Source organism: Chromobacterium aquaticum (assembly GCF_021129195.1).
GTDB lineage: Bacteria > Pseudomonadota > Gammaproteobacteria > Burkholderiales > Chromobacteriaceae > Chromobacterium > Chromobacterium aquaticum.
Genome location: NZ_JAJOHW010000045.1, coordinates 56,968 through 113,322, shown reverse-complemented (window position 1 = coordinate 113,322; position 56,355 = coordinate 56,968). Strand labels below are relative to the sequence as shown.

Annotated in this window: 51 protein-coding genes (2 of these 51 cut by a window edge); 33 read left to right on the top strand and 18 right to left on the bottom strand. The window is 62.8% G+C overall.

Going from position 1 to position 56,355, the window contains the following annotated elements:
* Positions 1–3: the 3' end of a 3-hydroxyacyl-ACP dehydratase FabZ gene (gene fabZ, locus LQT98_RS08120; protein ID WP_231461849.1), read on the top strand. The gene continues 486 nt to the left of window position 1, outside the view; the window shows 3 of its 489 coding nt (coding positions 487–489); its start codon lies off the left edge, out of view; its stop codon occupies positions 1–3.
* Positions 1–1,790, top strand: partial view of a thiamine pyrophosphate-binding protein gene (locus tag LQT98_RS08115; RefSeq protein ID WP_231461848.1) — the 3' portion only. 1 nt of this gene lie to the left of the window's left edge; 1,790 of the gene's 1,791 nt are visible here — the last part of the coding sequence; only part of the start codon is in view: it crosses the left edge, with 2 bases visible at positions 1–2; it ends in the stop codon at positions 1,788–1,790. The genes fabZ and LQT98_RS08115 overlap by 4 nt, the downstream gene beginning before the upstream one ends.
* A gap of 14 nt (positions 1,791–1,804) precedes the next feature.
* On the top strand, positions 1,805–2,857 hold the full coding sequence (locus tag LQT98_RS08110) for an N-acetylneuraminate synthase family protein (protein WP_231461846.1): 1,053 nt from the start codon (positions 1,805–1,807) through the stop codon (positions 2,855–2,857).
* Positions 2,858–2,881: 24 nt separating this feature from the next.
* Positions 2,882–3,523, top strand: coding sequence for a GNAT family N-acetyltransferase (locus LQT98_RS08105; protein WP_231461875.1), 642 nt, complete (start codon positions 2,882–2,884; stop codon positions 3,521–3,523).
* A gap of 65 nt (positions 3,524–3,588) precedes the next feature.
* Positions 3,589–4,368: a cephalosporin hydroxylase family protein gene (locus LQT98_RS08100; RefSeq protein ID WP_231461844.1), complete on the top strand. Its 780-nt coding sequence runs from the start codon at positions 3,589–3,591 to the stop codon at positions 4,366–4,368.
* Between the two features lie 4 nt (positions 4,369–4,372).
* Here LQT98_RS08100 and rfbF read toward each other — a convergent pair whose 3' ends face one another.
* Complete coding sequence (rfbF, locus tag LQT98_RS08095) at positions 4,373–5,158, bottom strand: glucose-1-phosphate cytidylyltransferase (RefSeq protein WP_231461842.1); 786 nt, start codon at positions 5,156–5,158, stop codon at positions 4,373–4,375.
* A gap of 22 nt (positions 5,159–5,180) precedes the next feature.
* Positions 5,181–6,146 (bottom strand): glycosyltransferase family 2 protein, encoded by a 966-nt coding sequence (locus tag LQT98_RS08090; protein WP_231461840.1) that lies wholly within the window; start codon positions 6,144–6,146, stop codon positions 5,181–5,183.
* Positions 6,147–6,946: 800 nt separating this feature from the next.
* Here LQT98_RS08090 and LQT98_RS08085 point away from each other — a divergent pair.
* The 11 genes from LQT98_RS08085 to LQT98_RS08035 all read left to right on the top strand — a co-directional run bounded on the left by LQT98_RS08085 (position 6,947) and on the right by LQT98_RS08035 (position 21,371).
* On the top strand, positions 6,947–13,690 hold the full coding sequence (locus tag LQT98_RS08085) for a glycosyltransferase (RefSeq protein WP_231461838.1): 6,744 nt from the start codon (positions 6,947–6,949) through the stop codon (positions 13,688–13,690).
* A gap of 196 nt (positions 13,691–13,886) precedes the next feature.
* The gene (locus LQT98_RS08080; RefSeq protein WP_231461836.1) at positions 13,887–14,735 is read left to right on the top strand and encodes a flagellin N-terminal helical domain-containing protein; all 849 of its coding nucleotides are present in this window, start codon (positions 13,887–13,889) and stop codon (positions 14,733–14,735) included.
* 193 nt (positions 14,736–14,928) lie between these two features.
* Positions 14,929–15,777, top strand: coding sequence for a flagellin N-terminal helical domain-containing protein (locus LQT98_RS08075; RefSeq protein ID WP_231461835.1), 849 nt, complete (start codon positions 14,929–14,931; stop codon positions 15,775–15,777).
* 147 nt (positions 15,778–15,924) lie between these two features.
* On the top strand, positions 15,925–16,284 hold the full coding sequence (locus LQT98_RS08070; protein ID WP_231461834.1) for a flagellar protein FlaG: 360 nt from the start codon (positions 15,925–15,927) through the stop codon (positions 16,282–16,284).
* A 40-nt stretch (positions 16,285–16,324) separates the two neighbouring features.
* Positions 16,325–17,695: a flagellar filament capping protein FliD gene (gene fliD, locus LQT98_RS08065; protein ID WP_231461833.1), complete on the top strand. Its 1,371-nt coding sequence runs from the start codon at positions 16,325–16,327 to the stop codon at positions 17,693–17,695.
* 103 nt (positions 17,696–17,798) lie between these two features.
* Positions 17,799–18,209, top strand: coding sequence for a flagellar export chaperone FliS (gene fliS, locus LQT98_RS08060; RefSeq protein ID WP_231461832.1), 411 nt, complete (start codon positions 17,799–17,801; stop codon positions 18,207–18,209).
* 35 nt (positions 18,210–18,244) lie between these two features.
* Positions 18,245–18,535 (top strand): hypothetical protein, encoded by a 291-nt coding sequence (locus LQT98_RS08055; RefSeq protein ID WP_231461831.1) that lies wholly within the window; start codon positions 18,245–18,247, stop codon positions 18,533–18,535.
* A 122-nt stretch (positions 18,536–18,657) separates the two neighbouring features.
* Positions 18,658–19,011: a DUF2802 domain-containing protein gene (locus tag LQT98_RS08050; protein ID WP_048408852.1), complete on the top strand. Its 354-nt coding sequence runs from the start codon at positions 18,658–18,660 to the stop codon at positions 19,009–19,011.
* Positions 19,008–20,024: a flagellar hook-length control protein FliK gene (gene fliK, locus LQT98_RS08045; protein ID WP_231461830.1), complete on the top strand. Its 1,017-nt coding sequence runs from the start codon at positions 19,008–19,010 to the stop codon at positions 20,022–20,024. Before LQT98_RS08050 ends, fliK begins: the two co-directional genes overlap by 4 nt.
* Entirely contained in the window at positions 20,005–20,364 is a 360-nt protein-coding gene (locus LQT98_RS08040; RefSeq protein ID WP_048408850.1) for an EscU/YscU/HrcU family type III secretion system export apparatus switch protein, read from the top strand. The genes fliK and LQT98_RS08040 overlap by 20 nt, the downstream gene beginning before the upstream one ends.
* Before the next feature lie 140 nt (positions 20,365–20,504).
* Positions 20,505–21,371, top strand: a complete 867-nt coding sequence (locus LQT98_RS08035; RefSeq protein WP_048408896.1) for an NAD(P)-dependent oxidoreductase — start codon at positions 20,505–20,507, stop codon at positions 21,369–21,371.
* 69 nt (positions 21,372–21,440) lie between these two features.
* Here LQT98_RS08035 and LQT98_RS08030 read toward each other — a convergent pair whose 3' ends face one another.
* Positions 21,441–21,710 carry an HU family DNA-binding protein gene (locus LQT98_RS08030; RefSeq protein WP_048408849.1) on the bottom strand — a complete coding sequence of 90 codons (270 nt, stop codon included), beginning with the start codon at positions 21,708–21,710 and terminating at the stop codon, positions 21,441–21,443.
* A gap of 63 nt (positions 21,711–21,773) precedes the next feature.
* Positions 21,774–22,640 (bottom strand): YicC/YloC family endoribonuclease, encoded by an 867-nt coding sequence (locus tag LQT98_RS08025; protein WP_231461828.1) that lies wholly within the window; start codon positions 22,638–22,640, stop codon positions 21,774–21,776.
* A gap of 107 nt (positions 22,641–22,747) precedes the next feature.
* Here LQT98_RS08025 and LQT98_RS08020 point away from each other — a divergent pair, with 107 nt between their 5' ends.
* From LQT98_RS08020 to rph, 3 genes are all read left to right on the top strand, one after another.
* The gene (locus LQT98_RS08020; protein WP_231461827.1) at positions 22,748–23,704 is read left to right on the top strand and encodes a serine/threonine protein kinase; all 957 of its coding nucleotides are present in this window, start codon (positions 22,748–22,750) and stop codon (positions 23,702–23,704) included.
* A gap of 13 nt (positions 23,705–23,717) precedes the next feature.
* Positions 23,718–24,599 (top strand): PP2C family protein-serine/threonine phosphatase, encoded by an 882-nt coding sequence (locus LQT98_RS08015; RefSeq protein ID WP_048408846.1) that lies wholly within the window; start codon positions 23,718–23,720, stop codon positions 24,597–24,599.
* Positions 24,600–24,715: 116 nt separating this feature from the next.
* The gene (gene rph, locus LQT98_RS08010; protein ID WP_231461826.1) at positions 24,716–25,435 is read left to right on the top strand and encodes a ribonuclease PH; all 720 of its coding nucleotides are present in this window, start codon (positions 24,716–24,718) and stop codon (positions 25,433–25,435) included.
* Between the two features lie 46 nt (positions 25,436–25,481).
* Here rph and LQT98_RS08005 read toward each other — a convergent pair whose 3' ends face one another.
* From LQT98_RS08005 to rstA, 4 genes are all read right to left on the bottom strand, one after another.
* Positions 25,482–26,288 carry a trypsin-like serine peptidase gene (locus tag LQT98_RS08005; RefSeq protein WP_231461825.1) on the bottom strand — a complete coding sequence of 269 codons (807 nt, stop codon included), beginning with the start codon at positions 26,286–26,288 and terminating at the stop codon, positions 25,482–25,484.
* Between the two features lie 89 nt (positions 26,289–26,377).
* A complete protein-coding gene (locus tag LQT98_RS08000) occupies positions 26,378–27,268 on the bottom strand; it encodes a hypothetical protein (RefSeq protein ID WP_231461824.1) in 891 nt (296 codons plus the stop codon).
* A 147-nt stretch (positions 27,269–27,415) separates the two neighbouring features.
* Positions 27,416–28,687 carry a two-component system sensor histidine kinase RstB gene (rstB, locus tag LQT98_RS07995; protein WP_231461823.1) on the bottom strand — a complete coding sequence of 424 codons (1,272 nt, stop codon included), beginning with the start codon at positions 28,685–28,687 and terminating at the stop codon, positions 27,416–27,418.
* 6 nt (positions 28,688–28,693) lie between these two features.
* The gene (gene rstA, locus LQT98_RS07990) at positions 28,694–29,410 is read right to left on the bottom strand and encodes a two-component system response regulator RstA (RefSeq protein ID WP_231461822.1); all 717 of its coding nucleotides are present in this window, start codon (positions 29,408–29,410) and stop codon (positions 28,694–28,696) included.
* Between the two features lie 210 nt (positions 29,411–29,620).
* Here rstA and LQT98_RS07985 point away from each other — a divergent pair, with 210 nt between their 5' ends.
* The 14 genes from LQT98_RS07985 to cyoE all read left to right on the top strand — a co-directional run bounded on the left by LQT98_RS07985 (position 29,621) and on the right by cyoE (position 42,713).
* Entirely contained in the window at positions 29,621–29,953 is a 333-nt protein-coding gene (locus LQT98_RS07985) for a hypothetical protein (protein ID WP_231461821.1), read from the top strand.
* Between the two features lie 37 nt (positions 29,954–29,990).
* Entirely contained in the window at positions 29,991–30,353 is a 363-nt protein-coding gene (locus tag LQT98_RS07980) for an SFCGS family glycine-rich protein (RefSeq protein ID WP_107800435.1), read from the top strand.
* A gap of 3 nt (positions 30,354–30,356) precedes the next feature.
* Complete coding sequence (locus tag LQT98_RS07975; RefSeq protein WP_231461820.1) at positions 30,357–30,659, top strand: DUF4312 family protein; 303 nt, start codon at positions 30,357–30,359, stop codon at positions 30,657–30,659.
* Positions 30,660–30,694: 35 nt separating this feature from the next.
* Positions 30,695–31,471: a DUF4311 domain-containing protein gene (locus LQT98_RS07970; protein ID WP_231461818.1), complete on the top strand. Its 777-nt coding sequence runs from the start codon at positions 30,695–30,697 to the stop codon at positions 31,469–31,471.
* 17 nt (positions 31,472–31,488) lie between these two features.
* On the top strand, positions 31,489–32,142 hold the full coding sequence (locus tag LQT98_RS07965) for a DUF4310 family protein (protein ID WP_231461816.1): 654 nt from the start codon (positions 31,489–31,491) through the stop codon (positions 32,140–32,142).
* A gap of 10 nt (positions 32,143–32,152) precedes the next feature.
* The gene (locus LQT98_RS07960) at positions 32,153–33,286 is read left to right on the top strand and encodes an amidohydrolase/deacetylase family metallohydrolase (protein WP_231461814.1); all 1,134 of its coding nucleotides are present in this window, start codon (positions 32,153–32,155) and stop codon (positions 33,284–33,286) included.
* On the top strand, positions 33,270–34,388 hold the full coding sequence (locus LQT98_RS07955; protein ID WP_231461812.1) for a DgaE family pyridoxal phosphate-dependent ammonia lyase: 1,119 nt from the start codon (positions 33,270–33,272) through the stop codon (positions 34,386–34,388). Before LQT98_RS07960 ends, LQT98_RS07955 begins: the two co-directional genes overlap by 17 nt.
* Positions 34,385–35,119: a 2-dehydro-3-deoxy-phosphogluconate aldolase gene (gene dagF / locus LQT98_RS07950; RefSeq protein WP_231461810.1), complete on the top strand. Its 735-nt coding sequence runs from the start codon at positions 34,385–34,387 to the stop codon at positions 35,117–35,119. The genes LQT98_RS07955 and dagF overlap by 4 nt, the downstream gene beginning before the upstream one ends.
* 46 nt (positions 35,120–35,165) lie before the next feature.
* On the top strand, positions 35,166–37,082 hold the full coding sequence (locus tag LQT98_RS07945) for a BglG family transcription antiterminator (RefSeq protein WP_231461808.1): 1,917 nt from the start codon (positions 35,166–35,168) through the stop codon (positions 37,080–37,082).
* Between the two features lie 773 nt (positions 37,083–37,855).
* On the top strand, positions 37,856–38,791 hold the full coding sequence (gene cyoA / locus LQT98_RS07940) for a ubiquinol oxidase subunit II (RefSeq protein WP_331282532.1): 936 nt from the start codon (positions 37,856–37,858) through the stop codon (positions 38,789–38,791).
* A gap of 7 nt (positions 38,792–38,798) precedes the next feature.
* Positions 38,799–40,841 carry a cytochrome o ubiquinol oxidase subunit I gene (cyoB, locus tag LQT98_RS07935; RefSeq protein ID WP_048408835.1) on the top strand — a complete coding sequence of 681 codons (2,043 nt, stop codon included), beginning with the start codon at positions 38,799–38,801 and terminating at the stop codon, positions 40,839–40,841.
* A 14-nt stretch (positions 40,842–40,855) separates the two neighbouring features.
* Entirely contained in the window at positions 40,856–41,470 is a 615-nt protein-coding gene (gene cyoC / locus LQT98_RS07930) for a cytochrome o ubiquinol oxidase subunit III (RefSeq protein WP_231461805.1), read from the top strand.
* Positions 41,467–41,787 carry a cytochrome o ubiquinol oxidase subunit IV gene (gene cyoD / locus LQT98_RS07925; RefSeq protein ID WP_048415419.1) on the top strand — a complete coding sequence of 107 codons (321 nt, stop codon included), beginning with the start codon at positions 41,467–41,469 and terminating at the stop codon, positions 41,785–41,787. Before cyoC ends, cyoD begins: the two co-directional genes overlap by 4 nt.
* 20 nt (positions 41,788–41,807) lie before the next feature.
* A complete protein-coding gene (gene cyoE / locus LQT98_RS07920; protein WP_231461803.1) occupies positions 41,808–42,713 on the top strand; it encodes a heme o synthase in 906 nt (301 codons plus the stop codon).
* A gap of 71 nt (positions 42,714–42,784) precedes the next feature.
* On the opposite strand, the gene LQT98_RS07915 is transcribed toward cyoE, so the two are convergent.
* From LQT98_RS07915 to LQT98_RS07870, 10 genes are all read right to left on the bottom strand, one after another.
* On the bottom strand, positions 42,785–44,749 hold the full coding sequence (locus tag LQT98_RS07915; protein WP_231461801.1) for an acetyl/propionyl/methylcrotonyl-CoA carboxylase subunit alpha: 1,965 nt from the start codon (positions 44,747–44,749) through the stop codon (positions 42,785–42,787).
* 5 nt (positions 44,750–44,754) lie between these two features.
* Entirely contained in the window at positions 44,755–46,359 is a 1,605-nt protein-coding gene (locus LQT98_RS07910) for a carboxyl transferase domain-containing protein (protein ID WP_231461800.1), read from the bottom strand.
* Positions 46,360–46,376: 17 nt separating this feature from the next.
* Positions 46,377–47,582: an MFS transporter gene (locus LQT98_RS07905; RefSeq protein ID WP_231461798.1), complete on the bottom strand. Its 1,206-nt coding sequence runs from the start codon at positions 47,580–47,582 to the stop codon at positions 46,377–46,379.
* Positions 47,575–48,786, bottom strand: coding sequence for an 8-amino-7-oxononanoate synthase family protein (locus tag LQT98_RS07900; protein WP_231461796.1), 1,212 nt, complete (start codon positions 48,784–48,786; stop codon positions 47,575–47,577). The genes LQT98_RS07905 and LQT98_RS07900 overlap by 8 nt, the downstream gene beginning before the upstream one ends.
* Positions 48,787–48,838: 52 nt before the next feature.
* A complete protein-coding gene (gene pcaF, locus LQT98_RS07895; RefSeq protein ID WP_231461795.1) occupies positions 48,839–50,041 on the bottom strand; it encodes a 3-oxoadipyl-CoA thiolase in 1,203 nt (400 codons plus the stop codon).
* A gap of 12 nt (positions 50,042–50,053) precedes the next feature.
* Positions 50,054–50,722: an alpha/beta hydrolase gene (locus LQT98_RS07890; RefSeq protein WP_231461794.1), complete on the bottom strand. Its 669-nt coding sequence runs from the start codon at positions 50,720–50,722 to the stop codon at positions 50,054–50,056.
* 159 nt (positions 50,723–50,881) lie between these two features.
* Positions 50,882–51,703 carry a BKACE family enzyme gene (locus tag LQT98_RS07885; RefSeq protein WP_231461793.1) on the bottom strand — a complete coding sequence of 274 codons (822 nt, stop codon included), beginning with the start codon at positions 51,701–51,703 and terminating at the stop codon, positions 50,882–50,884.
* Between the two features lie 50 nt (positions 51,704–51,753).
* The gene (locus LQT98_RS07880; RefSeq protein WP_231461792.1) at positions 51,754–52,710 is read right to left on the bottom strand and encodes a DMT family transporter; all 957 of its coding nucleotides are present in this window, start codon (positions 52,708–52,710) and stop codon (positions 51,754–51,756) included.
* A gap of 181 nt (positions 52,711–52,891) precedes the next feature.
* Positions 52,892–53,653, bottom strand: coding sequence for an AraC family transcriptional regulator (locus tag LQT98_RS07875; RefSeq protein ID WP_048408825.1), 762 nt, complete (start codon positions 53,651–53,653; stop codon positions 52,892–52,894).
* A 247-nt stretch (positions 53,654–53,900) separates the two neighbouring features.
* Positions 53,901–55,928, bottom strand: coding sequence for a glycoside hydrolase family 3 protein (locus tag LQT98_RS07870; protein ID WP_231461791.1), 2,028 nt, complete (start codon positions 55,926–55,928; stop codon positions 53,901–53,903).
* Positions 55,929–56,355 lie beyond the last annotated feature (427 nt).

The window sequence follows — 56,355 nt, the reverse complement described above, 5'->3', positions numbered from 1 at the left end:
TGATGATGCGGGTTGCGGACTACATCATGCAGCGGCTGGCGCAAGCCGGCGTGGAACATGTGTTCCAGGTGACTGGGCGCGGCTCCTTGTTTCTGAACGACGCTTTGGCCAAGCATGCGGCTTTGCAGCCGGTGTCCTTGCATCATGAGCAGTCCTGCGCGTTCGCCGCCCTGGCCTATGCGGAGCAAAGAGGGGGCTTGGGCGCTTGCCTGGTGTCTACCGGCTGCGCATCCACCAATACCTTGACCGGCGTGCTCTGCGCCTGGCAGGACGCGGTGCCGTGCATTTTCATCTCGGGCCAGAATACCCTGCGCGAGACCAGCCGCCATACCGGCATTCCCTTGCGCACCTACGGGCAGCAAGAGGCCGACATCGTGGCTCTGGTGAGCCCGATAAGCAAGTTCGCGCGCATGATCTCCACGCCGGAGGAAATCGTCCCGGCGATGGAAGAGGCGTTGCGGCAAGCCATGTCCGGCCGCAAAGGCCCGGTCTGGCTGGATATCCCGCTGGATCTGCAAAGCGCGTTGATCGATCCGGAACAGATCGAGCGTCCCGCTGCGTACCCGGTAGAAGCGCTGCGGCCGGCGCCGCAAGACGTGGCTGCGGTGCGCGCTCGCCTGCGCGACGCGAAACGACCGGTATTGCTGATTGGCAGCGGCGTGCGCTCCTCGGGCGCGGAGGGTTTGCTCAAGACCCTGGTCGAGCGCTGCAATATTCCGCTGACCTATACCAGCGCCGCGCCGGACAGCTATGGCGCGGCCCATGATTTGTCCATAGGCTCGGTTGGGTCCATGGGCTGCTCGCGCGCCGGCAATTTCGCGGTGCAGAACGCTGACTTCGTGCTGGTGCTGGGCTCGCGGCTGTCTTCGCTCACCACCGGTCCTGACTTCTGCAAATTCGCGCGCGGCGCGCATACCGTCGTCGTGGACATCGATCCAGTTGAACACAGCAAGGACGGTGTCCGCATCGACCAATTGGTGCAAGCCGACGTCCATGCCTTCCTCAGCGCGCTGTTGAGCGAGAATACGCCGACGGCTCCGGCGCCATGGGCCGACAAGTGTCGGTATTGGAAAGCGCTGTTCGGCGCGGTAGAACCTGCGTTCGCCTCCGACGCCGCCGTCGATCTTTATCAGTTGGCCGAGTCCCTGGGACGGCTGCTGCCCGCGCCGGCCACATTGGTGACGGACTCGGGTCTGGCCGAAGTGATTCTGCCGACCAATATGCGCTTTTCCTCCGGAATCAACTGTGTCCATCCGGTTTCCCAAGGCTCGATGGGTTTTGCCTTGCCCGCGGCCATAGGAGCATGGCATGGCCGCGCGCAGCCAGTGGTCGCTGTTATCGGCGACGGTTCCATCATGATGAATCTGCAGGAGCTGGAGAGCATCCGCTATCAGCGCTTGCCGATCAAGGTGGTGGTCATCAACAACAATGTCTACTCCATCATCCGGCGGCGGCAGCGGGATCTGTTCCGCAAGCGGACCATAGGCACGGATCCGGACAACGGCGTCAGTTGTCCCGACTTCGCCCAATTGGCCCAGTGTTTCGGTTTCCACTACCAGAGGATTGAGCGTACATCCGAACTGGATGCCGGTTTGACCGCCATGCTGGCTCACGAAGGGCCGGTGCTGTGCGAAATCATGGGGCGGGTCGACCAGGGCTATATCGAGTTGGGCCATGCCCGCAGCGAGGCGGACCGCCGCTTTGTGCGTCGTCCATTGGAAGACCAACAGCCTTTTCTTGATCGCGAGTTGTTCTTGCGAGAAATGATAGTCGAGCCCATCGACCAGTAAGCCGGAGACCTTGCATGTCAGTTATCACCCTAGGCAATGGACGCCAAGTCGGGGATTACCTAAAGCCCTATGTGGTGGCCGAACTCAATACCAGTCATTTCGGCGATCTGGGCATTGCGCGCGCGATGATAGACGAGGCCAAGGCCGCCGGCTGCGATTGCGTGAAGTTTCAGTCCTGGAGCGCGGAGACGCTTTATTGCGACAGCTATTACCAGGCCAACGCGATCGCCAAGCGCATCGTCAAGAAATTCGCTCTGGACGGCGCCCAGCTCAAGGAACTGGCCGAGTACGCCGCCGCGCAGGGTATCGATTTCGCTTCTACGCCTTACTCCATCCAGGAGGCTGAATTTCTGCTGTCGGAGTGCAAGGCGCCCTTCATCAAGATCGCCTCAATGGAGCTCAACAATCTGCCCTATCTAGAGCAGCTGGGACGCCTGGGCGCGCCGCTGGTGCTATCCACCGGCATGGGGTCGTTCGAGGAAATCCGCGAGGCTGTGCGCGCGATCGAGGCGAGCGGGAACCGTCAGCTGATCATATTGCACTGCACTTCGATCTACCCGTCTCCTCCCCAACTGATCCGTCTGCAGAACATCGCCGGCTTGCGCAGCGAGTTTCCCGCCTTTCCCATCGGCTATTCCGATCACAGCCAGGGCATTGAGATACCCGCCGCCGCGGTGGCGCTGGGGGCCTGCCTGATCGAGAAGCACTTCACTTTGGATAGCTCGCGCATCGGCATGGACAATCAGATGGCGACGGAGCCCGAAGAGATGCGGGCGATGATACGCGCCTGTCACCGGGTGCAGGAGGCCATGGGCGGCGCGGGGCGCGTGCTGAGCGAAGAAGAGCGGGCGCAAGCATTGAAAATGCGCCGCAGCATCGTTACCCGGCGCGCTTTGCCCGCCGGCCATGTATTGACCGAGGCCGATTTAGACGCCAAGCGCCCCGGCGACGGCATCGCGCCATCGCAGTTGGCCGTGGTGCTTGGGCGGATGCTCAAACAGGATCTGGGCGCTGAGACGGTGCTGACGTGGGCGTTGCTGGCGGACCATGAGCCGGCCTCGACTTAAGGCGAAAATTGGACACTGAACGTGATGACGCTTAATGCCATCCAGCCCCGGCTGGACGATGTGATCGCGGGCCGGCAGACGCTGAAGCTCGACATCCTGGACGATGAGAGCCAGGTTTGCGGCGTGTTGCGGCCGCTGACGCGGGCCGACCTCGACGACGCCGACATCATCCGCAAGCTCACTGAATGGCGGAATCAGAATATGGCGAACTTTCTCAGCCATTTTGTCGCGACGCCTGAGCGAACCCGGCGCTGGATGAGCGAAGTGCTGTTCAAAACGCCGGGGCAGCTGCTGTTCCTGGTGTGTGCGGATGGCCAGGTGATTGGGCATTTCGGCTTCAAGGACCTGAGCCGGGACGAGGTTCTGCTCGACAATGCGATGCGAGGCGAGCGCCTGGGGCATCCTAAACTATTCGTCTACGCCGGAAGGCGGTTGGTCGCCTGGCTATTGCAAGAGGCCGCGGTGCGGCGCGTTCATGCCTATGTAATGACGGAGAACGTGGCCTCGGTGATGATGAACAAGCAGATAGGTTTTAGCGGCTGGCTGCGCCATCCACTGATCAAGCGCGTCAAGAATGGCGAGACGCATTGGGAGATGGGCGCGTCAGGCGAGTCCAGCCCGGATGAGCGCTATTGTTTCCGGCTTGTGATCGAACAGCCCGAGTGATGATTTCCTCCGGCGCCGGGGCTGCTGCAGGCCCGCCGCCGGATTCCATGATAAGAAAGCACCCAATGGACGAGATTCAAAAGTTTGCCCAGGAAGTCGAGCAGAATATTCAAGGCCTGGCGGGAGACCAAGCGCTCCAGCAACTGTCGCGCGCCTGGACCCGCGACGTGGCCCGGCATAAGTGGTCCTATAATTTCGCCTGGATGGGACGGCCGGCGATCCAGTTTCCCAACGACGCCTGGGCGATGCAGGAATTGATTTGGCAGGTGAAGCCGGATCTCATCATCGAGGCTGGCATCGCTCATGGTGGTTCCCTGGTGTATTACGCGTCCTTGCTGGCCATGCTGGACATGAGCGAGGCGGTGGAAAGCGGGGCGGTGTGCGATCCCAAAAGCACCCGGCGCAAGGTCCTGGGTCTGGACATCGACATCCGCTCGCACAACCGTGCGGCGATTGAGAGCCATCCGATGGCCAACTGGATTCAAATGATAGAGGGTTCCAGCGTGGCGCCCGAGACGATAGCCAAGGTCACGGACATCGCCAAAGGGTATCGACGCGTCTTGGTGAGCTTGGACTCCAACCATACTCATGAGCATGTGCTGGCCGAACTGAAGGCGTATGCGCCCCTGGTGACGGCGGGCAGCTACTGCGTGGTTTTCGATACCATTGTTGATGATATGCCGGCGGAACTATCGACTGATCGGCCTTGGGGACCAGGCAACAATCCCAAAACCGCGGTGCGCGCATACCTGGCCGATCATCCCGAATTCGAGATCGACGCCGATATTCACCATAAATTGCTGATCACCGTTGCGCCAGACGGTTATCTGAAGCGTATCGCCTGAACCCTCAGGACAGCTCGGGCTGCCAGACCCTCCACGGCGCCCGGCCGCTTTCCCACAGTTCGTCCAGCTGGATTTTTTCGCGCAGCGTATCCATCGGCTGCCAGAAACCGGCGTGTTCGAATGCCGTCAGCTGACCCATGGCGGCAAGCTTGGCCATCGGTTCGCCTTCCCAGCTGGAGTGATCGCCTTCGATCAAGGAGATCACTTCAGGCTGCAGCACGAAAAAGCCGCCATTGATCCAGCCGCCGTCGCCCGGCGGTTTTTCCTTGAAGCCTGTGACGCGGCTGCCTTTGCATACCAAGGCGCCAAACCGTCCAGGGGCTTGCACTGCCGCCACCGTGGCCAGTTTGCCGTGATCATGGTGAAAGGCTATCTCCGCGGTCAGATCGATGTCGGCCAGCCCGTCGCCATAAGTGAAACAGAACGCTTCGCCGGCAGGCAGATACGGAGCCACGCGTTTGAGCCGGCCACCAGTCATCGTGTGTTCCCCGGTATTGACCAGGGTCACATGCCAGGGCTCCGCATGCTGGCGATGCACCTTCATTTGATTCTGGGTGAAATCAAATGTCACATCGGACATGTGCAGGAAATAATTGGCGAAATATTCCTTGATCACATAGCCCTTGTAGCCAAGGCAAATGATGAAGTCATTGATGCCGTGCGCGGAAAAAATCTTCATGATGTGCCACAGGATGGGCCGGCCTCCCACATTAATCATGGGTTTGGGCTTGAGGTGGCTTTCTTCCGAGATCCGGGTGCCGAGCCCGCCGGCCAGTATCACTGCTTTCATCTGCAAGCTTCCAAGACGTCAATCAACGAATGCTGCCGTAGCGCTCATGCAGCAGCACATCCATGAAATTGGCGGCCGAGGCTTGGGCTTTGATGTATTCGGTCAAGATGGGCGAGGTTTCCTCGCTGATTTGGGGGAAGGACAATCCATAGCAGGCCAGCGTGTTGCGATACTTGAGCAGGCAGCAGCTGCTTATGCTGTTGATCATCATGTCCCGTTCTTGTCCGGCGGGCAGATTGCGCCGGATGACATCTATATAGGCATTGATCTGGTTTTCATAGCTGGCAAAGCCGTCCAGGCCATCCAGCATCAGCTTGCGCTTATAGGCTTCCTGATCGCCGTAGTCGTGAGCCTGGCGCATGAAGAACAGGATTTCGGGGTCGTAGGAGAACGCGCCTTGGGCGGCCATCTCGAACAACAGCACATGGTCGATGCCGACGATGGGCATCGCCACATTGCGGTATTGCACTTTGCGGAAGGCCGACATGCGGTTCATGCCGTAGGCCTGGTAAGCGTAGACCAGGCCCCAGGCCACCACATGCATGCGTGAGAAGGTGTCCATGCCGCGGGTGTCGAAAATACCGCCGATCTGGCTGCCCACGCCGTTTTCATTGAAAAAGGCGGAGGCGGTCACCGCCAAGACCACATCGGGCTGATTGTCGAGCTGGGCGACGCAGCGTTCGATGTATTGCTTGTGATACAAATCGTGGCCAGCGGCGAACATCATGTATTCGCCGCGGCAGCGATCGAAAATCCGATAGAAATTCTGCGGAGCGGCAACCGTTTCTTCAGTGCGCAGCAAAGTGATGCGCGCATCCATCGCGGCATAGTTTTGCAGCAATTCATAAGTACCGTCATCGGAATGGTTGTCGGAGATGATCAGCTCAAAATCGCCATAAGTCTGTCCCAGCAACGATTGCAAAGTCATGTCCAGATATCTTGCCTCCCGGTAGACGGGCATGCCGATGCTTACTTTTGGAATAGTCATTATTTTGCCTTGTGAAAGTTGAAAGTCGTTGCTGTTGCCTGAATTTTAGCCAAGGACCGCGGAAATAGGCGGCGGTAAATCTTTGTCGGGTCATGTCGGCTTGGGGCTGAAATCGACAGTGATGCGATTGCGGCCAGCTCCATCGGATACGCGCCCATCCTATCAAGACGAAGGAAGGGGCAGGAAGTCCCGGGGCTTGAAACACGGAAGGGCTCCAGCGGGGAAGGTGCGTGGCACACGATTTTCCATTCCTCCTCGGATCGACCTAAATCGGCGTTTGGCCAGCGATGGGATCAGGCAGCGCGCATGCTGCGAAGACTCGGGATGGTAGACTTGGCCCGGCCTAGACCCTCGGGATTATAGGCCCATCCATACCAGATTGGGATATTCGCCTGATTTTCCGGCGCGTGGTAATCGTACCGAGTCCGTTTCGGTTTGGGCGTGAACGCACGCGCGGGCCAGAGCGATTGCCGCGCCGAAGGGGGTGAAAAAGCCTGGACTGTGGAGCATTCATCCTGCTTCCTGGCATGAAGGCAGTATGGGGTTGGGGCCGCCTGTCCTGTATATTGTTGGCTTTTGAAGGCTATTCTTTGAGAGGTGGTTTTTTTGTGTCCACAATAGACGTTATCTATGTCGATGCAGAATGCAGGTTTGTTATTGCGTCTTTTGAAGCCTTGCCGTGCCGGCATGATTTGGGCTGTTGTCCACGGCGTTTCTCAGTAATATAGGGCGATCCAAATTCCACATTGCCGTTCTTTGGCCTGGCGGGCCGTGCTGTCGCCATTCAGGAAACCAATAAGATGAATTCACTTTTTCTCGCTGTTGAAACTCAAACGGAGTTGGAGCAGGCACAGGCCTATCTGGCGACGCATGATCCCAGCCAATTTGAACTGGTACTGGTGATCAATTCGCAGCTGATGTCGCCTTCGTTGTCAACGCTGCAGGCTCGCTCCAAAGTGTGCTTGGTGCCATTTGTGAACGGCTTGCCCCTGCTGAACGCGCATGATCTTGCCGCTGCGGGTGGGAAATGGCTTGGTTTTGCCTGCGGCGCCAGTCTGCCTCTCAGCATGGCGGCTGCGGCCGATGATGATGGGCATTGGCTGGTAAGCGATAGCTGGGCTTGTTTGCCTGGCGGCGTGCCTCTGCGGCGTGAGCGTTCGAGACTAAAAGAAGAAGATTACGGCTGTTTCCTGATCAGTGGTAGCGAAGCGTTTGCCGCGTACCTGCAGCAATGCGGGGACCCCGGCTGCTTGCTTGCGCAGCAGGCCGATGGCTGGCTGCGCAAGGATTGGCTGCTGCAACTGGCTGCCGGTGAGCGTCGCATATCGCCTCACCAATGGCTGCATCGCCGCTTGCGACAGGCTTTCGCCGCCGGAGAAACGGTGGCGTTGAAGCATGTGCCCGAGGCCGCCGCCGCGCATGCGGATATATTGGTGAAGGGGGAAGAAGAGCGGGTCTTGCACTTGCAGCGGGAACTGGTGGCCTGGCTTGAATTACTGTGCGATGTTTATGCCGATGAGTTATTGGTGCGACTGGCTTTGCAAGCGCTGTTGCCTGCCAACCGCCCATGGCTGCTGACGGATCGCGGGGAAGCCAATAGCCTGATCGGGCAGTTGTCCGGCGTGTTTCGCAAGCAGTATCCGCAGGCGCCGGTGCTGCGCAGCCCGTTACTGGAGAGCGCGCGCTGGCGGGTGATGGCGGAAGCGCAGATCGATCAGATTCAGGTTGCCAGCATCGCCTATGCGGAGTCATTTGCCGCGCAAGCCGGCGCGATGACGCTGGCGACCATCCGCCATGAGTGGGTTCGTTTGGACCGCTTGCTGGGCGTGGAGTGCTTTGACGCTACCTTGCAGGACTCCAACGGGCAGTTCATGCAATTGATGGCTTTGTATCGCGACGGTGACGGACGCTGGGTGTTGCCATCCCTACTTGCCGCTTGGTCGGAGGAAGCTTTGGACCGGCTGGTCGACCTGTTGCAAGATGGGGCAAAAGGCATTCAGCCCAACCAGGCCCAGATCCGGGATGCCGCCTTGGCGCAAGAGATAGAGCAGAGCGGCGCCGGCCGCTTCCTGCCCGGACTGGAGGGTTACGCAACCCTGGTGCAGCATGCCCTGCGCTATCGTCGGGCCACAGAATTTGGACGACTGGGACGCGTGTTGGACTGTGCGTCCGGGGCAGGCTACGGCTGGCATATCCTTGCCGACGCTGGCAGCATGCTCGATTACACCGGCATCGACCTCAATGCCGATGCGATCCGTTTTTCCCAGCGCTTCATTCCCCGCGACGCCGAAAATTGCCGATTCGAAGCGCGTCTGCTGAATACCTTGCCGGAGGCCGCTTACGATACGGTCATCTCGTTTGAGACGATAGAGCATACCGATGATCCGGAGCTGTTCCTGTGGGAGTTGTCCGAGCGCATTGCTCCAGGCGGCCGCTTGTTGCTGAGCCTGCCCACCGAGCGTTGGGCTGGCAGCCATTTGAACCCGACTCATTGGACCAACTGGACCGAGTCCAGAGTGCGCCACCTGTGTTCACGGGTCTTCGAAAAGGTGGCCCTGCACCGTTTGCGCTTGTCACTGGTGTCGCCGGAAAGTTTCCAGTCGGGGCTGCTGCATCAAAACTGCGCAGAGCCCGGCGAGGACGAAGGCTTCCTGCTGGTCTTGGAACAAGCCAGGCCGCGAGCGCTGGCCAAGCGTGTGCTGGTGCAAAGACGTTTTGCCATGGGCGATGCGCTATTGGCCAGTTCGGTCTTGCCCGCCTTGCGCCGGAAATACCCGGACCGGCAACTGTTGGTCAGAACCCAGGTGGTTGAGGCCTTTCAAGCGATAGAGGAAGCCGACATCGTCGGTTGCATGTCGTTGCAGCAGCGGCCGGACGATATTTTTATTGATCTGGATGGCGCTTATGAGCAGGCTCGGGACCTGCATATCATTGAGGCTTATGCGCGACGTAGCGGCGTTGCGCCGAGTGCGCCCTCATTGCCGCGGCTGATGCAGGATTACCGGCCCTTGGCCAACAAGATCGTGGCTTCAGGCTGGTTGGCTGCGAAAAAGCCTGAACACCTGGTCGCCATTCATATGGCGGCAAGCTCGCCAGATCGCATCTGGCCGGCGGCATACTGGGCGGAGCTGTTGCCGGCGCTGTCCGCCCACAACATCGGTCTGGTGCTCTTGGGCAGTGGCAAGGATTTCTCGTTGGAAAACCTGCCCGAGGTGGCCAGGTCGGGTGTAGTGTCCTTGGTCAATGAGCTGCGCTTGGCTGAAACCGCTGCGGCGATTTCGGTTGCCGATGTGCTGATTGCACCGGATTCCGGCCTGATTCACATCGCCCATGCGGTTGGAACGCCGGTGCTGGGCCTATTCGGCATGGCCGAACCGGCGCAGCGCTTGCCGCTGCGCGGCGCGTCGCTCGGTTTGATTGCCGATATCGAATGCAAGGGATGCCTGGCTCAGTTGCCGGCGGAGGCGGCTCCGCTGTGTCGGAGAGGACACGCTTACTGCATGGATATGCTGACGGTGGAGTCTGTATTGACCGCGGCGCTTGGCATGCTGCAGTCGGTGCCGCGCCAGCAGTGGCGCAGCCGCTTGTTGCAAAACATCCCGCTGCCGTTTTCCTGGGGCAAGGCGAACCGGCTGCAGAACGAGAGCCGGCCGCAGCTCGAAGAGGGGACGGTCTCGCTCGCGCCGCCGTCGGAAGCGCCGCGTCGCAAGCCCAGGGTTGGCGTGTTGACCCGGGATGCCTTGGACGAGGCGTGTTATCGCTTGCGCCTGGGCGATGCCTTGCAGTTGGTGGGCAAGGAGTTTGAGCACTATTACTACAAACACTCCGCCGCCTATATGTATGAGGGGGTGTTCCCATTCGACAGTGACGATGATTTCGTCAAGGAAATGGACTTGTTCCTAGTGCAGCGCTTGTTCCCCAGGCCGGAGAGCAAGGCTCTACTTGAGAAGCTGGTAGAGTCCGGCAAGCCCATTGTTTACGAGGTGGACGACTGGCTGCCGGAGATGCCCGAGTCGCATTTGATGTACAAGGAATGCGAGTCGTCCTTCGAACTGATCAAGTGGTTGCTGCCTAGCTGCTCACTGGTGACGGTAACCACCGAGCCGTTGGCGGAGAAGGTGCGGCCTTTCAACGACAAGGTATTTGTTTTCCCCAATACGCTGGCACGGGACCGCTTCGTCACGCCCAAGCCGCGCAATGACAAGGTTACCATCGGTTTTGCCGGCACGACCTCTCGCGGCAAAGAGATGGCGGCGATAGAACCGGCCTTGATGCGCATCTATCGCGAGTATGCTGGGCAGGTGAGGTTTGTCTTTTGGGGCGAGGTTCCCAAGTCCATGGTGGGGATGAAGGACGTCCGCCAAGTGACCACCTTTGTCAATTACAGCAGGTTCCTGAATGAGTTGGCCGATTTGCGGCTGGATATCGGCATTGCGCCATTGGCTCACGGCGCTTTCAACGACAGCAAGTCCGATTTGAAGTGGCTGGAGTACTCGGTGGTCGGGGCGGCGGCGATTCTCTCCGATGTTCCCGCCTATGCCTGGCTCAGGGACAGCGGCATGGCCAGCGTGGTGGAAAATACCGAGCAGGCGTGGTTCGATGCGCTGGCGGCGCTGGTGGAAGACGCCGATCTGCGGGCGCGGCGAGTCGCCTTGTCCCAGCACTATGTCAAAGAGCACCGGGTGCTGGAAGACGCGGTGCCCTTGCTGTTCGATCAGTGGTGCCAGTTGCTGCCCAGAAGCTTGCGGCCCAATGGCATCGGGGAGATGGGCAAGGTTGCCACCTATAACTTCTCCGAGCCGGAGCAGTATGCGCTGCGTGATTATCGACGCTGGCTGGGCAACCACAATCTGCGGGAAGTCCATGCCGAGCAATTGGCGGAGTCGATGTGCACGGCGTGGCAGAGCCAGCCCTGGTTCAATCTGATCGTGTTGGCGCCGCAGACGAGTCTGACGCGGCTGGCGGAGAGCCTGGCGGCTCTGGAGCAGCAGTTGTACCCGAACTGGAGGCTGATTGTCGTGTCCGACAGCGCCGTGCCGGACCCGGTGTTTGCCAGCAGCGACCAACTCGGCTGGGTGCAGTTGGAAGATATGAGCGACTTCGAGGCCGTGGCGGGCGCGATCAATGGAGTGGTTTCCGAGGTCGTGTCCGACTGGACCTGGTTGCTGCCGGCCGGTTTCCGCCTACAGCCGCAGACGCTGCTTCGTTTTGGCGAGGCCATCCACCAACATCCGAACTGGGCGGCTGTGTATTGCGACAGCGATGTCGTCTCGCCGATGGGGGAACGTTTCCTGCCAGCATTCCGGCCGGACTTCTCGCCGGAATATCTGCGTTCCATGGATTATATCGGGGATGCGATCGCCTTCTCCACCAATGCGCTATCGGTAGTGGGCGGTTTTCAACCCTATCCCGGTGCCTACAATTTCGATGCCGCGCTGCGCTTGTTCGAATTGAAAGGCGCGGAGGTGGTGGGGCATGTCGACGATATGCTGCTGTCGCTGCCGTGGCGGCATCCCAGCCAGCAGCCGTTGTGGCAGGCGTCGTGCCAGGTGGCATTGGAAGAGCACGCCAAGCGTGGCCAAGAGGCGGCGGAGGTTGGTTCCGGCCTGGTCGACGGCACCTTCCATTTCGAGTACCAGGTGCAAGGCAGCCCGCTGGTGTCCATCATCATCCCGACACGCGACAAGCTTGAATATCTGGAACCGTGCATAGACAGCTTATTGCAACGCACCAGCTACCAGAATTTTGAGCTGATCATCGTGGACAACCGCTCGGAGCAGCCGGAAACCCTGGAGTACTACCAAGTGCTGCAGGCGGATTATCCTGGACGGATTCAACTTGTCGCTTATGACCAGCCATTCAACTTCTCCGCCCAGTGCAATCTCGGCGCAGCCAGTGCACGTGGCGATTACCTCTTGTTCCTGAACAACGATACCGAGCTGGCCTTGGAGAGTTGGCTGGGACGGTTATTGGCGACGGCCCAGCAGCCGGGGGTTGGCGTGGTTGGCGCGCGTCTGCTGTACCCCGAGGTGGGACAAATCCAGCATGCCGGCATCGTGCTGGGCCTGCCTGGCGGCATGCACTCGGTGGCGGATCACGTGTTCGAGCCTCAGGACATGAATTTGCCAGGTTATATGAACCGCGCGGTGACCATGCAGAACTATTCTGCCGTGACCGGCGCCTGCCTGATGGTGGCCAAGTCCACTTATCTGGATGTGGGCGGCATGGACGAGGATAAATTCCAGGTTTGCTTCAATGATGTCGACTTGTGTCTGAAGGTACAGGCCGCAGGCTGGCGCAATGTCTACAACCCGTTTGCCGTGATGTACCACCATCACGCCAAGAGCATAGGCCGCACCACGTCCGACCCGCGTGTCGCGCTGCAGGCCGCGGTGCGCGAGCGCGGTGAAATGGAGAACTTCCTGCAAGCCTGGTTGCCGGTATTGAAACGGGATCCGGGGTTCAACCGGCACCTGTCTTTGCGCAAGCGCAGGATGGAGCTGGAAGTCGAACGGCATGTGTCATGGGACCCGGCTTTGAATGGCCGGCAGCGGGTGCTGGGTGTGCCGGTGCCTGGCGGTAGCGGCGAATACCGTTTGAGCCAACCTTTGTCCGTGTTGCAAGAGCACGGCCTGCTGGACGGGGAGATTTTGCAACCGGCACATGGCTTGCCCTCGTTGGTGGAAATGGCGCGCATGGCCCCGAACGTGCTCCTGCTGCATACGGCGGTGAATGACGGTGTGCTGGATGCCTTGGGGCATTACCGCTCCTACTTTCCCGAAATGAGGACGATTCTGGGCATTGATGACTTGGTGGGAGGCACGCCACTGAAGAGCGATCTATATGATCACTGGCGGCGCCATTATCCGGATGCCAAGCAGCGTTTGCGCAAAGCGCTGAAAATGTCCGATGCCTTGATCGTGTCCACTGAGCCGCTGCGCGAGTTCACCCGGGAGATGGTGGGCGATATCGCGGTGATTCCCAACCGGCTGCGGCGCAGCGTTTGGGGGGAATTGCGCGCTGAGCGCCGTGTCGGCAGCAAACCCAGGGTTGGCTGGGTAGGCGCGTCGCAACACCGTGGCGACCTAGAACTCTTGTTCGAGGTGATCAAGCAGACTCATCATGAAGTTGACTGGGTGTTCATGGGCATGTGCCTGCCCCAGTTCCGTCCTTATGTCGCCGAAGTGCACCAGGGGGTACCGTTCAGCGAATATCCGGAAAAGGTCGCCACCCTGAATCTGGACTTGGCCGTCGCGCCGCTGGAAATGAACGCGTTTAATGAGGCCAAGAGCAATCTGCGACTGTTGGAGTATGGAGCGATGGGATGGCCGGTGGTGTGTACCGATATTTATCCGTACCAGACCAACGCGGCTCCGGTTTGCCGGGTACCAAACGAGATCGCTGCATGGGTCGATGCCATCCGCAGCAGGGTTCATGACTTGGATCAGGCCGAGCGGGAGGGCGACTTGCTGCGCGCCTGGGTGGAGCGCGATTACTGGCTTGAAGACCATCATGAGGACTGGTTCAAGATTCTGCGTGCTTGAGCTTGATGCCGGAATGATCCGCCGCCCCGGAGTTCAGACGTCCGGGGCGGTTTTCTTTGGATCTCGTTTGACAATGGATTGATTGGTAAAAATACCATTTTGGTCAAGTTTATTAACCTTTGGACGATCAAGTAAGCGTGCTGCGGAAAAAGTCGGGTGCTCCGGTTGACGCAGTCTTGATCTCTAGGGGACTCACATGGCTATTACAGTAAACACCAATATCGCGTCGTTGAATGCTCAGCGCAACCTCAATCAATCCGGCAACTCCCTGCAGGCTTCGCTGCAGCGCCTGTCTTCCGGCCTGCGCGTGAACAGCGCCAAGGACGATGCCGCCGGTCTGGCGATTTCCCAAACCCTGACCTCGGCCATCCGCGGTAATAACCAGGCGATCAAGAATGCCAACGACGGTATCTCCGTAGGTCAGACCGCTGAAGGCGCGCTGGGTCAGATCGCCAACAATATGCAGCGTATCCGCGAAATCGCGGTACAAGCGTCCAACGGTTCGGTCAGCAACACCAACCGTTCGCAGCTGCAGAACGAAGTGGACCAACTGACCCAGGAAATCTCGCGTATCGTGCAAACCACGCAGTTCAACGGCACCAGCCTGTTGTCCGGTGGTTCGGTTCTGACCTTCCAGGTAGGCTCGTCCGGCGCGGCGACCAACCAAGTTTCGATTTCATCGGTCGACCTGACCTCGGGCAATGTCCTGAATTCCTATAATTCGGGCTTGACCAACACTGGCACCATCACGGTTACAACCCAGGGTGGCGCTTCCGCTTCCTTGTCGTCGCTGGATGCGGATATTGCCCAGATCTCGAATATCCGTTCGACCTTCGGTGCGGTACAGAACCGTTTCGACGCGGTAGTGGCCAACTTGCAGAACTACACCGAGAACCTGACCGCGGCCAACAGCCGTATCGTGGACGTGGACTTCGCGGCGGAAACAGCGAACCTGACCAAGAATCAGATTCTGCAGCAGGCCGGCACTTCGATTCTGAAGAACGCCAACTCGCTGCCGCAGTCGGCTCTGACGCTGCTGCAATAAGCCGAAGGCGCAAGTGCAGGGCGTCTGTATCGCTAGGACGCCCTGTTTTGCCTGGTTTCAAGTCGGAAACGGAGAATACTGAGAAAGTGGCGTTACGGTAAAATTCACATTGCAGCTATAAAGTTTATTGTGCCCCTGACGATATGGTGAGTAAGCAAGTCGCTTTGCCCAACTGGACATCAGGAGAATCACCATGGCTATTACCGTCAACACCAATATTGCGTCGCTGAACGCGCAGCGCAACCTCAGCAACTCCAACAATGCATTGCAGGTTTCCCTGCAGCGCTTGTCTTCCGGCCTGCGCGTCAACAGCGCCAAGGATGACGCCGCTGGTCTGGCGATTTCCCAGACGCTGACCGCCGCGATTCGTGGTAACAACCAGGCGATCAAGAACGCTAACGATGGCATCTCGGTAGGACAGACCGCTGAAGGCGCGTTGGGCCAGATCGCCAACAACCTGCAGCGTATCCGTGAAATTGCGGTACAAGCGTCCAACGGCTCGGTCAGCAACACCAACCGTTCGCAGTTGCAAAGCGAAGTGGACCAGCTGACCCAGGAAATTTCGCGTATCGTGCAAACCACGCAGTTCAACGGCACCAGCCTGTTGTCCGGTGGTTCGGTTCTGACCTTCCAGGTAGGCTCGTCCGGCGCGACGACCAACCAGGTTTCGATTTCGTCGACCGACCTGACCTCTGGCGGTATTTTGAACACCTACAACTCGAGCCTGACCAATACCGGTACGGTGAGCGTAACGACTCAGAACGGTGCATCGGGCGCGCTGTCGTCGCTGGACGCGGATATTGCCCAGATATCGAACATCCGTTCGACCTTCGGTGCGGTGCAGAACCGTTTCGACGCGGTGGTGGCCAACCTGCAGAACTACGTGGAAAACCTGACTGCAGCCAACAGCCGTATCGTGGATGTGGACTTCGCGGCGGAAACTGCTAACCTGACCAAGAACCAGATTCTGCAACAGGCTGGCACTTCGATTCTGAAGAACGCCAACTCGCTGCCGCAGTCGGCACTGACCCTGCTGCAATAAGTTCTAGAATGATGGTATGAGCCAGCGGCGGCTCCGGTTGGTTGGGCAACCGGAGCTGCGCGCGTCAGGAGAGTTGTCATGCAAATACCTTCTTTACAATCGCTGCCGATTGCCAACGCGGGAGCATCCGCTCCGCGGCAGCAAACGGTGGAGCTGGCGCAAAGCGGGCAGGGAGCCGATAAGGCCGCTGCCTCTTTGCCGGACAATGCCCAGGCTGTAGCCGCCGCCGGTCAGGCGCAGCAGCAGCAAGCGCAGAATACCGCGGCCAAGGAAAAGCCATCGGTTACCGAGCAGCTGCAGTCCTCGCTGAAGCAACTAAACAGCGTGGCCTCGCTGTACAATAACCAGCTGGAGTTCTCGGTGGACAAGGACACGGATCTTCAGGTGGTGAAAGTTGTGGATAAGGAAACTCAGAAGGTAATCCGGCAGATACCTTCCGAGGACGCGATCCGGATCGCCAAGGCGATTGGCGACTTCAAAGGCATGCTGCTGAAGGACAAGGCCTGAGTCCCAGGAGCGGCTCAAAAACTTATAAGGGGTGATGAATATGGCAGGGATAACTACATCCGTCGGTGCGATCGACGTTCAAACCATCGTTAGCCAGTTGATGGCGATCGATTCCCGGCCATTGCTCGCCAGCCAGAAGAAACTGGATGGTTACAACACCCAGCTGAGCGACCTCGGCAAGATCGGTTCTGCGTTGTCCGCGCTGCAAAGCTCGATCACCAGCCTATCTTCCGGGTCGTTTCTGCAAGCGTTCAAGGTATCGGCCAGCGATAGCTCGGTGGCCGGGGTCAGTACCACTTCCGGTGGGGTCAGCGGCACCTATGTTGTCAATGTGTCCAAGCTGGCCACTTCGCGCCAGTTGGTGTTTGATCAGGTTGGCAGTACTAAGATCACAGATGCCCAGGCAGACATTCCCAGTGCGCCGGACGAACTGAAATTCACCGTCAATGGCAAGGAACAGACGGTCAAGCTGCGTGACAAGCCGGGCGACAAGGTTACCCTGCAGTCCATTTCCGACAAGATCAATGCCGAAGGCATGGGTGTCAACGCGTCGGTGGTCAAGAATAACGGCAACTTCAAGCTAGTCCTGGCTTCGACCTCTTCCGGTACTGACAACGCCTTCGCCATTACCGGCACGGGCAGTACGGACACGGGCAAGGAGGGTGGCAATGTCATGGGCGGGCTATCGCAAAGCGCGGATGCCACCAGTGAGTCCAAGCTGGCCGCCAATGCGGAGCTGACCGTCAACGGCGTCAAAGTCACTTCCGGCAGTAACAAAGTCAGTGGAGCGATTCCAGGGGTGGACCTGGATTTGTACAAGGAAAACGCCAACACCACGGTGACCCTGAATCAGGACTCGGCGGGTATCAGCAAGAATTTGCAGAGCTTTGTCGATGCCTACAACCAAGTGCTCAGCTCCATCAAGGACGCCCGTACCGGCAGCATGAAGGGCAATGCCTCGGTTCTATCCATTCAGCAGCAATTGCAGAATGTACTGACCAAATCCATTCCCGGTGTTGACCCGGTCAATTCTTTTGCTTATCTGTCCCAAGTTGGCATCGCGATTCAGAAAGATGGCACCATCAAGTTGGATTCGACCAAATTCAACGATGCCTTGAAGAAAGACCCGACCGCGGTCAAGAACCTGTTTGGCAACAGCAGCAATAACGGTATTGCCCAGTTGCTGAACAAGGAAATCAACAGCATGTTGGGGCCGTCGGGCGTGGTGGAAAGCAGCAAGACTTCGATCAATTCACGCATCACCACCGAGAAGGCTTCACAAGATTCGCTCACCGCTCGCTTGACCGCGCGGCAGAAGCAATACACGCAGCAATACACCGCGTTGAACTCGACGCTGAGCAAGATGGCAGCCAGCACCAATAATTTGAGCGGTTTGATGTCTCAGGTATAAGCTGCAGTCGTCCAGTCATGATTTTTCGCCGAGAGCCAGCGCGGCTTGAACAATAACGCGTCGGTCCGGCACAGCGGGTGCTTACAAAATGCTGAATTCCAGAATGTTGAAGCAGTTCAACAAGGCTTATGAAAACGATGCCTTGAAGGCTGCGGTATACGGCGCCAGTCCCATCGGGATTGTGGTGATGCTGTACGAGGGCGCAATCAAGGCGATCATGACCGCCAGCATTGCGATCGAAGCGCAGCGTTTCGATGAAAAGGCGCGCATGATCTCGAAGGCGATGGATATCGTCGAAGGACTGCGCATTGCGCTGGATGTCGAAGCTGGCAGCGAGGCGGCGGTCAATCTAAACGAGTTGTATCTGTATATGAAAAACCGTTTGGGACAAGCCAGCCTCAAGAACGACCAAGTGATTTTGGCGGAAGTGCGCGGCCTGCTGGAAACCATACTTCCGGCTTGGCAGCAGGTTGACCGCAGTCAGCCGGCCGCGAGCGCGGTGGCGGGTGCATGACGGCTGCGACGCGAGTTGCCGCGCTGGCCCCGCTGATGGCGGAGTTGGATGCCTTGACATCCGAGCTTGCCGCGGTGGTAACGGCCAAGGATTATGAGCGCTTCAGCGTTTTGCAGGCGCAGCAGGAGAAGCTGATGGCGCGTCTGCTGGCCGCGCTGAATAAGGATGCCTTGGCGGCCTTGGATGAGCCGCAGCGCGCAGGCTTGCGCGAGTTGGTTCAGCGCCGCGAGGCGATCCAGGCCGAACTCGCGCAGTGGAGCGAGGATGTTCGCGCCGAACTGGTGCTGATCAACCAGAATTCTCGGGTGCTGAAACACTATCGTTGAGCGCAAGTCGCCTCGGCGGCCCCGCTGGGGCGAGGCTGGTTCGATGGCGGGTTTGCCTTGGGTTGTTGGAGGTTTCGCCATAAAATTAAGTCACGGCGGAAACTCTTCCATGGGGAACCAAGATGTCCGGCACCTTCTTCCCATACCTGATGGTTGTGCTGTGGCTGATGCTGGCCATGGCGCTGGCCTATGTCTATTGGCGCGTGCTGCGCTTGGAAAGCAAGCGCGATAGCTTGACCACCATGTATCTGGATCAGCAGCAGCAGCAGATCAGCGCCTTGCAGCGCGATATGTCGCGCCTGCTGTCGCGCGTGGATCAGCAAGCGCACAGCGATGTCGGGCTCAGCCCCTATAATCAGGCGATCGAGATGATACGCCAGGGGCTAACGGCTTCCGAAGTGGCGTCCCGCTGCGGCATTTCCCGCAGCGAGGCCGAGTTGATTGTTTCCCTGTACCGGAATAGCCCTACCTCATGATCCCGTCGATCAATACCGGCGTCTTGCCGGCTCAGCAGATCAACCCCTCGCAGCTATTGGGCGAGGGCGCCAAACTGCTGCTGGAAACGGCGACGCTGCCCAGTCGTCTGCCGACGCTGCTGTTGGGCGAGCAGGTCACCGCGCGCGTGGCGGATAGGCTCGATAACAATCAACTGGCGGTATTGATCAAGAATTCGCTGTTCACGCTGAATCTGCCTCAAGGGGCGACGGTGAGCGGCGACACGCTGCAATTGAAAGTGGCGTCCTTGCAGCCGGCGCTGACCTTTCTATTGCAGGATGGCAGCAAGGAGAGCGCGGAGCAGACCAAGGGCAGTTCGGTGCAAGTGGCTTTGAGCCCGGCCTCCAAATATCTGACTCATCTGTTGTCCACCCAGACCAGCGACACCGGCAAGCCGGTGCTGGTCAATGCCGCGCAGCAGCCGCCGCCCAAGGTGGCGGAGGATTTGCAGCACGGGGTGGCCAAGAGCGGCCTGTTTTACGAATCCCATCTTAAGGACTTTGCCGACGGCCGCACCAGCCTGGCCGAAATCAAGCAGGAGCCTCAAGCCAAGATGAGCCAGGCGCTGGCCGCGTCTTCCGATCACGGCGCGGTCAACGCCAGACCTCAGATGCAGGAATTGGGCAATCTGGTGCAGCGCCAGCTCAACGGCCTGGAAAACCAGCAGCTGCAGTTCCAGGGCATGGCCTGGCCCGGCCAGCCAATGCAGATGGTGATAGAGCAGGAAAAGTCCGAAGCCGACCGCGAGGGCAATGGCCAGGAAGAGATGCAGGCCTGGTCCACCAATTTGTCGTTGCATCTGCCGGCGCTGGGGGGCATGGCGGCGCGTATCCGCCTGGTGGGACAGGCGGTGCAGGTGTCGTTTGCCGCCGAAGACGCCCAAGCAGGACAGTTGATCACTCAGAATGCCAGCCGGCTGGAATCCGGGCTGGCTTCGGCTGGGCTGGCGCTGGCCAGCCTGGTGGTGAAGGACGATGGCGCGGCCGCCGAGTGAGGACAAGCGCCGCTCGGCGGTGGCGCTGTCATACCAGGATGGTCAGCGCTCGCCGCGGGTAGTGGCCAAGGGCTATGGAGAACTGGCCGAGCGCATCATAGACCGGGCGCGCGAGGCCGGGGTGTTCGTGCACGACTCGCCGGAACTGGTGTCGCTGCTGATGCAGGTGGACCTGGACAAGAACATCCCGCCCGAGCTCTACCGCGCGGTGGCCGAGGTGCTGGCCTTCGTCTATTTCCTGGAGCATCACGCTTCGGGCAAGGACTATGAGTTCGAAGCCTGGTTGGGCGGCCGCAAGCCCGCGCCTCTACCGGAGTCCGAATCCGGACCTACGCCCTAAGCGTCTATTCAAAGTCTGCTGCGCTTTGTTCCATGGCCTTGGCAGCCTTTGCCGTGCAGTCTTGTCGTTCATGCACTGGCGCTGCGGCGCGCTTCCCCTTATCCTCGATGGATGTCGTCGTTTTCATCGTGGAGTCGTAAATGAAAGTCGCTTATATCGGTCTGGGCATCATGGGCCGACCGTGCGTGTTGAATCTGCTCAAGGCCGGCCACCAAGTGGCGGTATGGGCGCGCAGCCGCGAGCGGGCCGAGTCTCTGCTGCAGGCTGGCGCGAGCTGGGCGGATAGCCCGGCGGCCCTGGCCGGCCAAGCGGAGCTGTTGATCACCAATGTGTCGGACACCGCGGATGTGGAACAGGTGCTGTTGGGCGAACAGGGCGCGGTGCATGGCGCCGGCGCTGGCCTGGTGTGCGCCGATATGAGTACCATCGCGCCGAATGGCGCTCGCCGCATCGCGGCGCGGCTGGCCGAAGCTGGTATCGACTTCCTGGATTGCCCGGTATCCGGCGGCGAGGTCGGCGCCGTCAACGGCACGCTGACCATCATGGTGGGGGGCAAGGCCGAGGCGCTGGAGCGCGCGCGTCCGGCCCTGCAAGCGATGGGGCAGACCATTACCCATATCGGCGCCAGCGGCGCCGGCCAGGTGGCCAAGGCCTGCAACCAGATCGCGGTCGGCGTTGGCGTCGCCGCGGTGGCGGAAATCATGAAGCTGGCCCAGGCCTGCAATGTGGATCCGGCTCCGGTACGCGCCGCGCTGCTGGGCGGCTTTGCTCAGAGCAAGGTGCTGGATATCCACGGCCAGCGCATGATAGACGACAATTACGCGCCGGGCTTCAAGGCCAAGCTGCACGCCAAGGACATGCACATCGTGCTGGAAACCGCGCGTGAGCAGGGCATCAAGCTGCCGGAAGCCGAACGGGTGTCCGCGCTGATTGATCAACTGGTGGCGGAAGGCGAGGGTGAGCTGGATTCGTCGGCGATCGCGCGGCTGATCTGGCGGCAAAACTGAAGCGGGAATGGACAACGGCGAGGAGCATCCTCGCCGTTTCTGTGTGGGGAAAGCTGGCTGAAGCCGCGCTCAGGCCACTTTGTCCTTCAATTGCTTGCTGGGCAGAAAGACTACCTTGCGCTTGGCGGCGATTTCAATGCTTTCGCCGGTCTTGGGATTGCGACCGGTACGCGCGGCGCTTTCCTTGACTTTGAACTTGCCGGCCACGGTGGTGACTTCATCGCCGCCGGCCAGCGCGTCCTGCAGCACATCGTCAAAAGCGCCCAGCACTCGGAGCACATCGGCCTTGCTCAGGCCGGATCTCTCGGCCAGCGCCGCGATCAGTTCTGCTTTGGTCATATTTTGGTCTTTCCCGAAGGTCAATGAGCGGCAGCGGCGGCCTGGTGGCCGCCACGGCCATGCTTATTCGATATTCTGGATCTGCTCGCGCATCTGTTCAATCAGTACTTTCAACTCGACCGAAGCCTGGGTGGTTTCGGTGGAGACCGATTTGGAGCCCAGGGTGTTGGCTTCGCGGTTCAGTTCCTGCATCAGGAAGTCCAGGCGCTTGCCGGATTGGCCGCCGGCCTTCAGGATGCGGCGCACTTCGCTGAGATGGGTGCTGAGGCGAGCCAGTTCCTCGTCCACGTCTATCTTCTGCGCGAACAGCGCGAACTCCTGCTTCAGCCTGTCCTCGTCGACATTGCCCAGCGCTTCCTGCAGCCGGCTGGACAGCTTGGACATATGCGCTTCCAGGATCGCGGGCAGCTTGGGCTTGATCGCGGCTACGATGCCCTCCATGCCGGCGATGCGCTCTTCCAGCACCAGCTTGAGCTTTTCACCCTCGCGGCCGCGCGAGGCGTTGAAGTCCTGCAGCGCGGTGGCCAGGCAGGCCGTGCACAGCTGTTGCAGCACTTCCGGCGCCAGCTCATTGCTTTTCATCACGCCGGGCCAGCGCATCAGCTCGCCCACCGACAGGCCGCGGCTTTCGCCGGCCTGCTCGCGCACTTGCTGCGACACTTCGATCAGTCGCTTCAGCACCGCCTGGTTCAATTCCAGCGTCGGCGCGGCGCTGTCCACCTGGTTGATGCCGACGCGGCATTCCAGCTTGCCGCGGCTGACCTTGGCGGAAATCAGTTCGCGCAATTGCGGTTCGATGACGCGCAATTCTTCCGGCAAGCGCATTTGCAAGTCGAGATAGCGGTGGTTGACCGAACGGATCTCTAGGCTGAGCAAACCGCCGGGAAATTCCCTGCTGGTTGCGGCAAAGCCTGTCATACTTAAAATCATCAGACACCCCCTTAGGATGAGCGGATTGGAACATTCTCAAGGCTGGGCCCGAATTGCTTTGCTAAGCTCAATCCAAGGCCTGTGAACACTATAACAACTGATACCCCATGACTCAATCGAACCCGCAGACAGCCTTGCCGGCCGGCTCCCGCTTGGGGGAGTACACGATTGTCCGCCAGTTGTCGGTTGGCGGCTTCAGCGTTGTCTATTTGGCGCTTGATGATCAGGACAACAAGTTCGCAATCAAAGAGTATCTGCCGCGCAATCTGGCGCTGCGCGACGATGATGGCCAGGTCACCGTGCCGCACGAGCTGGACCGCGAGGCGTTCAATCTCGGCCTTAAGTGCTTCTTCGAGGAAGGACGCATCCTTTCCGGCATTTCCCATCCCACCGTGGTGCGCGTAATCAATTTTTTCCGCGCCAATCAGACGGTTTACATGGTGATGGAGTACGCCGATGGCCGCTCCTTGGTGCGCGAGCTGGAACTGGCCGGCGGGCGTCTGGAGGAGCGGCGTCTGCGCAAATGGTTCGCCGCGCTCTTGTCCGGCCTGCGCGAAGTACATCTGCAGCGCCTGCTGCATCTGGACATCAAGCCGGCCAATATCTATCTGCGCCGCAATGGCGCGCCGCTGCTGCTGGACTTTGGCGCGGCCAGGCAGACGCTGTCGCGCCGCGACAAGCACTTCGCCTCGATGTACACGCCGGGTTTCGCCGCGCCGGAGCAATACGAGAAAGACGCGCCGCTGGGTCCGTGGACCGATATCTACGCCCTGGGCGCCTGTCTTTACGCCTGCATGGGCGGCGGCACGCCGCAGGTGTCCAAGGAGCGCAAGGAAAGCGACCGGCTGCAGCCGGCGAGCAAGGCCTTCCGCCATCTGTATTCCCCGGAACTGCTGGAACTGACCGATCAATGCCTGGCGCTGCCTCCGGATGAGCGGCCGGCCACGGTGGCGGGGCTGCAGAAGCGGCTGATGGCCGAGGAATACGGGCAGCCGGCTCCGGCGGAATTGGCCAGCAGCAAATGGATGGGATGGTTGAAAAACCTGACCGGCGGACGCTCGTGATGAGGGGATAGCCATGAAACTATCGATCTATCAGGAAAGCCGCATCGGCGGGCGCGCTTATAACCAGGACCGCTTGGTGATCGCGCATTCCCGCGACGCGGTGATGCTGGCGGTGGCGGACGGCATGGGCGGCCACATGCGCGGCGAAGTGGCGGCGCAGATCACGGTGGACCTGCTCAGTGAGTTGTTCTACCAACAGGCCACGCCGATGCTGACCCATCCCAACCGCTTTCTCGTCAATGCGGTCAGCACCGCGCATCAGGTGATCCTGGATTACGCGGCCGATCACCGGCTGCCGGAGGTGCCCAGCACCACGGTGGTGGCGGCCATTATCCAGCAGGGTCAGTTGTACTGGTGCCATGTCGGCGATTCCCGGCTCTACCTGCTGGACGAAAAAGGCCTGCGGCTGCGTTCGCGCGATCATTCCCAGGTGCAGCGCCTGATCGATCAGGGGCAGTTGAGCGAGGATGCGGCCAAAGTGCACCCGGAGCGTCACAAGATTTACAACTGTTTGGGCGCGGCCAGCGACCCGGATATCGATGTCGGCGAGAAACAGCACGTCGGCGCCGGCTGCTCCATCCTGCTGTGTTCCGACGGCCTATGGTCGCAGGTGATGGACCCGGAACTGGAAAAGGTGTTTGTCCGCCGCAATGTCAGCCAGGTGTTGCCGGCGCTGATGAATGTGGCCGAGCGTCGCGCCGGCGCCGGCGGCGACAATCTGTCGGCGGCGGGGGTGACGCTGCTGGACGAGGCGCAGGATTACGGCGAACGCGAAGACCTGCTGGATACCGAGAAAGTGACGCCGCGCCAGTTGGGACGGACGATACTGGATTCCAATCTGGAAACCATGCATCAGGAGATTCTCGCCAGCCGGGTGGCGGGCAAGCACGATTAAGCCATCGTTCAAGGGCTGTCCTGCCGACGCGCGGTGAATCGTAAACAGGTTCTTGGCGCCATAAGCGGGGATGGCGGCTGCTATAATCGTCGGCATTCACCATTTTGGACGACGATATGACGCGACCTTCCCAACGTCCGGCCGACGCCTTGCGCACGGTGCGGATCAGCCGCAACTACCTCAAGCATGCCGAAGGCTCGGTGCTGATCGAGTTTGGCGACACCAAGGTGATTTGCACCGCCAGCGTGGACGATAGCGTGCCGGGCTTCCTTAAGGGCAAGGGCCGCGGCTGGGTCACCGCCGAGTACGGCATGCTGCCGCGCTCCACCGGCTCGCGCATGCGCCGCGAATCGTCGGCCGGCAAGCAGTCCGGCCGCACCCAGGAAATCCAGCGCCTGATCGGCCGCTCGCTGCGCGCGGTGGTGGATCTGGAGAAGCTGGGCGAGCGCCAGGTCCAGATCGACTGCGATGTGATCCAGGCCGATGGCGGCACCCGCACCGCCAGCATCACCGGCGCCTATGTGGCACTGGCCGACGCGATCGGCCTGCTGCTGCGCGAGGGCAAGCTGAGCGAAAACCCGCTGCGCGACCATGTGGCGGCGATTTCGGTGGGCCTGTACCAAGGCACGCCGGTCCTGGACCTGGATTACGCCGAAGACTCCAACTGCGATACCGATATGAATGTGGTGATGACTGGCGACGGCCGCTTCGTTGAAGTGCAGGGCACCGCCGAGGGCGAGCCGTTCGATGATCAGGAACTGCAGGCGATGTTGAGCCTGGCGCGCGCCGGCATCGGCGAACTGGTGGCGTTGCAACGCCAGGCGCTGGCGGAGTGAGGGCGCAAGCCCTGAATAGAAAAAAGCCCCGTTGCCGGGGCTTTTTTCATTTCTGCGCGCGCTTGCGGATGAACTGCTGCAGCGCCTCGTAGAATATCGGCGCGCTGACGCTCATATTGTCTTCCTTGTTGCGACGCGCGGCGGTGGGCGCCGAGCTTTGCACCGCGACGATCACCGGCTGGCCCGGCCCCATCACGAACACCGGCGAGCCGCTATTGCCCTCCAGCGTATCGCAGCGGTGGGTCAGGCGGCCGTCCGGGCGCAGCTTGGTGGCCTTGCAGCCCTGGTGCACCAGCAGATGGGTCTGATCATCCACCGGGTAGCCGCCCTGGGTCAGCGTCCAGCTTTGCTGGTCCAGCAATTGGCTCAGCTGTTTGGCGTTGCCGCTGAACACCGGCAGCACGCCCTGGGTGTCGCCCAGCGGCGTGGCCAGGCGCACGAAGGCGAAATCGCGCGGCGCGATGCGCGGCGGGATGTAGAGGCCGTCGGCGCGGCGGTCCAGTCCTTTCAGGAAGGCCTTGTCCACTTGCACTTCCAGCACCTTGCTGCGCGCGGTGTATTCATCGCCCCATAGGCCGACGGTGAAGCTGACCGCGGGGTCGAAGCGGCCTTTTTCGTCGATGAAGCAGTGGCCGGCGGTCAGCACCACATCGGGCGCCACCAGCGCGCCGGTGCAGATGGTGCGCGAGCGGGTTTGCAGTTGGCCGACAGCGAGCCAGGGCTGATGGTTGGGGCGGGTACGGACGCGGTCGTCCTGACCGAAGAACAGTATCTTGTGTTCCGCGGAAATCTTGGGCGCGGCGGAGGTCGGCAGGGCAAGCAGCAAACTGAGGACAAGCAGCGGGAGTTTCATCGGGAATGGCCTTGCAAATGAAAACGGGGCGCCGAAGCGCCCCGAATTATGTGCGATTGCCAGCGGTGCCGGCAATGCTCGCCGCCTGATTACTTGGCAGCGGAAGCAGCTTTCTTGGAAGCTTTCTTGTCGGCTTTCTTGGCCGGAGCGGAAGCTTCTTTTTTAGCGGCTTGGGCTTTCTGAGCAGCTTTTTTGGAATCTTTCTTCTCGGCTTTCTTGGCCGGAGCGGAAGCTTCTTTCTTAGCGGCTTGAGCTTTCTGAGCAGCGGAAGCTTCTTTCTTAGCTACGTGCTTTTTGTGCTTTTTAGCGGCTTTTTTGGCCGGAGCGGAAGCGTCGGCTTTAGCGGCCTGGGCTTTCTGAGCAGCGGAAGCTTCTTTCTTAGCAGCGTGCTTTTTGTGCTTTTTAGCGGCTTTTTTGGCCGGAGCGGAAGCATCGGCTTTAGCGGCTTGAGCTTTCTGAGCAGCGGAAGCTTCTTTCTTAGCTACGTGCTTTTTGTGCTTTTTAGCGGCTTTTTTGGCCGGAGCGGAAGCGTCGGCTTTAGCGGCTTGGGCTTTTTGAGCAGCGGAAGCTTCTTTCTTGGCAGCGTGCTTCTTGGCTTTTTTAGCTTTCGGAGCGGAAGCGTCGGCTTTAGCGGCTTGAGCTTTCTGAGCGGCGGAAGCTTCTTTCTTGGCTACGTGCTTCTTGGCTTTTTTAGCTTTCGGAGCGGAAGCGTCGGCCTTGGCGGCTTGAGCTTTCTGAGCAGCGGAAGCTTCTTTCTTGGCTACGTGCTTCTTGGCTTTTTTAGCTTTCGGAGCGGAAGCGTCGGCCTTGGCGGCTTGAGCTTTTTGAGCGGAAGCTTCTTTCTTAGCTACTTTTTTCTCGGCTTTTTTAGCCTTGTGGATAGCAACCGGGGCGGAAGCAGCAGCTTTTTCAGCGGCGAAGCCGTTAACGGACACCAGGCTGAAAGCAGCGGTCAGAGCAAGCAGAGCCAGCTTTTTCATTTATGAAACTCCTAAGTTTCTTGGATTGGTATGAAAGTGGACACATAGTCCTTTTCAGGCCGAAATGCTAACCATGACAAGGGGCTGAGTCTATGCTCTCTGTGTATCCCAATGTTACGGAATGTACATGAGCGGTGATGACGGGTTTCAGATCGGCCAGCGGAACAGGAAGCGAGCGCCGCCCAGCGGCGAGCTTTCCACTTTGACTTCGCCGCGGTGGGCGCGGGCGATGCCGGCGACGATGGCCAGGCCCAGTCCATGGCCGCCGGTCTTGCGGCCGCGGCTTTCGTCCAGCCGCACAAAGGCGTCGAACACCCGGCCGCGGTCCTGCTCGGGAATGCCGGGGCCGTCGTCGTCCACCATGATGATGCAGTGGCGCTGCTCGACGATGATGCTGGTTTGCACCAGCTGCTTGGCGTGGCGGCGGGCATTGGACAGGAAGTTGTCCAGCACCCGGGTCAGCAGATGTTCGTCGGCGGTGATGGCCAGGCTGGCGCCGGCCGGTTCCAGCCATTGCAGATCCTGCGCCAGCGCCGCTTGTCCGGCGATGCGGTCCTTGGCCCAGGGAATGGCGTCGAAGCTGCTCAGTTGCAACGGCGCCTCCGGGCGGTCCAGCCGCGCGTGCAGCAGCAGTTCTTCCACCAGTTTGTCGATGGCGGACAGATCGCGTTCTATCGCCAGCCGTTCCGGGCTGCTGTCGTCGCCCTCCAGCAGCGCCATCCGGTAGCGCAGCCGCGCCAGCGGCGTGCGCAGCTCATGGGCCACGGCATTGGTCAGCGTTTTCTTGCTATTGATCAGCGCGGCGATATTGTCGGCCATGTGGTTGAAGGCGACGCCCAACTGGCTGACGCCGGAGCGCGGCGGCAGGTCGACGCGGGCGGACAGATTGCCGTTGGCCAGTTTGCCGGCGGTTTGTTCCAGCGCCACCAGGTCGCGCCAGTGCGGACGCATCCACAGGAATACCGGTATCGCCAGCGACAGGCCGATGAAGCCCAGCAGCGCGTAGTCGAACCACTTGAGCTGGTGCAGGAAGAACAGATAGCGCAGCGGGCCGGCCACCAAGAGATAGTTGCTGTCCTCCAGTTTTTGCAGGAACACGTATTTGTCTTCCAGCATCACGATCTCGCCGCGGTCCAGCGCCTGCTTGGATTCGTCGTCCAGCAGATAGCTGCTCATCTTCTCCACTTTGACGCGGAAGGTGAAGCCGTGGTCGGAGTTGGCCAGCGTTTCGCTCCAGCGGTCTTCCGGCACGCCGCGCAGATCGGCCTCGATCAGCGATAGCGTGGTGCGCAGCAGGTCGGACAGATAGCGTTCGCCCACGTCGTCCACCGCCTGTTTGTAGACCGCGCCCACCAAGACCACCGCCACCAGGAAACAGGTCATCAACAGCAGGTAGAACTGGATGAACAATCGGCGCATGCGCGCTTACTCCCAGCCGGACAGGGAGAACAGATAACCGCGGTTGCGCACGGTCTTGATGCGGAACGGTTCGCTGGGGTTGTCGCCCAGTTTCTTGCGCAGTCGCGAAATCGCCACGTCTATGCTGCGGTCCAGCCCATCATAGCTGACGCCGCGCATTTCCTTGAGCAGGATGTCGCGGTTCAGGGTTTCGCCGGCGTGGCTGGCCAGCAGCCACAGCAGATCGAAGTCCGAGGTGGACAGCGGAATCTTCTCATTGGCCAGCGTCACGTCGCGGCTGATCGGGTCTATCGTCAGTTGGCCGAACACCGCTTTGCGGGTGCCGGATTTGGCGGCTGGCGCCTCGGTAGCGGTGGTCGGGCGCAGATTGCGCAACTGGGCGCGCAGTCGCGCCACCAGCACTGATGGCGGCGTGGTTTTCAGGATGTAGTCGTTGGCGCCCAGTTCCAGGCCCAGGATCTGGTTCATATCGCTGTCCAGCGAGGTCAGCATGATGATGGGGCCGTCGAATTTGGGACGGAGCTCGCGGCAGATGGACAGACCGTCCTTGCCGGGCAGCATGATGTCCAGCAGCACCAGGTCCGGCGCTTCGCGGGCGATGGTGTCCAGCGCGGCATCGCCGCGCGCCTCCACCACCACTTCCATTTCATGGCGGGACAAAAAATCGCTGATCAATTCGGCCAGGTCGGCGTCGTCTTCTACAAACACGATGCGGTGAGTCATGCCTTGGCATCCATCCAGTTTCAGAGTCAATCCGCGAAGTATCGCCCGAGCCGCCGCGCGCTTCAACTGCAAGCAGGGTCAGGAAGGTCTGGCCGGCGCGCCGCGCGCAGGCGTTTTCCGTTTCGAAGCGGAAAATCCGCCGGTCCACAGTTGCGTGTTCCTTGATTACAGTTTCCGGACATCGCCAACCGTTTTGCAAAGGAAATCTTCATGAACGATCAAGTTAGCCCGGCCGCCGCGACCCCGGCCGCGATCCGCCTGCTGGCGGACCAGGTGCTGGCCCGGATTCCCGCCTTGCTGGACGCGGCCGGCAAGTTTCTGACCGAGGTTCAGCAACAGAAGCTGGATTCGCACGTGCTGGCGATGGCGCGCCGCTCGCTGACCGGCGAGGGGCTGCCGGATTTCGACAAGAGCCTGTTCGACGAGATTTCCGACACCACGCGGCGCTTGTCCGCCGCGGTGGTGGCCCTGTTCGGCAATCTGCCGGAAGAAGAGGCGCTCTTGCTGTCCATTCATTTCGAAATGGCCAAGAGCAAGGCCTGAAGCCTGCTGTGTAGAGAGAGAGAAAGAGGAGAACGCGATGACGCAGATAACCGTAGTGATTGGCGACCGCCTGGGCAAGGGACAGAAAGTGGGCGCGGGCGCGGAGGCCGCCGGCGCGCGCGCGGTGGTGATCGCCGGCATGGCCGCGGACATGAAGCTGGGCGACGTGATGCAGGCGGAGGGCGCGCAGCTGGGCATTTCCTTCTGCGGCAGCGGCGGCGCTGGCGCCATCACCGCGCAGACCAAGTACGGCTACAAGGCCAAGTACGGCATGCGCTCGGTGGAAGAGGGCGTGACCGCGATCGAGGAGGGCTACACCGTGCTCGGTTTCGGCTTCATGGACAAGGAAGAGCTGGGGCAGCGGCTGGTGGCGGCCTATCAGAAGAAATACGGCGGCTGAGCGATGCAAAGGCGTTTCGAATCCAGCGTGACGGTCAGCGGCCGCGGCGACAGCAAGGCGCAGGCTTGCGCCGACGCCTTGTCCGGCGTGCAGCGCGCGGTGATGGCGACCGCTAAGCAGGTACTGCTGCGCATCGAGCCCATGCGCGTGACCGTGGTCGCGGCGGAGGAAGTCCGCCGCCGCGAGCGCTTTCTATTCTTTTTCCTGCCGCGGGACAGGCTCAGCTACGCCGTCACGCTGGAGGTGGAGGTCAGCGTGACCGCGCTGGATATCGAGGCCGTGCCGTTCTCGGTGCGCCAGGTTTAGCGCATCGGCTGTCGTTTCATACCGAGGAGGAAGCCATGCTTCTGATCATTCTTCTCAAGTCGCTGTTGATAGGCGGCCTGGTCGGCGTCGCGGTGGGCGCCGGCGCGGCCCGCATGTTCCACGCGCCGACTTCCCAGGGCATGGGCGCGTTCCGCACCCTGGGCGAGCTCAATTCCTGCGAGGGCGATCCAGCCTCGCATTTTTCCTTCGGCCTGGGCTTCTTCTTCAACGCCTGGGCCTCGTCGGTGGCCGCCGGCGCTTTCACCCAGGACATCGACCATCGCGTGATTCCGCATTGGGGCGCCGCTGCGTTGCTGGCGCGCAACCGCAATGTGGCGGAGACCCTGCACAACCCGCGCAAGATGGCGCTGGTGTGCGGGGTGATAGGCATGCTGCTGGTGGCCTTCCTGAACACCACCGCTTCGGCGGTGCCGGCTTCGCTGCAAATCACCGCGGTCAAGGTCTTGGTGCCCGCGGCCAATCTCTTGGTCAACACCGTGATGCCGGTGATTTTCTGGCTGGCGGCGATTGAGGCCGGCCGGCGTTCCGGTCTGTGGGGCACGGTGTTCGGCGGCCTGGCCCAACTGATCATGGGCAATGCGGTGCCGGGCCTGGTGCTGGGCATTCTGATCGGCAAGGGCGTGGACGAGGGCGGCTGGAACAAGGTGACCAAGCTGATGATGGCGGCCATCGTGGCGCTGTTCGCGCTCAGCGCCTTCTTCCGCGGCTTTGATCTGAAGCTGCTGAGCAGCTTCCACTTGAACGCCCCGTCCTGGCTGGAACTGCTGCACGCCGCCGTGCGCGGCGCTTGAGGCTGAAGGAGAGAATGATGACTGAACAAGCACAAGCCGGCGGCTTCTGGCTGGCGGACTGGTCTTTTCCCTTGCTGGTGGGGCTGTTGTCCGCCGGCGTGTTCGCCGGCACGCATATGTATTACGTCTACGGCATCGGCGCCTTCAACGAGGTGGCCTTCGTGTCGATGCTGCGCGCCGGCATGGATACCGGCGTCTATGGAGCGGTGGCGGCTTTTGGCGCCAGCTTTTTGTTCGCCCGGGTGATTGAGGGTTCGCTGGTGGGCATTCTGGACATAGGCGGGGCCATCATGACCGGCGTCGGCCTTGGCATTCCGGCGATGTTCCTCGGTGCCGGCATCTTGTTCCCGGTGGAGAACTTCGGAGCGGCGCTGGCCACCGGCATGGTGATCGGCTTGCAGATCGGCGCGGTGATCGTTTTCGCGCGCAAATTCACCATCAACCAGGGCAATTCCACTTACGGCGCCGACGTGATGATGGGCGCGGGCAATTCCTCCGGCCGTTTCCTCGGTCCGCTGATCATCCTGTCGGCGATGGCGGCGTCGATTCCCATCGGCGTCGGTTCGCTGCTGGGCGCGCTGGTCTTCTATCTATGGGGCAAGCCCATCACCGGCGGTGCCATCCTGGGTGCGATGCTGCTGGGCACGCTGTTTCCGGTGGCGATTGCATGAGGGGGCGGCGATGGATGACTTGCTGATCAAGAATGCCCTGCTGGCCGACGGCTCGGTGCTGGACATCGCTACCCGTCACGGCAAGATCGCCGGGCTGGGGCGGCTGGATGGCCCGGCCCGGCGCACGCTGCGGCTGGACGGGCGCTGGCGGCTCAGCGCCGGTTGGATAGACGGCCATGTGCATTGCAACCCGGCCTCGCCGATTTATTACGACGAGCCGGACCAGGTGGGCGTGGCCGGCGGTGTCACCACGGTGGTGGACGCCGGCAGTGTCGGCGCCGACGACATTGCCTCCTTCCGAGAACTGGCCGGCGGCTGCCGCACCGATGTGCGCGCCTTGCTGAACATTTCGCGCATCGGCCTCGTCACTCAGCATGAATTGGCCAATCTGGACGACGTCGACGTGGCGCTGGCCGGCGCGGCCATCCGCGCGCATCGCGATTTCATCATCGGCATCAAGGCGCGGCTCAGCGGCAGCGTGGTCGGCGCCAACGGCGTTGCGCCGCTGGCGCGGGCCAAGGAGATACAGCGGCGCTTCGGGCCGCTGCCCTTGATGGTGCACATCGGCAACACCCCGCCGTCGCTGGACGAGATCGCCGAATGGCTGGAGCCGGGCGACATCGTTACCCACTGCTTCAATGGCAAGCCCAACCGCATCCTGGACGCCGCCGGCGCGCTGCGCGCCTCGGTGCGGGCCGCGATCGAGCGCGGCGTGCTGCTGGACGTCGGTCATGGCAGCGCCAGTTTCAGCTTCCGCGTGGCGCGCGAGGCGATGACGCTGGGTGTGTACCCGGACACCATCAGCTCGGACATCTATTGCCGCAACCGCGTGGCCGGGCCGGTATTCGGCCTGGCGGCGGTGATGTCCAAGTTCCTGAGCCTAGGCATGCCGCTGGAGAAAGTGCTGGACTGCGTGACCCGGAAGCCGGCCGAGGCGCTGGGACTGGGCGGCAAAGGCCGGCTGGAAGTGGGCGCGGACGCCGATCTCACCATTTTCGACATTGAAACTGCGCCGCGGCCGCAGAGCGACAGCGACGGCGACACGCTGACCGGCGTGCGGCACCTGACGCCGCTGGCGGCGGTGGCGGGCGGCGTCTTGCTGCCCACCGAACACGGAAAGGCTTGTCATGTCTTCAATTTATGAGCAGTACCAGCTTAAGCCGGTGATCAACGCTTCCGGCCGCATGACCCTGCTCGGTGTGTCCACGCCGGCGCCGGAGGTGAGGGCGGCGATGGTGCAGGGCCTGGAACGGTATTTCGAGATGAAGGATCTGGTCGACAAGACCGGCGACTATATCGCTCGGCTGCTGCAAGTGGAGGCCGCGACGGTGGTGTCCTGCGCTGCCGCCGGCATCGCCCAGTCCGTGGCCGCCGTCATCGTCCGCGACGATCCGCGCCTGCTGGTGAACCTGCATGCGCAGCCAGTGGCCGGACCGCGCGAGATCGTGCTGCCCAAGGGGCATAACGTCAATTTCGGCGCGCCGGTCGGCACCATGGTGGCGCTGGGCGGCGGCCAGGTGGTGGAAGCCGGCTGGGGCAATGAATGCTCGACCGCGCAATTGGAAGCGGCGGTCGGCCCCGGCACGGCGGCTATTTTGTATATCAAGTCCCACCACGCCTTGCAGAAAAGCGTGCTCGGCGTGGCCGAGGCCGCCGAGGTGGCGCGCCGCCGGAAGGTGCCGCTGATCGTCGACGCGGCGGCGGAGGAAGACTTGCGCCTCTATTACCAGCAAGGGGCCGATCTGGTGATCTACAGCGGAGCCAAGGCGATAGAGGGGCCAACCAGCGGCCTGGTGCTGGGCCGCCGGCAGTATGTGGAATGGGTCAAGCTGCAAAGCCAGGGCATAGGCCGGGCGATGAAGGTGGGCAAGGAGGGCATTCTGGGCCTGGCGTGCGCGATAGAACGCTATCTGAAGCAGGAGCAGGAAAGCGGGGCGGCGATGGCGGAGCGGCTGCGGCCCTTCATCGCCGGCTTGAACCAGATCGCCGGCATCAGTGCGCGCCTGGTCTGGGACGCCGCCGGCCGCGACATCGCCCGCGCCGAGATCGCTTTCGACGCCAGCGTCACCGGCGTCAGCGCGGTGGGCGTGGCCGCCGCGCTGAAACAGGGCGAGGTCGCCATTTATTTCCGGGAATACCGGGCCAACGAGGGCAAGCTGGAGGTGGACGCGCGCAGCGTGGACGCCGCTCAGCTGGAACAGATCGGCTCGCGCATCCGCCGCTTGCTGACGGGAGAACAAGCATGAAACTGGAACCCCATTTTTATCAAGACCGCGTGTGCTTGAATGTACTGGCTGGAAGCAAGCACAATGCCCGTCAGATTCATCAGGCGGCGGAAGGCCATGTGCTGGTGGGCGTGCTGTCGAAGAACTACGCAGACGTGGACAGCGCGGTGGCGGACATGCGCGAGTACGCGGCCTTGATAGACAACGCCTTGTCGGTGGGGCTGGGCGCCGGCGATCCGCGCCAGTCCGACATGGTCAGCGCCATTGTCGGCCAGGTGCAGCCGCAGCACGTCAACCAGGTGTTCACCGGCGTCGGCGCCAGCCGCGCGCAGTTGGGCCAGGCGCGGACCGTGGTCAACGGCCTGGTTTCGCCCAGCGGCATTCCGGGCCTGGTCAAGGTGTCCACCGGCCCGCTCAGTGCCGGCGCGCCGGTCTGCGCCGCGCCGGTGGAGACCGCCATCGCCATGCTCAAGGACATGGGCGGCAGTTCGATCAAGTACTTCCCGATGGGCGGGCTGGATTGCCGCGAGGAATACCTGGCGGTGGCGGAGGCCTGCGCGCGCCATGATTTCTGGCTGGAACCCACCGGCGGCATCACGCTGGAGAATTTCAGCGAGATTGTCCGCCTGGCGCTGGACGCCGGCGTGCCCAAGGTGATTCCGCATGTGTACAGCTCCATCATCGACGCCAGCGGCGAAACCCGGCCCGGCGACGTGGAGCGGTTGTTGTCGATGGTGAAAGCCTTGTTGTAGACGCGTCCGGGGAGGCCGGGCGCGGATGGGTTTAAGAAGGAGGCTCATGGTCAAATTCCCCTATCAGCGGCTGGCCCAGGCCTTTGCCGCGCTGCAGGCGGAAGCGCTGCCGCAGGAGGAACTGGCGCGCCGGCTGGCGGTATCCACCCGCACCGTGCGCAACGACATCGAGGCGCTCAACGCCATTCTGGCCGAGCACGGCGCGCGCTTCGTGCTCAAGCGCGGCGAGGGCTACCGGCTGCAGACCGAGGACCCGGAACGCTTCCAGCGCGTGCGGTCGCAGTCCGGCTCCGGCCGTGCCATTCCGCGGCAGGCCGGGGAGCGGGTGCAATACCTGCTGGCGCAGTTTCTCGGTTCCGCCTACGCCTTGAAATTGCAGGACCTGGCCGATGCCTGGTGCGTCAGCCGAGCCACCTTGCAGGCCGATATGGCCGAGGTGCGCGAGCGCCTGGCCGGCTATGGCTTGAGCATAGAGGCCAAGCCGCATTACGGCATGAAGCTGCTGGGCGCGGAATCCTCCATCCGCGTCTGCCTCAGCGATCTGTTGGCGCAGCTGGCGGCGGAGCGGGCGGACCATCCGCTGTTAAACGGCGATCCGGTGCTGAGCGACGCGCTGGCGACGGTGCGCGCCAGCTTGCCCGGCTGTCTGAGCCGCGCTGGCGTCCGCCTCAGCGACGACGGCGCCCAGTTCCTGAGCTTTTATTGCGCGGTGGCGGCCAAGCGCATCGTCGACGGTTTTCCCCTGCAGGATTTCTGCGGCGAGGAAACGCCGCCGGCGGCGGAGCAGGCCGCGCGCCACATCGCCGGCCTGCTGCGGCGCATGAGCGGGGTGGAGATCGCCGCCGCCGAGCAAGCCTTCCTCTGCGTCAATATCGCCGCGCGCAGCCTGAGCGGCTTGCTGCCCAGCGCGATCAACGCCGACGACGCCGACGCGCTGGTCCGCTACATCCTTGACTACATCAACCGCCATTACCGCTACGATCTGCGCGAGGATAGGCAATTGCGCGACGATCTGGTCACCCACGTCAAAACCATGATCACCCGGGTGCGCTACCAGATCAATCTGCCCAATCCAGTGCTGGCCGACATCAAGCAGCATTACGCGCTGGCCTACGACTTCACGCTGGCGGCGGTGTCGAGCTGGGCCAAGCACTCGCCGTACCGGATCTCGGAAAACGAGATCGGCTACCTGGTGCTGCATATCGGCGTGGGGCTGGAGCGTCATTACCAGATCGGTTATCTGCGCCGGCCGCAGGCGCTGCTGGTGTGCGACGGCGGCAACGCCACGCTGCGTACGCTGGAGGCGGTGTTGCAACGCCGTTTTCCGCAGCTTGAGGTGTGCGCCGCCTTGTCCTGTCAGGAATACGAGGCGCTGGAGCATGTGGCCGCCGACTTCGTGGTGTCCACGGTGCGGCTGGAGGACAAGCGCAAGCCGGTGGCGCTGTTGTCGCCGTTTCCGTCGGATTACCAGCTGGAGCAACTGGCGCGGCTGGTGGCGGTGGATCGTACCCGGCCCTATATGCTGGAGCGCTACTTTTCCGCCCAGCATTTCTGGGTGGCGGAACCGGGGCTGAGCCAGCAGGCCTTGTTCGAGCGCGTTTGCGGACAGCTGCGCGAGGAGGGCTATGTCGATGCCGATTTCCTGCCCTCGGTGCGCGAGCGCGAGGACATTCTCAGCACCATGCTGGGCGACGGCATCGCCTTGCCGCACTCGCTGGGCTTGCTGGCGCGCAAGACCACGGTATGCACCATCATCGCGCCGCACGGCGTCGCTTGGGGCGAGGGCGGCGCGGCGCGGGTGATCTTCCTGCTGGCGATCAGCAAGACCGAGTACGAGGAGGCGATGGCGATCTACGATCTGTTCGTGTCCTTCATGCGCCAGCGCGCCGCGGCGCGGCTGGCGGAGAGTCGGGATTTCGAGCAATTCCTGCGCAACGCGCTGCTGTGTCTGGGCGGCGACTGAGAGTCGTTCCGGCGCTCGCCGCTTCTTTCCCGGTTATCCCGCGGCATGGTGAGGTCTTCGTCGCCGCGCTTCGCGGTGAGCTATAGGAATTGCTTGATTGATTTGTTGTGGTTTGTGTTGAATCGCGTTGTTTTTGTGCACCGCAAGAGCGCGAGTTCCGGTTTTTTTGTAACAGATTGAAACTGTGCATAGGTTCGAGTATTTACTTCATGCGTTCGTTCTAGAACAAGATGGGGCTGTGCTTCGGGGAACTTTCTGTCCTTGATCCAAGACAATTCGCTTAGCATTTGTCTGGATTCAGGGTCTGATCCAGATCAAACTTGCCCTTGAAACTTGGTGGCGAACTGTTTTTTAATAGGCCCGCCTGGCTTTCTGAACCGGGATCTCCCGCACGACACATGCGCTGTTTCGGGCCTTTCGCGCCCGCCGGAACCCGCATCGCCGCCCGAGGGTTCACCGGCCTGTCAGCGTTGCGATGCCGGCATTGGCGCCGCCCTTGTGGCCGCTCCGCTGTCGCGCCATCCACTCGGGACGACTCGCGTCGTCCCTGTCGATTGATCATGCCGAACTTTCGATTTTGATCAGCTCGCGCTGCGATTTCCGCATTGCCTTTTGTTATGACAATGTAATTTTGCGTGGTCGTCGACCTTGCAAGGATTTGCCGTTGCCGTCCGGTCATGCACCGGACCTGGATTGCTGTTGCCGGGGCGAATGGCGCGCAAGCGCTCGCGCCCGGGCGCGATAACAAGAATGTTCAACCCGTAAAGTCGTTAATGATGAGAAACCAAAGACCCTCACGCCTGTGGCGGGGACTTGCTGTAGCTTCGGCGCTGCTGCTCGCCGGGTGTCAAGGCGGAATCCTTGATCCCAAGGGCCCGGTGGCGGCGGAGCAGAAGTCCCTGATCATCACGGCAACCGCGCTGATGCTGCTGGTGGTCATCCCGGTGATCGTGATGACCCTGTTCTTCGCCTGGAAATACCGCGCCAGCAACAAGGACGCCGCCTACGAGCCGAAATGGTCGCACTCGACCAAGATCGAGCTGGTGGTCTGGCTGATTCCCTGCATCATCATCGCCTTCCTCGCCGTGCTGACCTGGCAGACCACCCACAAGCTGGATCCGTACCGCCCGCTGGATTCGGAGCAGAAGCCGATCGAGGTGCAGGTGGTGGCGCTGAACTGGAAATGGTTGTTCATCTACCCGGAGCAGCAGATCGCCACCGTCAATGAACTGGCCTTCCCCAGCAATGTGCCGGTGAATTTCAAGATCACTTCCGACGCGGCGATGAATTCCTTCTTCATCCCGCAACTGGGCGGTCAGATCTACGCGATGGCCGGCATGCAAACCCAATTGCACCTGCTGGCGCATGAGCCGGGCGTGTACAAGGGTTTCTCCGCCAACTACAGCGGCGCAGGCTTCTCCGGCATGAAGTTCAATGCCGTCGCCACCAAGACGCCGGCCGAGTTCGAGGCCTGGGTCGCCAAGGTCAAGGCTTCCGGCAAGGCGCTGGACGTGAACGGCTACCGCGGCCTGGTGCTGCCGAGCGAGAAGAATCCGGTGGCCTATTACAGTGCCGTCACCCCCTATCTGTTCCAGGGCGTGCTGCACAAATACATGAGCGGCCGCACCTCGTTGGCCGCTACCGAGGCCGACGTCAAACTGGCCGCGCTGGCGAAAAGCCTGTGCGAGCCGCTGACGGTGAAGGAGTAATCAAGACATGCTGTTAGGCAAACTGACGCTGGACGCCATCCCCTTCCACGAGCCCATCATCATGGGCGCGTTGGGTGGCGCCGGCCTGATCGGGCTGATGCTGGTGGCCCTGATCACCAAGATGGGCAAATGGGGTTATCTGTGGACCGAGTGGCTGACTTCGGTCGACCACAAGAAGATAGGCGTGATGTACATCATCGTCGCCATGATCATGCTGCTGCGCGGCTTCGCCGACGCGCTGATGATGCGCGCGCAACTGGCGATGGCCACCGGCGGCGCGCATGGCATCTTCCCGCCTGAACACTACGACCAGATCTTCACCGCCCACGGCGTGATCATGATCATCTTCATGGCGATGCCGTTCATGACCGGCCTGATGAACATCGTGGTGCCGCTGCAGATCGGCGCGCGCGACGTGGCCTTCCCCTTCCTGAACTCGCTGAGTTTCTGGCTGCTGGTGGCCGCGGTGATCCTGGTCAACCTGTCGCTGGGCGTGGGCAACTTCGCCCGCACCGGCTGGGTGGCTTATCCGCCGCTGGCCGGGCTGGCCTTCAGTCCGGACGTGGGGGTGGATTACTATACCTGGGCCTTGCAGATATCAGGGATAGGAACGACGCTGACGGCGATCAACTTCCTGGTCACCGTGATCAAGATGCGCGCCCCCGGCATGAAGCTGATGGAAATGCCCATCTTCACCTGGACCTGCACCTGGGCCAATGTGCTGATCGCCACCTCCTTCCCCATCCTGACCGGCGCGCTGGCGATGCTGAGCCTGGACCGCTACCTGGACTTCCATTTCTTCACCGCGGAAGCCGGCGGCAACGCGATGATGTATCTGAACCTGTTCTGGGCCTGGGGCCATCCCGAGGTCTATGTGCTGGTGCTGCCCGCCTTCGGCATTTTCTCCGAAGTGGTGTCCACCTTCACCGGCAAGCGCTTGTTCGGCCACAAGTCCATGATCTACGCCAGCGGCGCGATCTCCATCCTGGGCTTCATGGTGTGGCTGCACCACTTCTTCACCATGGGCTCCGGCGCCAGCGTCAATGCCTTCTTCGGCATCGCCACCATGATCATTTCGATCCCGACCGGGGTGAAGCTGTTCAACTGGCTGTTCACCATCTACCGCGGCCGCCTGCGCTTTGAAACCCCCATACTGTGGACGCTGGGCTTCATGGTCACCTTCTCCATCGGCGGCATGACCGGCGTGCTGATGGCTGTGCCGGGCGCGGACTTCGTGCTGCATAACAGCCTGTTCCTGATCGCCCACTTCCACAACACCATCATCGGCGGCGCGGTGTTCGGCTACCTGGCTGGCTTCACCTTCTGGTTCCCGAAAGTGTTCGGTTTCAAGCTGAACCCGAAACTGGGCAAGGCCTCGTTCTGGTTCTGGCAGATCGGCTTCATGTTCGCCTTCATGCCGCTGTACGTGCTGGGCTTCCTCGGCATGACCCGCCGCCTGAACTACACCACCAATCCGGAATGGGAGCCGTGGCTGTACCTGGCGCTGTTCGGCGCGCTGTTGATCGCCTGCGGCATCGCCTGCCAGTTGCTGCAGATCGTGGTCAGCATCCGCGACCGCAAGCAGTTGGCCGACGTCAGCGGCGACCCGTGGAACGGCCATACCCTGGAATGGTCCACCTCGTCGCCGGCGCCGTTCTACAACTTCGCCAAGCTGCCGGTGGTGCATGACATCGACGCCTTCACCGACATGAAGGAAAAGGGCGTGGCCTACGCGGTGCCCAAGTCCTACGAACCCATCCACATGCCGCGCAACACCGCGGTGGGTCTCTATATCGGCGGCTTCACCACGGTGCTGGGCTTCGCTCTGATCTGGCATATCTGGTGGCTGGCCATCGTCGGCCTGGTGGGCATCATCGGCTGCATGCTGGCGCGCGCTTACGACAACGACCTGGACTACTACGTGCAGCCGGAGGAAGTGGAAGCCATCGAGCGCGAGCGTTTCGAAAAACTGGGCATCGATGTGGACAACTACTCCGAGCGTGAGCCGGCCCAGCCGCAAAAAGCCGCGCGTCCGACGACCACCGCGTAAGGGCTGAATCCGACATGACGACTTATGTAAAAGACGCGCACGCAGCGCACGACGACCACGAGCACCACGACAGCGGTTCGCAAACCGTACTGGGCTTCTGGTTCTACCTGATGACCGACTGCATCCTGTTCGCCAGCGCGTTCGCGGCTTACGCCGTGCTGTTCCGCAATGTGGCGGAAGGCGTGTCCGGCAAGGAGATCTTCGATCTGCAATACGTGCTGGTGGAGACCGCGGCGCTGCTGCTGTCCTCCATCACCTACGGCTTCGCGATGATCGCCGGTCAGAAGGGCAATAAATCCGCGGTGCTGGGCTGGCTGGGCATGACCTTCCTGTTCGGCGCCGCCTTCATCGGGCTGGAAATCAACGAGTTCCACCACCTGATCGCCGAGGGCCATGGCCCGCAGGTCAGCGCCTTCCTGTCGGCCTTCTTCGGCCTGGTGGGCCTGCACGGCCTGCACGTGACCGCCGGCCTGATCTGGATGGCGGTGATGATGGTGGAAGTGGCCAAGACCGGCCTGACCGGCCGCGCGATGACGCGTCTGAACTGCCTGTCGCTGTTCTGGCACTTCCTCGACATCGTGTGGATCTGCGTGTTCACCGTCGTCTACCTGAAAGGAGCCATGGGATGAGCCAGGCACATCAACACGCCGCGCACGGCAGCGTGAAAAGCTATCTGATCGGCTTCCTGCTGTCGGTGGTGCTCACCGCCATTCCGTTCTGGATGGTGATGGGCGGCGCCTTCACGCCGCAGGCGACGGCGATCGGCATCTTCGCGCTGGCGGTGGTGCAGATCGTGGTGCATCTGAAGTATTTCCTGCATCTGGACTTCAGCAAGGAGGGCAAGCTCAACACCATGTCCTTCCTGTTCACCGGCATGGTCATCGTGCTGCTGGTCGGGCTGTCGATCTGGATCATCTACACCGCCGACGCGCTGATGATGCGCTGAGGCGGAGCTGAGAGACCGTCTTGAAATTCAAGCGTTATCTGCAGGTGACCAAGCCGGGCATCATCTTCGGCAACCTGATCTCGGCCGTCGGCGGTTTCCTGCTGGCGGCCCAGGGCCGGGTTGACTGGAGCTTGCTGCTGGCCACCCTGGCCGGCCTCTCGTTGGTGGTGGCGTCCGGCTGCGCGATCAACAACTGCATAGACCGGGACATCGACGCCAAGATGGCCCGCACCCGCAAGCGGGTGCTGGTCACCGGCGCGATGAGCGCGCGGGCGGCGATGGCCCATGGCCTGCTGCTCGGCCTGGCCGGCTTCTACGCGCTGTGGCGCTGGACCAATCCGCTGGCCTTCGGCTGCGTGCTGTTCGGCTTCGTCATCTATGTGGGGGTGTACAGCCTCTATATGAAGCGCCATTCGGTGTACGGCACCCTGGTGGGCAGCTTGTCCGGCGCGGTACCGCCGGTGGCCGGCTACTGCGCGGTGACGGGGCGTTTCGACGCCGGCGCGGCCATCCTGCTGCTGATGTTCTGTCTGTGGCAGATGCCGCATTCCTACGCCATCGCCATCTTCCGCCTGCAGGATTACCAGGCGGCGGGGATTCCGGTGTTGCCGGTGGTCAAGGGCATTTCCAGCGCCAAGCGCCAGATCGTGCTCTACATCCTGGCCTTCGGCGCCGCCACCGCGATGTTGGCCTTTGGCGGCTACGCCGGCTACGGCTATCTGGCGGTGGCCGGAGCCACCAGCCTGTGGTGGCTGAAGATGGCCTTGGCCGGCTACAAGAGCAGCATCGATGACCGTGTCTGGGCGCGTCAGCTGTTCTTTTTCTCCATCATCACCATCACCGCGCTGTCGGTGATGATGGCGGTGGACTTCCGGCAGCCGGAGCGGCAGCAGCTGGCCTGGCTTAGCGTGCTGGCTCAGTCCTGAACGCCAGCAAGCCAACACAAAGCGCGGGCCGTGGCCCGCGCTTTTTTCATGGCGGAGTGGCTAGAAGCCGATCAAGCCTCGTCGGCCGCGATGCTGGCCAGCACTTGGTCGGCGGCGACGATGTCGCCCACTTGGCAATGCAGCGCGCTGACGACGCCGGCGCGCGGCGCGTAGATGCGGTTTTCCATCTTCATCGCCTCGACGATGGCCAGCACCTGATTGGCCTCCACCCGCTGATTGACCGCCACCGGCAGCGCCACCACCGTGCCCGGCATCGGCGAGGCCACCCGCTGGCCGGCGTCGGCGTCCGCCTCGGCGGCTTCCGGCTGCTCCGCCTGCAAGCGCAGGCGATGGCCGCCCACGGTCAATTCCATGTCATCGCCGCAGGGCAGGGCGCTCCATTGCCGTCCGTCCACCTCGCCGCGCCATAGCTCGCCGTCGCGGCGCAGTTCCACTCGCAGGCTCCGTTCCGCCACCGCCGCGTGGACCTGGGGGCCTGAGCGTTCCAGCAAGCGCGCCTGCCAGCGCGAGGCGCCGGCGCGATAGCTCAGCCGGCCCAAGGGAGCGTCCGGGTCCAGCGCGGCGCGGTCGTGCGGGCCGACGCCGCCCTGCCAGGGCGAGGACGATTCGACGCAGGCCAGGACCAGATCGATGGCGGCGGCGCAGGCGACGGCCTCGGCCTGCGGCGCGGCTTCCGGCACGGCGGCGAGCTGGTCGACCAGATGGGTGTCCAGCTGGCCGGCCCGCACCCGCGGCTCGCGCAGCAGCCGCTCGATGAAGCCCAGATTGGTGCTCAGGCCCGGCAGCGCGGTGTCGCGCGCGGCGGCTTGCAGCGCGTCCAAGGCCGCGGCGCGGCTGCCGCCGTGGGCGATCAGCTTGGCCAGCATCGGGTCGTAGAAAGCCGGCACCTCGCCGCCGTCGCCGTCGAAAGCCGCGTCCACGCGGCAGCCTTGCGGCCAGCGCGCCAGCAGCGCCTTGCCCGGCATGGGCGCGAACTCGCGCAGCGGGTCTTCGGCGTAGACCCGGCATTCGATGGCGTGGCCGTCGGCGCGGATCTCCTCCTGGCGCAGCGGCAGGGCTTCGCCGGCGGCGACGCGCAACTGCCACTCCACCAGGTCCAGTCCGGTGACGGCCTCGGTGACCGGGTGCTCCACCTGCAAGCGGGTGTTCACCTCCAGGAAATAGAACTGGCCGTCCGGCGCCAGGATGAATTCAAAAGTGCCGGCGTTTTGGTAGCCGATGGCCGCCGCGCCGCGCACCGCGGTGTCCAGCAGCGCGGCGCGGGTGGCGGCCGGCATCGCGCAGGCCGGCGCCTCCTCGATGATTTTCTGATGACGGCGCTGCAAGGAGCATTCGCGTTCGAACAGATGCGCCACATTGCCGTGTCGGTCGCCGAACACCTGCACTTCCAGATGGCGCGGCCGCGCGATATAGCGCTCCACCAGCAGCCGGCCGTCGCCGAAGCTGGAGCGGCCGACGCGCACCGCGGCGTCCACCGCCTCGCGTAGCGCGGCTTCTTCCCACACCACTTGCATGCCCTTGCCGCCGCCGCCGGCCACCGGCTTGAGAATGACCGGGTAGCCGATCTCGGCGCAGCTCTCCAGAATCAGTCCGTAGGACTCGGTGGCTTCCGCCGAGCCCGGCGTCACCGGCACGCCCGCCGCCGCCATCAATTGGCGCGCGCGCGCCTTGTCGCCCATCTGGGCGATGGTGTCGGCGTCGGGGCCGATGAAGACCAGGCCGGCGGCGGTCACCGCGCGGGCGAAGTCGGCGTTTTCCGACAGGAAGCCGTAACCGGGATGGATGGCCTCGCAGCCGCTGTCCAGCGCCGCGGCGATGATGGCCTCGCCGTTCAGATAGCTGGCGCTGGCCGGGGCCTCGCCTATCCAGTGCCGCTCCGCCGCGCCGTCCAGGTGCGCGGCGCCGGCGTCGGCCGTGGAGTAGACGGCGACATGCTCGATGCCGAGCCGTTGGCAGCTGCGGGCGATGCGGCGCGCTATCTCGCCGCGGTTGGCGATCAAAATTCGTTTGAACATGGTGTTTACATCCTGAATACGCCGAAGCGGGTGTCTTGGACCGGGGCGGCGGCGGCCAGCGCCAGGCTGAGTGCCAGCCATTCTCGGGTCTGGGCCGGGTCGACGATGGCGTCCACCCACATGCGGGCCGCCACGTACAGCGCCTGGCCCTGGCGCTCGTAGGCGTCGCGAATCGGCCGCTTGAAGTTTTCCTCTTCTTCTGGCGTCCAGGCCTTGCCCTGTTTTTCCAATTGCTCGGCGCGGATCAGCGCCAGCACCGTCGCCGCCTGTTCGCCGCCCACCACCGTGGTCTTGGCGTTGGGCCACATCGCCATCAACTGCGGGCCGATGGCGCGGCCGCACATGGCCAGATTGCCGGCGCCGTAGCTGCCGCCGATCAGGATGCTGAACTTGGGCACGCGGGCGCAGGAGGCGGCGTTGACCATCTTGGCCCCGTGCTTGGCGATGCCGCCGGCCTCGTATTCCGCGCCCACCATGAAGCCGTTGATATTGTGTAGGAACAGTAGCGGAATACCGCGTTGAGCGCAGAGTTCGATGAAGTTTGCCGCTTTTTGCGCGCTTTCCGAGAACAACACGCCGTCGTTGATCAGCACGCCCACCGGATAGCCGCCGATGTGGCCGGTGCCGCACAGAATGGTGGCGCCGAAACGGGCGCGGTATTCGGCGAAGGCGGAGTCGTCCAGCAGCCGGGCCAGGATTTCCCGCGCCGGAATATGCTCGCGCGGGTTGGCGCTGACGATGCCGGCCAGTTCCGCCGGATCGTAACGCGGCGGTTGCGGCGCTTGCGGCGGCGCGTACTGCCGGCCGCAGCCGCGGCGCGCGACGATGTCCCGCATCAGCCGCAGCGCGTGCTCGTCGCTGAGTGCGTAGTGGTCCGCCACCCCACTGTCGCGGGCGTGCACATCGGCGCCGCCCAGGGTTTCCGCGTCCACGATCACTCCGGTGGCGGCGCGCACCAGTTGCGGGCCGCCCAGGAAGATGGAACCGTTGCCGCGCACGATGATGGTTTCGTCGCTCATCGCCGGGATGTAGGCGCCGCCGGCGGTGCAAGAGCCGAGCACCGCCGAGATCTGCGGCAGGCCCAGCGCCGACATCTCGGCGATATTGCGGAAGATGCGGCCGAAGTGCTGCTCGTCCGGGAAGATGTCTTCCTGCAAGGGCAGGTAGACTCCGCCGGAATCCACCAGATAGAGGCAGGGCAGGCCTTGTTCGCGGGCGATCTGCTGGGTGCGCAGATGCTTGCGCAGCGTCAGCGGGTAATAAGTGCCGCCCTTGACCGAGGCGTCGTTGGCGAACACCGCCACCGCGTGCCCGGCGACGATGCCGATGCCGGTGACGATGCCGGCGCAGGGCACCGCATGGTCGTAAACGTCGTGGGCGGCCAGCTGGCCGATCTCCAGAAAGGGCGTGCCGGGGTCCAGCAGCAGCGACAAGCGCTCGCGCGGGGCCAGCTTGCCCTTGGCCGCCTGTTTGGCGCGCGCCTCCGGGCCGCCGCCTTGCAGCGCGGCGTCTTGGGCGGCGGCGATGCGCTCGCGCAACTGACGGTAGGCTTCGGCATTGCGTTCAAACGTCTCGCCGGAGGCCGGAACGCGGGATTCGATACGGGACATGAATGAGCTTCCTTGATTCAGGCGGCGCGCGCGCGCACCTTGAACAGCACTTGCGACAGGGTCAACAGGCCCAGGGCGGCCACCGCCAGCGTCCAGGCGCCGTCATGATGCAGCAGCACCGAAACGGTGGCGGCGATGCCGGCCAAGCCCTGCTGCAGGAAGCCGCACAGCGCCATCGCGTGCGCGCCGTGTTCCTTGGCGTCGCTGACGGCGGTGGCCATGCTGTTGGGGAACAGCACCGCCTGGCCGAAAATGGTCAGGCAGTAGAGGCCGATGAACAGCCACAGGCCGGGCAGACGCTCCAGCAGGCCCAAGTGCCAGCCCAGCAGCATGGCCAGCGTGGCCGCGGCCAGCAGCGCCGCGCCGGCGCGCATCAGCCGCAGCCCGCCCACGCGGGCCACCAGGCGGTTCACCACCATGGCGCCGCTGAAATAGGACAGGCCGATCAACAGGCCGACATTGCCGAAGCCGGCCACCGCCAGGCCGAAGTGCTCCTGAAACACGAAGGGGCTGACTTCTTGCAAGGTCACCGTGGTGGCGAAGCCCAGACCGCCGGCACAGGCCGGCCACAGAAAGCCGGGGCGGCGCAGAATGCTCCAATACGGACTGGGGCCGGAGGCCGCTGCGGCCGGGCGGCCTGCTTGCAGCGGCAGGCCCATGCTCAGCAGCGCCGCCGCGACGCCGGTGGCCGCCATCAAGGCGAAGCCGGCTTCCCAGTGGCTGTATTTGCCGATCAGGCCGCCGATGAACTGGCCGCCGCCCAGCGCGGTGATGAAGGCGATGGAGAGCACGGACAATTTGCGCGCCAAGTCGTCGCCGCGCCAGTGGTCGCGCACGATGATGCGGGCGATGATGGCCGCGCCGCCACCGGCGATGCCTTGCGCCACGCGCAGCGTCAGCAGCTCGGCGGCACTGGACACGAAGGCGAGCAGCAGGCTGCAGACCACGAACAGCGCCAGCGAAATCAGCAGCGGTCCGCGCCGGCCCCAGCGGTCGGCCGCCGAGCCCCAGAACAGCACCGGCAAGGCCGCGCCCACCACATAGCCGGAAATCGACATCTCCACCAGGCTCTGGCTCATCGCCAGCTCCCGCATCACCGCCGGCAGCGAGGGCAGATACACGGTGGTGGCCATCTGCGCCATGAACACGATCAGGCAGGCCAGCGCCATCAGCCGGCCGGCCGGCAGCGCCGCTTGCGGCGCGGCCAGGGTTTTCTCATTCATGAGCGGCTCGCAGCTGATTGAGGCAGGCGGCGAAGCGTTCTATCTCCTGCGTCGTCATATTGGCGCGGATCATGATGCGCAGGCCGGCACGGCCCTTGGCGATCACCGGGAAGAAGATGGGCGAGGTGTAGAAACCGTCTTCCAGCAAGCTCTTGGCGTAGAAGATGGTGTTTTCCTCCGAGCCGATGGAGACGAAGCGGATGGGCAGCGGCTCGCCGCTATTGTCCGAGGCCACGTGCTGGTCGAATAGGCGGATATTGTCCTGCAGCCGTTGTTGCAGACGCGGCAGCTCCTCGGAGCGGTGAATGGCCGCCGACTGGATGATGGCGCCCAGGCCGGCGGTGTTGATGCGCTGCGACCAGGTCACCGGCCCGCCGAAGCGGGTGGCCAGCTTGCGGCGCTGGGCGTCGTGGCGCGGGCCCAGGAAGATGGCGCCGCCGGACGCGCCGAAGCCCTTGTTCAGCGAGGTGACGATCAAGGTGCGCTCATTGATGCCGCCCATGGTTTCCAGCACCAGGCCGCGGCCGTGGCGGCCCAGCGTGGACAGGCCATGGGCTTCGTCGAAGAACAGGAACAAGCCGTATTTGTCCTGCAGCGCCAGCAGCTCCGGCACCGGCGCCATGCCGCCGGTGCTGTAGACCCCGTCGGCGACATAGGCCACGCGCGCATGGGTCTTGCACAGGTCTTCCAGCGCGTTCAGATCGTTGTGGCGTATGGTCTGGATCTCGGCCTCGTCGGCGCAGATCGGCTTCATCATGTTCAGGCAGAAGTGGGCGTTCTTGTCGAACACCATCAAGGGCGGCACGTCCTCGGTCAGCGCGCCGGAGGCCAGCAGGGGCAGGGTGGCCGCGGCGGCGGCGGCGCAGGACGGCACGGTCAGCGTTTCCGCGTCCACCAGCTCCGCCAGCGCGTCCTCCGCCTGCTGCAGGATGTCGAACTGCACCCGGATGCGCGAAATCGAGGTGTTCAGCGAGCCGGTGTTCAATACCGCGTCCGCCGCCGCCTGCAGGATGTCCGGGTGCGAGTCCAGGCCCAGATAGGAATAGGACGACATATTGACGAAGCGCTTGCCGTTGGCCACCGCCTCGTGACGGCCGTCGCCCAGGTTGCGGGTGACGATATTGGCCATGCCGGCCTGGGTGGTGATGTCCCAGAAGCTGTTGCTCAACTGGATGGCTTTTTTGATATTGGCGTGTTGATGCATGTTTCCCCCCTCGTATGGTTTGACGGCGGCCGTCAAGGCCGCCTCGTCCGGCCTATACCCGTTCCAGAATCAGCGCCAGGCCCTGTCCCACGCCCACGCACATGGTGCACAGCGCGTAGCGCTTGCCGCCGGCCTGCAATTGCGCGGCGGCGGTCAGCGCCAGCCGGCTGCCGCTCATGCCCAGCGGGTGGCCGAGCGCGATGGCGCCGCCCTTGGGGTTCACCCGTTCGCAATCGTCGGGCAGGCCCAGCGCGCGGGTGACCGCCAGCGCCTGGGCGGCGAAGGCCTCGTTCAGTTCGATGACGTCGATGTCCTCGATGCCGAGGCCGGCCTGGCGCAGCGCCTTGCGGCTGGCCTCGATCGGGCCCGCGCCCATGATGCGCGGCGCGATGCCGGAGCTGGCCGAGGCCAGCACCCGCGCGCGCGGACGCAGGCCGTGGCGTTGCGCCGCCGCGGCCGAGGCGATGATCATCGCCGCCGCGCCGTCGTTGACGCCGGAGGCGTTGCCGGCGGTGATGCTGGATTCCGGGCCGAACAGCGCCTTGAGCTTGGCCAGTTCCTCCAGAGAGGTCTGGCGCGGGTGCTCGTCGCGGCTGACGATGAGCGGGTCCTGCTTACGGCGCGGGATCGTCACCGGGATGATCTCCTCGGTGAAGAGGCCGGTTTCCAGCGCGGCGAAATAACGCTGCTGGCTGCGCAGCGCGAAGGCGTCCTGATCCTGGCGGCTGATGCCGAATTCGCGCGCCACGTTCTCCGCCGTGGCCGGCATGGTGTCCACGCCGTATTGTTTCTCCATCGCCGGATTGACGAAGCGCCAGCCTATGGTGGTGTCGTAGATCTGCATGTCGCGGCCGAAGGCTTTGTCCGATTTCGGCATCACGAAGGGCGCGCGCGACATGGATTCCACGCCGCCGGCGATCAGCAGCTCGGCCTCGCCGGACTTGACGGCGCGCGCCGCCAGCGCCACCGCGTCCAGGCCGGACGCGCACAGGCGGTTCACGGTCAGGCCCGGGACGCTCTCCGGATAGCCGGCCAGCAGCAAGCTCATGCGGGCCACGTTGCGGTTGTCCTCGCCGGCCTGGTTGGCGCAGCCCAGGATGACCTCGTCTATCGCCGCCGGGTCCAGGCCCGGATTGCGCTCCAGCAGCGCGCGCAGCGGCGCCGCGGCCAGATCGTCGGCGCGCACGCCGGACAAGGCGCCGCCGAAGCGGCCGATGGGGGTGCGCACGGCGTCGCAGATGAAAGCGTCGGTCATCGCGGTCTCCTCTCAGCTCAAGCTGGTTTGCGGTTGCAACAGCGCGGACAGCAGATCGCGCGCGGCGTCGATCTCGTCGGCGCAAACGTGGTGGGGCATGTCCGGGTAAACGCGGAAATCCACCTCGGCGCCGGCGCGGCGGAAGGCCTCGGCGCTGCGTTCGATGCGCTCTAGCGGCATCCAGCTGTCGCTGTCGCTGGTGCCGAAGAAGGCCGGGAAGTCCAGCGCCGCGGACGGCGCGCCCCAGGCGGCCTCGTCGGGGCCGAACAGGCCGCCGGAGAAGGCGATCAGCCCGCCTATCGGGCGTGGGCGGCGATAGATGAATTCGGCGGCCAGGCAAGCGCCCTGGGAGAAGCCCATCAGCACGATCCGGCTGTCGGCGAAGCCGTAGCCGCGCAGTTCCTCGATGGTGGCCTCGACGCAATCCAGCGCCTGGTCCAGCGAGGGCTGATTGCTCTCTAGCGGCGCCATGAAGCTGTGCGGATACCAGGTGCGGTCCTTGGCGATGGGCAGAATGTAGGCGACGTCGGCCAGGCCGATGGCCTCGCCGTTCTTGTAGGCGTCCTGGGCGCTCTGGCGGCGGCCGTGCAGCAGCACCACGGCGAGCTTGGCCTGGTTCAGCGGCGCGCCGTAGATTTCCAGGCCGTGTTCTTTATGCGGATTCGGATCGATCGTGCTCATGTAGTGTGTCCTTTGAATGGCTTGGCGTTACGATCTGCTGCGCGTCGGCGATACGGCGTTGAAACCGTCTTCAGAATGCTTATGCACCGTATGCACACTCCGCTTCTTCAGTCGTTTTCGCCTTGTCTCGCTCTTGCTCGCGAGAACGTAAACATGTTCTTAGTGGATGCCCAGAATCTGCTTGGCTTCGGCGGGGGAGGCGATCTCGCGGCCGACTTCGCCGGCCAGGCGCGCCAGGCGCTCCACCAATTGGGCGTTGTCTCGGGCCAGTTCGCCGTAGCGGTAATAGACGTTGTCTTCCAGGCCGGTGCGCACATGGCCGCCCAGCAGCAGGGTGTGCAGATTGATCGCCAGCTGGTGTTTGCCTATGCCCAGCGCCGACCACACGCTGTCCTGCGGAATGCTTTCGACGAAATGCAGCAGGTTCTTGCAGGTGGCGGCCGCGCCGCCCTGTATGCCCATGGCGAAGCTGAAGCACAGCGGGCCGCTCAGATAGCCGTCTTCCTGCAGTTTCAACGCTTCGCCGATGATGCCCTGGTGATAGACCTCGATCTCCGGCTTGGCGTGGTATTCGCGGATGTCCAGCGCCAGCGCGCGAGCCAGCTCCGGCGGGTTGATGAAGGGCTTGCTGCCGTGGTTGACCGAGCCGCAGTTGAAGGAGGCGATGTCCGGACGGAAGGGCAGGTGGTTCCAGGCTTCCTTCTTCTCCAGCTGTGGCGGCAGATTGAGGCCGGAGGTGCTCAGATTGATCAGGATGTCGCAGCGCTCGCGGATGCGGCGGACGATATCGCCGTAGATGTCCGCGTCGTAGCTGGGCGTGCCGTCCGGGTTGCGGGCGTGGATGTGGACCACCGAAGCACCGGCGTTCCAGCATTCATAGGCGGCCTGGGCGATTTCTTCCGGCGAAAACGGCACGCCCGGATGTTTCTGCCGGCTGGTGATGCCGCCGTTGACCGCGGCGGTGATGATGAGTTTTTGCATGGTGGGAAAGCTCTCTAAACAGGGATGGGGAAGCGAGAAGGCGCGTGCGCTCAAATCTTGTTGTCGGCGGCCGCGGTTTGCGGCTGGCCGGCGGTGTCCGGGCGCTTGGATACCAGATAAATGCCGACGCCGATCAGCACGCCGCCGATCAGCTCATGCAGCGACAGCGAATAGCCGAAGGCGGCGAAGGAAATCAGGGTGGCGAACAGCGGGGACAGAAACAGGAAACCGCTGGTGCGCACCGCGCCGCCCAGGTCCAGCGCCATGAACCACAGCGCCATCGCGCCGGTGGTGGCCGGCAGCGCCAGCCATAGGAAGGCGGCCAGCACCCGCTCGCTGTGAGGCAGTGTCGGGACTTCGCCGCCGGCCCAGGCCAGCAACGCCAGGCAGGCCGAGCCCACCAGCATCTGCCAGAAGGTCAGCGCCCAGACATTGATAACGATGCGGCTGCCCTTGATCACCAGCGTGGACGCCGCCCAGCAGGCGGCGCCGCACAGCACCAGCGCGTCGCCGGCGCCGAAGCCGTCCAGCTTGTTCAGGCCGATGCAGACAGCGACGCCGAAGAAGGCCAGGACCAGGCCGACGGCGGCCAGAGGGTGGATTTTTTCCTTCAGCGCCAGCCGCGACATCAAGGCCACGATCAGCGGGGTGCAGGCCATCAGGATGGCGGCCTTGGCCGGGGTGGTGCTGCGCAAGCCGATATTGAGAAAGCCCATTGATCCGGCGGTCTGCAACAGCCCGATCAGCACCAGCACGCCCCAGGGGCGAGGGCGGACGAAGGCGCGCGGATAGCGGAAGCGCTGCCACAGCAGAATGGGCAAGATGCCGGCGGCGGCGGCGGTGAAACGCGCCACAGCGGCCCACAAGGGCGGCATTTCCGACAGCACGATCTTGGAGGTTGGAAAAGTGGAGCCGAACAGAAAGGTGGCGGCCAGAATCAGCAACCAATAGCGTTTGGCGTTGTAGTTGGGATGGGACATGGTCACCTGGCCAGGCAGCGGTTTCAATAGCCATTTATCATATTGAAACGGTTTGGTTCAGGCTTCTTGCAAGCGGACAATTACTGCGCCAAAACGGACAATCATGCTGCGCTGCGGCAAAGCCGTGTCGGCGCGCGGGTCCGCGGGGCGGAGGAGGGGCGGTTCAAAGCCTCGCTTTTGTCGGCGGGGCTTTGAACCGCGGATGGGATCAGGAGAAGTACTGGCTGGGGGCCGCGTTCATGATGCGGCGGAACATGGAGGAAAACGCGCCGGGCGTTTCATAACCCAGATCGGAGGCGATCAGGGTCACCGGCTCGCCGGCGCCCAGCCGCGGCAGGGCCGACATCGCGCACACTTGCTGGCGCCAGTACAGATAAGACATGCCCAGCTCCTGCTGGAACAGCCGCGCCAGCGTGCGGCTGGACGCGCCCACCAGTTCCGCCCATTCGTTAAGCCCGCGGCGGTCGCCGGGATTGGCCAGAATCGCCGAGCACACCCGCTGCAAGCGTTGGTCGCTCAGCGGCGGCAGCGGCAAGGCCGTTTCGCCCGACCATTCGATTTCGTCGATCAGCAAGTCCAGCAAGCGGCCTTCTTTTTGATCTGCGTGCGGAATGCCGCGCGTGCGCATCAGGCGGATGATGAGTTCCCGCATCAGCGGCGAAATGGCGATGGCTTTGGAGTGGCGCGGCAATTGCGCCAGATAGTGCGGGGACTGGATGTACAGGGTACGCAAGGACACCGTGCCGCGTGCGCGCATGCTGTGCTCCACCGCGGGCGGCATCCAGACGCCGCGCTGTGGTGGCACCAGCCACAGACCATCGGCGGTGGATAGTTCCATCACGCCGGAAACGGCGAAAATCAGCTGGCCTTCGCGGTGTTGGTGGCGGCCGACTTGATGACCGCTGGGAAAGTCCTTGGACATGCTCCACGCGGCGAAGTCCGGCAGGGCGTCATTGGATTCTATGGCCATGCGCTTGCTTTCTTATTTGAGGGTAGCCCGGTTCCGCGCGGCTTGCGGCCCTGTTGTGCGGGCATCTTCAGCCGTCGGTCCAGGCTCATGATACTGCAGCGCACAAAATATTCATACAGTATAAATTGTGTCTATTTCAATGCGAATGCCTTGGAGCGGCGGAGCCGCCCGCCGCAGGGACGAAAGAAAACACCGCGGCCGGAGGGCCGCGGTGCGCAGGTGGAGGGTTAAGAATAGTGATGCTTCGTCAGAAGCTCAGCCCAAAGCCGCGCGCATAGCGCAGCGCGCCCGGCTGGCCGTTTTCGTCCAGCGCGTGGATGGCCACCGGCAGCTTGCCGCCGGGCGGGATAGCGCCCAGCATCACGTCCACCAGCGCCGGCATGGACGGCCCGCGCAGGCCGTTCTCATAGCCGTAGTAGGCGTAGGTCGCCAGCGTGGCGTCTGCCAGATCGTCGTAATTGATCACGTCGTAAGGCGCGCGCAGGGTCACGTGGATCAGCTTCTTGCCTTGCCGCTTGGCGTATTCCATCGCATTACGCATTTGCTGCGCCTCGCTGAGCGGCGGCGCGGACAGGCTGCGGGCGAAGCGGGTCCGGAGCGCGGGCAGGTCTTCCGCCACATTGAAGACCAGGGAGCCGTTGCCGCTTGCCGGAGACAGTTCCTGCGCCAGGCTGCGCTTCAGCCGCGGCGCGAGGGCGGGCGCGTTGGGGTCGCCGTTGCGCTCCACCGGGCTGACGCCGGTGGCCAAGGTGCCGATGACGACCACGTCGGCCTGATCGATCGCCTGTTGCTGCGCTTCCCACGGCGTGGCGCTCAGCTTGGCGCCGCTGACCTGGCGATAGCCTTTTTCATCGAAGCGGCGGCGCATCGCCTCGGCCTGCTCGCCCCAGGGCGTTAGGATGAAGATGCGCTGGCTGGGAGAGCGCAGCGGCAGCGCCGCGCCCTGATTGCGCAGCAGGGTGATGGATTGCCGGGTGATCTTGTCTTCCACAGCGCGATGCTCCGCGCCGCCTATGGTGCTCAGCGCCGGCAGCGGCTTGGCCTCGCCGGCCGGAGTGACCTCGTTGCGCAGCTTCATCGCCACGATGCGCCGTGCCGAACGGTCCAGTTCCGCGCGATTGATCCGGCCGTCGGCCACCGCGGCGGCCACTTGGTCTATCAATTGACGCAGCCGGCCGGCCTGCGCGGCGGTGCGGAACTCCGTGGGCATCAGCGCGATGTCCACATCGGCCTGGAACACCTTGATCACCGCGTCGCCCTGCTCGAAGAAATCGCTGATGCCCTTCATGTCCAGCGCGTCGGTGACGGTGACGCCCTGGTAGCGCATCTCGCCGCGCAGGATGTCATGCTGGATTTTGCGCGACATCGTCGCCGGCGCGATCATGCGTTCGCCGTTGCGGGCGGTGATTTGGCTGCTGTCCAGCGCCGGGTACTGGATGTGGGCGGTCATGATCATCTCGGGCGGCTGGCCGGAGGCGATGGCCTGGCGGTAGGGCGCCAGGTCGATGGCGTAGGCGTCGGCGCGCGATTTGTTCACCACCGGCAGGCCGTAATGGGAGTCGGTGGCGGTGTCGCCGTGGCCGGGGAAGTGCTTGAAGGAGCCGATCACCCCTTGCTCACGCATGCCCTGAGCGGTGGCCTGCCCCAGCAGGCTGATGGTGGCCGGATCATCGCCGTAGGCGCGGACATTGATCACCGGATTGAGCGGATTGCTGTTGACGTCCACGTCCGGAGCGAAGTTGACGTTGAAGCCGACGGCGCGGATCTCGGCGGCCAGCACCCGGCCGGAGTCTCGGGCGAGGCCGCTGTCCCGTGTCGCCTGATAGGCGGCGCCCAGCGCCATATTGCCGGGAAAGCTAGTGGCCAGCGGGCGCGGCAGGCGGAACACATTGCCGCCTTCCTGGTCCGATCCGATCAGCAGGCCGACCGGGCTGTTCTGCGGCCGCGCCCGGCGGATCTGCTCGGACAGGCGGCGGGTTTGCTGCAAATCGCTCAGATTGTTGGCGAACAGAATCACGCCGCCGATGGCGTTGTCGCGCAGCGCGCGGCTGGCGGCGTCCGGCAAATCGGTCATGCCGGCGGTGCAGGCGGGCTGATCGTCCGGGCACCAGTAGCGGAAGGCCATCATGATTTTCTGGCCGATCTTCTCGCGGACGCTCATTTGTTCGACGATGCGCGCGGCTTGTTGCTCGACGCTGGGCTGCTCCAGGCAGCCGCTCAGCAAGGCCGGCAACAGCATCAGCGCCGGCAGGCGCAGGGAAAGTGATTTGGACATGGTTCAACCTTGTGCTGAAGTGGAAACATCCGGAATGGCGGGCCGCCCCGTTTTTGCCGCTTGTTATATCGGCATGGCGCTAGGCTTAGGCCCGTGGACAACCGTGGAGGCTGGGATCTCTTTTTGTGAATATATTCATTTGTGAATGGTTGTTGTTAGTAATGGATTGCGCGTCGAACGCCCCTGCCAGGGCGCGCTCGGCGCGAACAAGCGCTCGCCGAGACTAAAGCTTATGAAATTCAATTTTTGAAAAAGTTGCCTGCGGCAAGGAATTGCCTGGCGCTGTGCGACGCATCTACTTGATTGCTTGGCGTTTTTGTCTCAATGCTTGACCCTGGATCGGCTACGGGAGGATAATTCATGCCTTTTTTCAAACGCTTAGCGCGCTGGCGGGCCGGTTGGCCGCCGACGCTGGGTGGCGATTGGC

What these genes read in the sequence shown, in the direction of transcription:
- LQT98_RS08110 (WP_231461846.1), top strand. Translation starts at nt 1,805, where the DNA reads ATGTCAGTTATCACCCTAGGCAATGGACGCCAAGTCGGGGATTACCTA.
- LQT98_RS08105 (WP_231461875.1), top strand. Translation starts at nt 2,882, where the DNA reads ATGACGCTTAATGCCATCCAGCCCCGGCTGGACGATGTGATCGCGGGC.
- LQT98_RS08100 (WP_231461844.1), top strand. Translation starts at nt 3,589, where the DNA reads ATGGACGAGATTCAAAAGTTTGCCCAGGAAGTCGAGCAGAATATTCAA.
- rfbF (WP_231461842.1), bottom strand. Translation starts at nt 5,158, where the DNA reads ATGAAAGCAGTGATACTGGCCGGCGGGCTCGGCACCCGGATCTCGGAA.
- LQT98_RS08090 (WP_231461840.1), bottom strand. Translation starts at nt 6,146, where the DNA reads ATGACTATTCCAAAAGTAAGCATCGGCATGCCCGTCTACCGGGAGGCA.
- LQT98_RS08085 (WP_231461838.1), top strand. Translation starts at nt 6,947, where the DNA reads ATGAATTCACTTTTTCTCGCTGTTGAAACTCAAACGGAGTTGGAGCAG.
- LQT98_RS08080 (WP_231461836.1), top strand. Translation starts at nt 13,887, where the DNA reads ATGGCTATTACAGTAAACACCAATATCGCGTCGTTGAATGCTCAGCGC.
- LQT98_RS08075 (WP_231461835.1), top strand. Translation starts at nt 14,929, where the DNA reads ATGGCTATTACCGTCAACACCAATATTGCGTCGCTGAACGCGCAGCGC.
- fliD (WP_231461833.1), top strand. Translation starts at nt 16,325, where the DNA reads ATGGCAGGGATAACTACATCCGTCGGTGCGATCGACGTTCAAACCATC.
- fliS (WP_231461832.1), top strand. Translation starts at nt 17,799, where the DNA reads ATGTTGAAGCAGTTCAACAAGGCTTATGAAAACGATGCCTTGAAGGCT.
- LQT98_RS08055 (WP_231461831.1), top strand. Translation starts at nt 18,245, where the DNA reads ATGGCGGAGTTGGATGCCTTGACATCCGAGCTTGCCGCGGTGGTAACG.
- LQT98_RS08050 (WP_048408852.1), top strand. Translation starts at nt 18,658, where the DNA reads ATGTCCGGCACCTTCTTCCCATACCTGATGGTTGTGCTGTGGCTGATG.
- fliK (WP_231461830.1), top strand. Translation starts at nt 19,008, where the DNA reads ATGATCCCGTCGATCAATACCGGCGTCTTGCCGGCTCAGCAGATCAAC.
- LQT98_RS08040 (WP_048408850.1), top strand. Translation starts at nt 20,005, where the DNA reads ATGGCGCGGCCGCCGAGTGAGGACAAGCGCCGCTCGGCGGTGGCGCTG.
- LQT98_RS08035 (WP_048408896.1), top strand. Translation starts at nt 20,505, where the DNA reads ATGAAAGTCGCTTATATCGGTCTGGGCATCATGGGCCGACCGTGCGTG.
- LQT98_RS08030 (WP_048408849.1), bottom strand. Translation starts at nt 21,710, where the DNA reads ATGACCAAAGCAGAACTGATCGCGGCGCTGGCCGAGAGATCCGGCCTG.
- LQT98_RS08025 (WP_231461828.1), bottom strand. Translation starts at nt 22,640, where the DNA reads ATGATTTTAAGTATGACAGGCTTTGCCGCAACCAGCAGGGAATTTCCC.
- LQT98_RS08020 (WP_231461827.1), top strand. Translation starts at nt 22,748, where the DNA reads ATGACTCAATCGAACCCGCAGACAGCCTTGCCGGCCGGCTCCCGCTTG.
- LQT98_RS08015 (WP_048408846.1), top strand. Translation starts at nt 23,718, where the DNA reads ATGAAACTATCGATCTATCAGGAAAGCCGCATCGGCGGGCGCGCTTAT.
- rph (WP_231461826.1), top strand. Translation starts at nt 24,716, where the DNA reads ATGACGCGACCTTCCCAACGTCCGGCCGACGCCTTGCGCACGGTGCGG.
- LQT98_RS08005 (WP_231461825.1), bottom strand. Translation starts at nt 26,288, where the DNA reads ATGAAACTCCCGCTGCTTGTCCTCAGTTTGCTGCTTGCCCTGCCGACC.
- LQT98_RS08000 (WP_231461824.1), bottom strand. Translation starts at nt 27,268, where the DNA reads ATGAAAAAGCTGGCTCTGCTTGCTCTGACCGCTGCTTTCAGCCTGGTG.
- rstB (WP_231461823.1), bottom strand. Translation starts at nt 28,687, where the DNA reads ATGCGCCGATTGTTCATCCAGTTCTACCTGCTGTTGATGACCTGTTTC.
- rstA (WP_231461822.1), bottom strand. Translation starts at nt 29,410, where the DNA reads ATGACTCACCGCATCGTGTTTGTAGAAGACGACGCCGACCTGGCCGAA.
- LQT98_RS07985 (WP_231461821.1), top strand. Translation starts at nt 29,621, where the DNA reads ATGAACGATCAAGTTAGCCCGGCCGCCGCGACCCCGGCCGCGATCCGC.
- LQT98_RS07980 (WP_107800435.1), top strand. Translation starts at nt 29,991, where the DNA reads ATGACGCAGATAACCGTAGTGATTGGCGACCGCCTGGGCAAGGGACAG.
- LQT98_RS07975 (WP_231461820.1), top strand. Translation starts at nt 30,357, where the DNA reads ATGCAAAGGCGTTTCGAATCCAGCGTGACGGTCAGCGGCCGCGGCGAC.
- LQT98_RS07970 (WP_231461818.1), top strand. Translation starts at nt 30,695, where the DNA reads ATGCTTCTGATCATTCTTCTCAAGTCGCTGTTGATAGGCGGCCTGGTC.
- LQT98_RS07965 (WP_231461816.1), top strand. Translation starts at nt 31,489, where the DNA reads ATGACTGAACAAGCACAAGCCGGCGGCTTCTGGCTGGCGGACTGGTCT.
- LQT98_RS07960 (WP_231461814.1), top strand. Translation starts at nt 32,153, where the DNA reads ATGGATGACTTGCTGATCAAGAATGCCCTGCTGGCCGACGGCTCGGTG.
- LQT98_RS07955 (WP_231461812.1), top strand. Translation starts at nt 33,270, where the DNA reads ATGTCTTCAATTTATGAGCAGTACCAGCTTAAGCCGGTGATCAACGCT.
- dagF (WP_231461810.1), top strand. Translation starts at nt 34,385, where the DNA reads ATGAAACTGGAACCCCATTTTTATCAAGACCGCGTGTGCTTGAATGTA.
- LQT98_RS07945 (WP_231461808.1), top strand. Translation starts at nt 35,166, where the DNA reads ATGGTCAAATTCCCCTATCAGCGGCTGGCCCAGGCCTTTGCCGCGCTG.
- cyoA (WP_331282532.1), top strand. Translation starts at nt 37,856, where the DNA reads ATGATGAGAAACCAAAGACCCTCACGCCTGTGGCGGGGACTTGCTGTA.
- cyoB (WP_048408835.1), top strand. Translation starts at nt 38,799, where the DNA reads ATGCTGTTAGGCAAACTGACGCTGGACGCCATCCCCTTCCACGAGCCC.
- cyoC (WP_231461805.1), top strand. Translation starts at nt 40,856, where the DNA reads ATGACGACTTATGTAAAAGACGCGCACGCAGCGCACGACGACCACGAG.
- cyoD (WP_048415419.1), top strand. Translation starts at nt 41,467, where the DNA reads ATGAGCCAGGCACATCAACACGCCGCGCACGGCAGCGTGAAAAGCTAT.
- LQT98_RS07915 (WP_231461801.1), bottom strand. Translation starts at nt 44,749, where the DNA reads ATGTTCAAACGAATTTTGATCGCCAACCGCGGCGAGATAGCGCGCCGC.
- LQT98_RS07910 (WP_231461800.1), bottom strand. Translation starts at nt 46,359, where the DNA reads ATGTCCCGTATCGAATCCCGCGTTCCGGCCTCCGGCGAGACGTTTGAA.
- LQT98_RS07905 (WP_231461798.1), bottom strand. Translation starts at nt 47,582, where the DNA reads ATGAATGAGAAAACCCTGGCCGCGCCGCAAGCGGCGCTGCCGGCCGGC.
- LQT98_RS07900 (WP_231461796.1), bottom strand. Translation starts at nt 48,786, where the DNA reads ATGCATCAACACGCCAATATCAAAAAAGCCATCCAGTTGAGCAACAGC.
- pcaF (WP_231461795.1), bottom strand. Translation starts at nt 50,041, where the DNA reads ATGACCGACGCTTTCATCTGCGACGCCGTGCGCACCCCCATCGGCCGC.
- LQT98_RS07890 (WP_231461794.1), bottom strand. Translation starts at nt 50,722, where the DNA reads ATGAGCACGATCGATCCGAATCCGCATAAAGAACACGGCCTGGAAATC.
- LQT98_RS07885 (WP_231461793.1), bottom strand. Translation starts at nt 51,703, where the DNA reads ATGCAAAAACTCATCATCACCGCCGCGGTCAACGGCGGCATCACCAGC.
- LQT98_RS07875 (WP_048408825.1), bottom strand. Translation starts at nt 53,653, where the DNA reads ATGGCCATAGAATCCAATGACGCCCTGCCGGACTTCGCCGCGTGGAGC.
- LQT98_RS07870 (WP_231461791.1), bottom strand. Translation starts at nt 55,928, where the DNA reads ATGTCCAAATCACTTTCCCTGCGCCTGCCGGCGCTGATGCTGTTGCCG.